43 protein-coding genes (1 of these 43 running past the window's edge) are annotated in these 43,150 nt (G+C 48.6%); 10 read left to right on the top strand and 33 right to left on the bottom strand.

The genetic code is table 11. The annotated features are described in order from the left end of the window. Positions 1–30: 30 nt before the first annotated feature. The 10 genes from BLW68_RS12115 to BLW68_RS12070 all read right to left on the bottom strand — a co-directional run bounded on the left by BLW68_RS12115 (position 31) and on the right by BLW68_RS12070 (position 5,598). Positions 31–528, bottom strand: a complete 498-nt coding sequence (locus tag BLW68_RS12115; protein ID WP_218141361.1) for a hypothetical protein — start codon at positions 526–528, stop codon at positions 31–33. 94 nt (positions 529–622) lie between these two features. Continuing rightward, positions 623–820, bottom strand: coding sequence for a hypothetical protein (locus tag BLW68_RS20960; RefSeq protein WP_143039960.1), 198 nt, complete (start codon positions 818–820; stop codon positions 623–625). Positions 821–1,321: 501 nt separating this feature from the next. Continuing rightward, a complete protein-coding gene (locus BLW68_RS12110; protein WP_092793609.1) occupies positions 1,322–1,882 on the bottom strand; it encodes an SMI1/KNR4 family protein in 561 nt (186 codons plus the stop codon). Positions 1,883–1,953: 71 nt separating this feature from the next. Beyond that, complete coding sequence (locus BLW68_RS12105; protein ID WP_143039959.1) at positions 1,954–2,412, bottom strand: hypothetical protein; 459 nt, start codon at positions 2,410–2,412, stop codon at positions 1,954–1,956. 105 nt (positions 2,413–2,517) lie between these two features. Next, a complete protein-coding gene (locus BLW68_RS12100; RefSeq protein WP_143039958.1) occupies positions 2,518–2,829 on the bottom strand; it encodes a hypothetical protein in 312 nt (103 codons plus the stop codon). Positions 2,830–3,178: 349 nt separating this feature from the next. Continuing rightward, positions 3,179–3,439 carry a hypothetical protein gene (locus BLW68_RS12090; protein ID WP_092793599.1) on the bottom strand — a complete coding sequence of 87 codons (261 nt, stop codon included), beginning with the start codon at positions 3,437–3,439 and terminating at the stop codon, positions 3,179–3,181. Between the two features lie 93 nt (positions 3,440–3,532). Next, entirely contained in the window at positions 3,533–3,799 is a 267-nt protein-coding gene (locus BLW68_RS12085; RefSeq protein WP_092793596.1) for a hypothetical protein, read from the bottom strand. 97 nt (positions 3,800–3,896) lie between these two features. Next, entirely contained in the window at positions 3,897–4,622 is a 726-nt protein-coding gene (locus BLW68_RS12080; protein WP_092793593.1) for a hypothetical protein, read from the bottom strand. Between the two features lie 111 nt (positions 4,623–4,733). Continuing rightward, entirely contained in the window at positions 4,734–5,081 is a 348-nt protein-coding gene (locus BLW68_RS12075; RefSeq protein ID WP_143039957.1) for a hypothetical protein, read from the bottom strand. Between the two features lie 49 nt (positions 5,082–5,130). Beyond that, positions 5,131–5,598 (bottom strand): GNAT family N-acetyltransferase, encoded by a 468-nt coding sequence (locus BLW68_RS12070; RefSeq protein ID WP_245728330.1) that lies wholly within the window; start codon positions 5,596–5,598, stop codon positions 5,131–5,133. 392 nt (positions 5,599–5,990) lie between these two features. Here BLW68_RS12070 and BLW68_RS21655 point away from each other — a divergent pair, with 392 nt between their 5' ends. Next, the gene (locus BLW68_RS21655) at positions 5,991–6,215 is read left to right on the top strand and encodes a phage integrase N-terminal SAM-like domain-containing protein (RefSeq protein ID WP_245728329.1); all 225 of its coding nucleotides are present in this window, start codon (positions 5,991–5,993) and stop codon (positions 6,213–6,215) included. A 10-nt stretch (positions 6,216–6,225) separates the two neighbouring features. Next, positions 6,226–6,453, top strand: coding sequence for a tyrosine-type recombinase/integrase (locus BLW68_RS21650; protein WP_342741252.1), 228 nt, complete (start codon positions 6,226–6,228; stop codon positions 6,451–6,453). A 24-nt stretch (positions 6,454–6,477) separates the two neighbouring features. Here the strand turns inward: BLW68_RS21650 and prpF are convergent, their stop codons facing one another. From prpF to yceD, 19 genes are all read right to left on the bottom strand, one after another. Beyond that, a complete protein-coding gene (prpF, locus tag BLW68_RS12060; RefSeq protein WP_092793589.1) occupies positions 6,478–7,665 on the bottom strand; it encodes a 2-methylaconitate cis-trans isomerase PrpF in 1,188 nt (395 codons plus the stop codon). 460 nt (positions 7,666–8,125) lie between these two features. Beyond that, on the bottom strand, positions 8,126–10,726 hold the full coding sequence (gene acnD / locus BLW68_RS12055) for a Fe/S-dependent 2-methylisocitrate dehydratase AcnD (protein ID WP_092793587.1): 2,601 nt from the start codon (positions 10,724–10,726) through the stop codon (positions 8,126–8,128). A gap of 202 nt (positions 10,727–10,928) precedes the next feature. Further along, positions 10,929–12,059 carry a bifunctional 2-methylcitrate synthase/citrate synthase gene (gene prpC, locus BLW68_RS12050; RefSeq protein WP_092793585.1) on the bottom strand — a complete coding sequence of 377 codons (1,131 nt, stop codon included), beginning with the start codon at positions 12,057–12,059 and terminating at the stop codon, positions 10,929–10,931. A gap of 36 nt (positions 12,060–12,095) precedes the next feature. Next, positions 12,096–12,980, bottom strand: coding sequence for a methylisocitrate lyase (gene prpB / locus BLW68_RS12045; RefSeq protein WP_092793583.1), 885 nt, complete (start codon positions 12,978–12,980; stop codon positions 12,096–12,098). Position 12,981: 1 nt separating this feature from the next. Next, a complete protein-coding gene (locus BLW68_RS12040; protein ID WP_092793580.1) occupies positions 12,982–13,659 on the bottom strand; it encodes a GntR family transcriptional regulator in 678 nt (225 codons plus the stop codon). 526 nt (positions 13,660–14,185) lie between these two features. Then, entirely contained in the window at positions 14,186–14,968 is a 783-nt protein-coding gene (locus tag BLW68_RS12035) for a TatD family hydrolase (RefSeq protein WP_092793577.1), read from the bottom strand. A gap of 15 nt (positions 14,969–14,983) precedes the next feature. Further along, positions 14,984–15,310, bottom strand: a complete 327-nt coding sequence (locus BLW68_RS12030) for a PilZ domain-containing protein (RefSeq protein ID WP_092793574.1) — start codon at positions 15,308–15,310, stop codon at positions 14,984–14,986. Positions 15,311–15,321: 11 nt separating this feature from the next. Next, positions 15,322–16,221 carry a DNA polymerase III subunit delta' gene (holB, locus tag BLW68_RS12025; RefSeq protein WP_092793571.1) on the bottom strand — a complete coding sequence of 300 codons (900 nt, stop codon included), beginning with the start codon at positions 16,219–16,221 and terminating at the stop codon, positions 15,322–15,324. Next, positions 16,222–16,851 (bottom strand): dTMP kinase, encoded by a 630-nt coding sequence (gene tmk / locus BLW68_RS12020; RefSeq protein WP_092793568.1) that lies wholly within the window; start codon positions 16,849–16,851, stop codon positions 16,222–16,224. Continuing rightward, positions 16,848–17,861, bottom strand: coding sequence for an endolytic transglycosylase MltG (gene mltG / locus BLW68_RS12015; protein ID WP_092793565.1), 1,014 nt, complete (start codon positions 17,859–17,861; stop codon positions 16,848–16,850). The genes tmk and mltG overlap by 4 nt, the downstream gene beginning before the upstream one ends. Then, on the bottom strand, positions 17,855–18,613 hold the full coding sequence (gene pabC, locus BLW68_RS12010) for an aminodeoxychorismate lyase (RefSeq protein WP_092793562.1): 759 nt from the start codon (positions 18,611–18,613) through the stop codon (positions 17,855–17,857). The genes mltG and pabC overlap by 7 nt, the downstream gene beginning before the upstream one ends. Positions 18,614–18,732: 119 nt before the next feature. Then, entirely contained in the window at positions 18,733–19,971 is a 1,239-nt protein-coding gene (gene fabF, locus BLW68_RS12005; protein ID WP_092793641.1) for a beta-ketoacyl-ACP synthase II, read from the bottom strand. Between the two features lie 80 nt (positions 19,972–20,051). Continuing rightward, positions 20,052–20,288, bottom strand: coding sequence for an acyl carrier protein (gene acpP / locus BLW68_RS12000; protein WP_068231583.1), 237 nt, complete (start codon positions 20,286–20,288; stop codon positions 20,052–20,054). Positions 20,289–20,424: 136 nt separating this feature from the next. Next, positions 20,425–21,171, bottom strand: coding sequence for a 3-oxoacyl-ACP reductase FabG (gene fabG / locus BLW68_RS11995; protein ID WP_218141360.1), 747 nt, complete (start codon positions 21,169–21,171; stop codon positions 20,425–20,427). A 9-nt stretch (positions 21,172–21,180) separates the two neighbouring features. Beyond that, complete coding sequence (gene fabD, locus BLW68_RS11990) at positions 21,181–22,116, bottom strand: ACP S-malonyltransferase (protein ID WP_092793560.1); 936 nt, start codon at positions 22,114–22,116, stop codon at positions 21,181–21,183. Positions 22,117–22,155: 39 nt separating this feature from the next. Beyond that, a complete protein-coding gene (locus BLW68_RS11985; protein ID WP_092793556.1) occupies positions 22,156–23,115 on the bottom strand; it encodes a beta-ketoacyl-ACP synthase III in 960 nt (319 codons plus the stop codon). A gap of 6 nt (positions 23,116–23,121) precedes the next feature. Beyond that, positions 23,122–24,162, bottom strand: coding sequence for a phosphate acyltransferase PlsX (gene plsX, locus BLW68_RS11980; RefSeq protein ID WP_177172221.1), 1,041 nt, complete (start codon positions 24,160–24,162; stop codon positions 23,122–23,124). A 6-nt stretch (positions 24,163–24,168) separates the two neighbouring features. Continuing rightward, positions 24,169–24,333 (bottom strand): 50S ribosomal protein L32, encoded by a 165-nt coding sequence (gene rpmF, locus BLW68_RS11975; protein WP_008223049.1) that lies wholly within the window; start codon positions 24,331–24,333, stop codon positions 24,169–24,171. 16 nt (positions 24,334–24,349) lie between these two features. Continuing rightward, on the bottom strand, positions 24,350–24,877 hold the full coding sequence (gene yceD / locus BLW68_RS11970; RefSeq protein ID WP_092793635.1) for a 23S rRNA accumulation protein YceD: 528 nt from the start codon (positions 24,875–24,877) through the stop codon (positions 24,350–24,352). A gap of 129 nt (positions 24,878–25,006) precedes the next feature. Between yceD and BLW68_RS11965 the strand changes: the two genes are divergently transcribed. Then, complete coding sequence (locus tag BLW68_RS11965) at positions 25,007–25,606, top strand: Maf family protein (RefSeq protein WP_092793554.1); 600 nt, start codon at positions 25,007–25,009, stop codon at positions 25,604–25,606. Between the two features lie 135 nt (positions 25,607–25,741). Here the strand turns inward: BLW68_RS11965 and BLW68_RS11960 are convergent, their stop codons facing one another. After that, the gene (locus BLW68_RS11960; RefSeq protein ID WP_092793552.1) at positions 25,742–26,401 is read right to left on the bottom strand and encodes an HAD-IA family hydrolase; all 660 of its coding nucleotides are present in this window, start codon (positions 26,399–26,401) and stop codon (positions 25,742–25,744) included. A gap of 4 nt (positions 26,402–26,405) precedes the next feature. Continuing rightward, positions 26,406–27,359: a 23S rRNA pseudouridine(955/2504/2580) synthase RluC gene (gene rluC, locus BLW68_RS11955; RefSeq protein ID WP_092793550.1), complete on the bottom strand. Its 954-nt coding sequence runs from the start codon at positions 27,357–27,359 to the stop codon at positions 26,406–26,408. Between the two features lie 500 nt (positions 27,360–27,859). Here rluC and rne point away from each other — a divergent pair, with 500 nt between their 5' ends. Beyond that, the gene (rne, locus tag BLW68_RS11950) at positions 27,860–30,997 is read left to right on the top strand and encodes a ribonuclease E (protein WP_245728328.1); all 3,138 of its coding nucleotides are present in this window, start codon (positions 27,860–27,862) and stop codon (positions 30,995–30,997) included. Between the two features lie 97 nt (positions 30,998–31,094). Here the strand turns inward: rne and BLW68_RS11945 are convergent, their stop codons facing one another. Continuing rightward, on the bottom strand, positions 31,095–32,258 hold the full coding sequence (locus BLW68_RS11945) for a DcaP family trimeric outer membrane transporter (RefSeq protein ID WP_092793546.1): 1,164 nt from the start codon (positions 32,256–32,258) through the stop codon (positions 31,095–31,097). A 241-nt stretch (positions 32,259–32,499) separates the two neighbouring features. Here BLW68_RS11945 and acs point away from each other — a divergent pair, with 241 nt between their 5' ends. Together acs and BLW68_RS11935 are read left to right on the top strand one after the other, a co-directional pair. After that, entirely contained in the window at positions 32,500–34,464 is a 1,965-nt protein-coding gene (gene acs / locus BLW68_RS11940; RefSeq protein WP_092793544.1) for an acetate--CoA ligase, read from the top strand. A gap of 120 nt (positions 34,465–34,584) precedes the next feature. Beyond that, positions 34,585–35,265, top strand: a complete 681-nt coding sequence (locus BLW68_RS11935) for a LuxR C-terminal-related transcriptional regulator (protein ID WP_092793542.1) — start codon at positions 34,585–34,587, stop codon at positions 35,263–35,265. A 12-nt stretch (positions 35,266–35,277) separates the two neighbouring features. Here the strand turns inward: BLW68_RS11935 and BLW68_RS11930 are convergent, their stop codons facing one another. After that, positions 35,278–38,844 carry a PAS domain-containing hybrid sensor histidine kinase/response regulator gene (locus tag BLW68_RS11930; RefSeq protein ID WP_092793541.1) on the bottom strand — a complete coding sequence of 1,189 codons (3,567 nt, stop codon included), beginning with the start codon at positions 38,842–38,844 and terminating at the stop codon, positions 35,278–35,280. A 159-nt stretch (positions 38,845–39,003) separates the two neighbouring features. Between BLW68_RS11930 and BLW68_RS11925 the strand changes: the two genes are divergently transcribed. The 4 genes from BLW68_RS11925 to BLW68_RS11910 form a co-directional block, all read left to right on the top strand. Next, positions 39,004–39,267, top strand: a complete 264-nt coding sequence (locus tag BLW68_RS11925) for a DUF4212 domain-containing protein (protein WP_092793538.1) — start codon at positions 39,004–39,006, stop codon at positions 39,265–39,267. Between the two features lie 7 nt (positions 39,268–39,274). Beyond that, positions 39,275–41,041: a sodium:solute symporter family protein gene (locus tag BLW68_RS11920; RefSeq protein WP_092793534.1), complete on the top strand. Its 1,767-nt coding sequence runs from the start codon at positions 39,275–39,277 to the stop codon at positions 41,039–41,041. 94 nt (positions 41,042–41,135) lie between these two features. Further along, complete coding sequence (locus BLW68_RS11915; protein WP_092793533.1) at positions 41,136–41,666, top strand: hypothetical protein; 531 nt, start codon at positions 41,136–41,138, stop codon at positions 41,664–41,666. A gap of 29 nt (positions 41,667–41,695) precedes the next feature. Continuing rightward, on the top strand, positions 41,696–43,150 hold the 5' portion of the coding sequence (locus BLW68_RS11910; RefSeq protein WP_092793531.1) for a DUF294 nucleotidyltransferase-like domain-containing protein. Its footprint extends 372 nt past the window's final position; 1,455 of the gene's 1,827 nt are visible here — the first part of the coding sequence; the start codon lies at positions 41,696–41,698; its stop codon lies off the right edge, out of view.

Genomic DNA, 43,150 nt, shown 5'->3' with positions numbered 1-43,150 from the left:
CGTTGTTTTAGGCGTTTGTTATGTGAATTTCTATCCAGACAAACGACCGTACAATATTTCTAAATTCTCAAGATAATCTTCACTGATTTCGTCAGCATTCCAAGCCCTACGTTCCTTTGAAACTGTATTGAACACTTTTAGGTGTGGAGCTTGCTCAATCGGACAGCAATATACCGATAAATACTGTCTTTTCTTCTTTATTTTGTTACTTAGCGCATTATCAGAAATCAGGTTAAATTGATCAGCGGTTATATCGATTAATGTACTACCACTTTCAACCCACCAATGCCCAACTTCACTGGCACGCATTGGAGATACACCAAACACAAGATCTAATGGCCCGCTAAAACCTTTCTTTCTCATGTGGAAGCAATATAACAAAGAAGCATGCTTACATGCGTTTATTGGGAAATCAGGACTGAAAAGGATCGTATCATCGTAAGCAATGGACTCGATTTTTTTCCTCATCCAAAGTGCTTCTTTCCTTAAAATGCTCATATTCCCCAATTCACATAACGCCGCCAGCACGCGCGGCTTTGTAGCGAAGGCAAAGCCGTAGCGAAAAAGACGTCGCCGTGCCTGGCCTTGTTATAAGCCCAATGCTCGATGTTTAAATAATGCACTAAAATAACCCAACTATTTTGATTAGTGCTACAAATACCAACAATACGACAATTACATTTGGAAAATGCGGATGTTTTGTCTTCATCCACGCTAGAGCCGGTGATTTTTTAGAAGTACCAAGTACACCGCCAAAGTGCAACGCACCGACTATGCAAATAAAAATTACTAAAATGCTGTTTGCTGGTTCAGAGATCAACGTAGCTCCTTGGGCTTATAACGCATAGCACATGGGCGGCGATCCACGCAGCGGGTTGACGTCCCAGCGACCAGCGGGAGCGAATGTTGCGCATTGTTAGCGACGACAAACACACTACCCACGCGGCACTGCCGCCAAGCGATGCCAACCAACAGCACCCATGTGCAAAATTAAAAAACGTAACCAGCCAGGTGCGATACAGCGAAATGGCTGGAACTTAAAAACCTGTTGCAAGCGGAGCCAATGAGCCAAAAGGAACAACGCTACCGCAACATCCGAGATTGCACCTAACCAACAAACTAGTGAACCTGACAGAATAAATTAACAACTGAGATACAACTTAACTCAAGCAGACCAAAAAAGTAAAACAGATTTTTGTACCTAAACCTTCTCGACAGCCGGCTAACGCCTCAAACACAGGCTTGGTGAAGCTGGCAACTTTTTTGGAACAAAAAAGGTGACAGCTTTGCCAAGTCCGGGTGCTTTGACTTGTTAGGTGCTTTATTCACTGTAGATTACATGACCATTTAAATCATAAACCTCTTCATATTGCAGGAGGTTTGATACAAACTCATTAAAAGTATTTGCCACAACCAGACTATTGCCTTCATCCGTCTCTGTGACAATAACCTTGGGTTCAGTAAAGGAATCTCCATAGTCTAGGGCCAACCATGTGTGGCCATCACCTTCTAGCGGCACATATGTTTTCGGAAGACCCCACTCTCTGCCAGAGCTTATGGAGCTATATATTGAATGTTCCGAATTAGGATCGACGCTTGCAAACGTGCCAATTTCGTAAAAGCCTTCACCAAAATAGTATTTTAGAGTTTCGTTTTCACAAGACGGTAGTTTAACTACCTTAGTTTCTTTTGATTCGGATAGTTTCACGTACTCTTTAGGTAGCATGAAACCATATTTTTCCTTGAAGTAATTAAGAGACTCTTCAATTGTATAAAGTCGATAGTTTTCAACCTCACGAACATCACCGCATTCAGGGCAAACAAAGTAAGCAGTTCCATCAACGATGTCTGGATTTGTAAGTTCTTTTTTACAACATCTCATACTTTAATACTCGTTCACCTAACGCTCAAAGCAGCTGCGCGGTACGCGTCAGCTGCCTTTGCTTGTTAGGGCTACCACAAACCACAACCCTTAGCTTCTTGACCTTGTAGCCAACCAGCTATTCTTGCAGTGTGTTTTTCCCAGCCAGAACTGATTTCATAAACCTGCACTAAAGTAGTATTATCTTTGTCTGCTTTTACTTCTACTAACTGCTGGTAAAACCGGTTCCAACCTGCTTCGCCCACAAGAGCAAGCTGCCTAGTACCATTTTCCAAAATGTCATATTCAACATAGGAAGACTGGCTTAACTTAACCGCCGTTCCGACTGCAGGAATTGGGATGGTTGAAGACGATTCTCGTTGATAGCATTTCACTAGCTCAGTGAACAATAAATTGTGAGTTTTCTCTGGGCTATAAGGGGAAGATAGATCTCTTACTGCAAATTTCCCGCTATAAAACTCGTTGATATCCTTTGGTGGGGAAGCACACCCAGACAAAAGAATCACAACAAACATTACTAAATATTTCACAGATACTCCTTTGTAGGCCTAACGCAAAGCACACGGGCGGAAAAACGCGTTAGCGTTTGACGTCCCAGTGGCCGCAGGCCAAGAGTGATGCGCATTGTTATACATTTACTGCACCGTCGCATTAAACACAATTGAAAGGCTACTGAGAATAGCCGTTGCAAAAGCGACAAATTGCATGCGTTTTTTAAATTTAGTTGGCTCTATGGCATAACGTTGTGTCCGTTGTGCGCTTAGCATAAACAGCAGTGCTGCCATCATTAGTAATGCAGGCGACAAGAACGGTGCTTTACCAAACAGGACAATAATTGCAGATGATGCAACAGCAAGCGCAATTGCGAACCAGATAGCTGCAACGACAATATTTTGATTTGGCTCCGCAGAAAACACTCTAAACTCTCCTAAATGTATAACGCTCAAAGCAGCTGCGCGGTGCGCGTCGGCTGCCTTTGCTTGTTAGCAGCCCACACCAAACTTACGCGGCTTGCCGCACTGGCAAACCCGAACAACGGCACGGCTGCTTTTGATTAAAAACTACACCGGCCAGCTGCTATACGGCGAGCCAACCGGAACCTGTAAAACTGTTAAGCGAAGTAACAAAGAACAACGCAACCGCCACAACCGTTTGCAGCAAAACCTTTAAAACCCGAACACCTGCTAACGCAAAGCACACGGGCGGAAAAACGCGTTAGCGTTTGACGTCCCAGCAGCCACAGGCTGCGAGTGATGCGCCTTGTTAGGTGTATTTGGCTAATTTGATATTGCCACGTTAACTAATACCCAATAAATTTTCTAGTTGATTTGCTAGCAAGTAAAACTCTTTACCCCAACCATTTTCAAGTGACAACTCTTGTAGATTTGAAGTGGGGAGAAGTAGATATTTTACACCTTCGGTTGACGGCGAGGACAATAATGAATCAATGTCTTTTAAGGCGCGTGATTTATCGCCGTAAATTGAACCGTCATTGCCAGCGGATAATTTTTCACGAAGTTCGTTGAGTATTTCTCTTGCTTGTTGATCAACGCTCATTAACACACCTAACGCCCGCCACACAGGCGAGCAACTTGTTGCGAGTCCAGCGCCCAAAGGGCGCGTTTGTGCTGGCGCTTGTTATGTGCTGACTTAAACATTGAAACCACTAGTCCAGCCCTTTCTAGATGTTGGATCAGCCAGAAGCTCTCTAAGAATGTAAAAACAAGCTTCCGACTCGGATTTAAAGTTCTGCTTGCCTGTTTGCAAGCCTCGCTCACTGTAGTAAACAACCCAGCCTGAACCTTCTTGGCGAAGGCATAGAGCTTCATCAGGGTCAAAGTTCTTTGCTTCTAATGAGAAACTAGTTGATTTTACGCTTTCTTGTTCTAGCTTTTCTTTCAGATCAATTCGATTCATGTGATTTCACTCGGGCACATAACGCCGCAAACACCGGTGGCAAAACCAGAGCGAAGCGACGGTTTTGACATCCGCGTGATTTGCCTTGTTAGCTTTTTTAAATAATGCGCAAAGGCTCATAAACCACCTTTGAAAAATCAACTTTAAGCTCGTTGGTAAATGACTCTTCGTATGCTTTTGCATCAAAACCAACAAACTCAACCCCTTTTACTTTCAACGCTTTGAAAACTCTGCAAACAGCTGAAATAAAAATAGGCATGACATTTATATAGACCTGACCATCAGGGTAACGATCGGCCTTTGCTCGTTGCTTAATATCTTTAAAGTGCAAGTCAGAGTCTAACTGCTCTATGAGCTTCTTCCGGTTCGGGGCTCCCATTCGCTTCTCAAGATACGGCGAGCTAAGGCTCTCATCGACTCTCAGGTAAAAATCTTCAAGCTTGTAGAAATAGCGCATCCTAGCTGGCGAATCTAAAACATCATAACCAGCTAGAAAAAATTCCGCGCCGAGATACTGCTTATAGCCGTCATCAAGCGCCATATCTTGATTCCAGCTCCTAAAAAGCAAATGGTCTCGATGATGTATTGCGTTGCGCATAAGAATTAGAGCTGCTGTATCTCCGTGCGCAAAAAAATCTATATCTGACTTTGATACGTCATATAAGCTATGAAACGCTTCTAGCTTTGCTTCAAAAGCACGATCAAGGTTGTCTACAGCCTCTTCTTGATCAGTGTTTTTTAGCCGATGAAAATCTAAGTGTGTTTCTACATAGATTCTCATTGAATTTGCTAGTTTCTTTATTGCTTGCTGTTGAATTTCCACAGAACTCTCTTAAAAGCTAACGCCCGCCACAAACGCGAGCAACTTGTTGCGAGTCGAGCGCCCAATGGGCGCGTTTTTGATGGCGCTTGTTAGGTTCGTTTATTGCGGCCATTAACGTAACCTTAAAAAATAGCTACCAGCGTAGTTTTTACGAACATTTTCATCAGAATCAAATTCGAAAACGACTCTGGGGAATTCAACAAACGGGAAATCATAAAATTTCAGTAACTGAAGATACTGCTGTTTAATAGTTTCTGAGGTGCCGTTTTTTTTGAAATCATCTAAATCTTTATTCGATGGATAGAAAATCCATATTGAGTGTAAATCACTCCATGCTTCAAAAGCAGCAACGAATTCAATTCGGTAAATTACTATCTCAGAGTCTTCTGCCCATTTCTGCAGTGCTTTACGGGCTTTATCAATAATCTCGTATGCCGGATGGCTCATACCTGATTTCACCTAACGCCTCAATCACGCGCTTGTCGCGTGCATTGCATTGTTAAACCATTCATTGGTGTGAAGTATCGCCACAAAATTCGAGAGTCAACCTAAGCATATCTTTGTGCTGAACCCCATCTTCAACTATTGGTTCTGGATAGTTTCTCAAAAAGAAGTCCTTATCAATGCGGTCAACCCTGAAGCCCTGCCGTTGATAGAAGGTCAATTGGTAACCGAAAGTGCCAGTTCCGACCTCTAGCCCCCTTGCACCTGACTCTTTTACTTTGTCGATAACATTTCTCAGAAGTCGCGTTCCAATGCCGCTCTGTTGATACGATGGGGAAACGGCAATGTTCATTAACTCTACCATTCCTCCTGCGATCGGCTTGAAGACACAGGATCCGACTACAACATCGTTGTTATATGCAACGAAACATCTAGACTGATTCAGGTACTCTTTGATCGCCTCTTCAGAGGGGTCTGCCAAAAGAAGGAGGTCCATTGGAGCCTCTGAAGGCGGCACTTCATCTATTTGCAACGGTAGTACACCTCGGAACTCGATATTTGGTTTAACGCTTATTGGGCGGGTCGACCCGCACTTAAACACGGGTTGATCCGCATTTGTAAATTTAATGTTTTGCAGATTACCGAGCATTTAGAAAAAATACAACGACTTGAACAAGTCTTTGTATTTTCCCTGGCAGAAAGTACGGGTTGACCCGCCTAACAGAGTTAACTTGACATCTTAAAATAACTGTATGCTTAAACAGTGCTTATTTCGGGGTTGCTTTATGACTGAATCATCGCCTTTTATGCAGTTCATTGCTGAGGAAATGTATACCCGACGCTATGCGAAACGAACTGTTGAAACTTATTTGCATTGGATAAAATTTTTTTATCTTATTTCACAAAAAACAGCACCCGAAAGATTTGCTGGAAACGCACGTAGAGCAGTTCTTAACTCACCTGGCGGTTACCCGAAATGTAGCAGTGCAAACGCAGGCGCTTGCACTTAATGCTTTGAGCTTTATGTATAAAGAAATACTTAAAAGGCCTTTTGCGTTAGCGCGTAAATACCCGACAGCGCCAAAAGAGCTGGGTTGGCAGTATCTTTTTCCCTCTTCCCGCTTAAGTGTAGATCCGCCATCATATTGATGAAACGTCATTGCAAAAAGCAGTACGCACTGCAAGTAAAAAGGCTGAGATAACCAAACACACTACCTGTCATACCTTACGCCACTCGTTTGCAACGCATTTACTCGAAGCAGGTATGGATATCCGCACGGTGCAGGAACAACTTGGCCATACCGATGTAAAAACCACCCAAATTTATACCCATGTATTAAAGCAAGGCGGCAATGCCGTAAAAAGCCCGCTATCTCAACTGCTTTAAAAAAGGCGCCGCAGCGCCTTTTTTTCAGAAACAATCACCCGGTACACGTACCCAACCTTCCATTAATACCCGCGCGCTGCGGCTCATTATGGCTTTGGTTACTGTCCACTGCCCGTTTACCTGGGTTGCCGCGGCACCAACACGCAAGGTGCCGGACGGGTGGCCAAAGCGCACGGCTTCGCGTGCGGTGCCGCCAGCAGCCAGGTTTACTAAGGTACCGGGTATGGCTGCTGCGGTACCAATGGCTACGGCTGCAGTGCCCATCATGGCGTGGTGCAGTTTGCCCATCGACAGCGCCCGTACCAGCAGGTCGATATCGCCGGCATTTACCTGCTTGCCGCTGGATGAAACATAACTTGCGGGCGGTGCAACAAAAGCGATTTTGGGCGTATGTGCCCGTGCGGCAGCTTCGCTGATATCGCTAATCAGGCCCATTTTTACCGCGCCGTAAGCACGGATGGTTTCAAAACGTGCCAGTGCGGCGGTGTCACTGTTTATCGCATCCTGCAGTTCAGTGCCGCTGTAACCGATATCGGCGGCATTAACGAAAATAGTCGGGATACCGGCGTTAATTAAAGTAGCTTTAAAAGTACCGATACCCGGCACATCTAATTCATCAACCAGATTGCCGGTGGGAAACATAGCACCACCACCCTCACCTTCATCGGCGGCCGGGTCTAAAAACTCAATTTGCACTTCTGCCGCCGGGAAAGTAACACCGTCCAGTTCAAAGTCACCGGTTTCCTGCACTTCGCCGTTGGTTATTGGTACATGAGCAAATATGGTTTTATTAATATTCGCCTGCCAGATGCGCACAGTGCAGATACCATTTTGTGGCATCCGCTCAGCTGCTACCAGGCCGTTGCTGATAGCGAATGAACCCACAGCAGCAGTTAAGTTGCCGCAGTTACCGCTCCAGTCGATAAACGGCTTGTCTATCGCTACCTGGCCAAACAGGTAGTCAACATCGTGATCGGCTTTACTGCTTTGGCTTAAAATCACGGTTTTGCTGGTGCTGGAGGTAGCGCCGCCCATGCCATCGGTGTGTTTACCATAGGGATCCGGGCTGCCGATAACCCGCAGCAGCAGGTTGTCACGCGCCGGGCCAGGCACTTGGGCGGCCTTGGGTAAATCGTCCAGTTTAAAAAATACGCCTTTGCTGGTACCGCCACGCATGTAGGTGGCCGGGATTTTTATTTGTGGTGCAGACATAAGTACTGGTCTCTTTTGTTGCTGAAATTGTTTAGTCCGAGCCGAAAATCTCTTTCTGCTCATAACGACATATACATCGCTTAGAGTACGAGCCGACAACCCCATTTTGCTCGCCGCAGCAACTCCTGAACGCTTACGCGTTCACTCAGACACTCTACGGCGACAAAACAGGGCATCGGCTCTCCCTCATCAAATGAGGAGTTAAATTCCTGTGAGATTGCAGCTCTTTTTTAGTCGATATCAGCTGAAAGTGATAGCGCAGGTTGGAATCCCCGAAAAGTCGACACAGAGTGTCTGAGCGAGCGCGCCAGCAGCGAAGTGACAAATTCGTCTGGAACGAATTTGAACAGCCTCTGGCTGGCCTCCGGCGATGGGCAGGATTGACCAGCGTAATTGCTGTGGCGAGCTATTCGGGGAGTTGCAACCGAAGCCCCAAAAGGGCTCTGGCAATCCGTTACAGTTAAACCGCGCCCTGCAAAAAGTCCTGCGCAAAACGCTGCAGTACACCGCCGGCTTCATAAATCGACAACTCTTCTGCCGTATCCAACCGGCATCTTACCGGTACCTCCAGCTTTTCGCCGTTAGTGCGGTGAATAACCAGCGTTAGCGTGCTGCGTGGCATACGCTCACCTGTTACATCGTAGGTTTCGGTGCCATCCAGCTGTAGCGTTTTGCGGTTAGTGCCCGGCATAAACTCCAGCGGCAATACGCCCATACCCACCAGGTTAGTACGGTGAATGCGTTCAAAGCCTTCCGCTGCTATGGCTTCCACCCCGGCCAGCCGTACGCCTTTGGCCGCCCAGTCACGTGACGAGCCCTGGCCGTAATCGGCACCGGCGATAATAATTAACGGCTGCTTGCGCTGCATATAGGTTTCTATCGCTTCCCACATCCGGGTAACTTTGCCTTCCGGCTCAAGCCGTGCCAGCGAGCCCTGTTTTACCTTGCCATCTACCACAGCCATTTCATTAATCAGCTTGGGATTGGCAAAAGTAGCGCGCTGCGCAGTTAAGTGATCACCACGATGGGTCGCGTAAGAGTTAAAATCTTCCTCCGGCAGGCCCATCTTGTGCAGGTATTCGCCGGCGGCGCTGTCCAGCATAATGGCGTTCGACGGTGATAAGTGGTCGGTAGTAATATTATCCGGCAATAGTGCCAGTGGCCGCATACCTGTTAACGTGCGCTCGCCGGCAATGGCGCCTTCGCCCTCTTTTTGCCAGTACGGCGGGCGGCGGATATAGGTGCTTTGTGGCCGCCAGTCGTACAGCGGCGATACTTTGTCACCATAATCTACTTCTACCGCAAACATCGGCTCGTACACTTTACGAAACTGCTCCGGTTTTACGCTCTTTGCTACTACCGCATCAATTTCCGCGTCATTTGGCCAGATATCTTTCAAGGTGATAGCATTGCCTGCAGCATCATAGCCCAGCACATCTTTTTCGATATCAAAACGGATAGTGCCGGCGATGGCGTAGGCGACTACCAGTGCAGGAGAGGCCAAAAACGCCTGCTTGGCGTACGGATGAATACGGCCGTCAAAGTTACGGTTACCGGATAACACTGCCGTGGCGTATAAATCGCGGTCTATCACTTCCTGCTGGATCACCGGGTCCAGTGCACCGCTCATGCCGTTACAGGTAGTGCAGGCAAAACCAACGATACCAAAGCCCAGTTGTTCCAGCTCGCCAAGTAAATGGCCTTCTTCTAAATACAGTTGCACCGCTTTAGAGCCGGGTGCCAGTGAGGTTTTTACCCAGGGCTTACGCGTAAGCCCAAGTTTATTGGCGTTGCGGGCTAATAAGCCAGCGGCAATAACATTGCGCGGGTTAGAGGTATTGGTACAGCTGGTAATAGCAGCGATAATCACCGCGCCATCGGGCATTTTACCCTCTTCCAACACATATTTACCGGCAATGCCTTTAGCAGTTAAGTCACTGGTAGAAAGCCGCGCATGCGGATTTGATGGCCCGGCCATGGTGCGGCCAACGCCGGATAAATCAAACTTCAGTACCCGCTCGTACTCAGCGGTAGTTAAGCTGTCGCTCCATAAACCGGCCTCTTTGGCGTAGGTTTCTACCAGCTTAACCTGCTCAGGCTCACGGCCAGTCAGGGTTAAATAGTCGAGCGTTTGCTGGTCAATGCTAAACATTGCCGCTGTGGCACCGTATTCCGGCGTCATATTAGAGATAGTGGCTCTATCGCCCAGGCTTAAGCTGCTGGCGCCTTCACCATAAAACTCTAAATAGGCCGACACCACTTTTTCTTTGCGTAAAAACTCGGTCAGCGCCAGTACGATGTCGGTGGCCATGATACCAGGCTGGGCTTTGCCGGTTAGCTCTACGCCGATAATATCCGGCAAGCGCATCCAGCTGGCGCGGCCTAACATCACGCTTTCCGCTTCCAGCCCGCCCACACCAATGGCGATAACGCCCAGCGCATCGACATGCGGCGTATGGCTATCTGTACCGACTAAGGTATCCGGAAATGCCACGCCGTCTATGGCGTGTATCACCGGTGACATCCGCTCTAAGTTAATCTGGTGCATAATGCCGTTGCCAGGCGGTATGACATCTACATTCTTAAAGGCTTTTTTTGTCCAGTTGATAAAGTGAAAACGATCGTCATTACGCCGATCTTCAATAGCACGGTTTTTTGCAAAGGCATCTTTTTCAAAGCCGCCATGTTCTACTGCTAAGGAGTGATCAACGATTAACTGGGTAGGCACTACCGGGTTTACTTTGGCCGGGTCGCCGCCTTGTTCGGCAATCGCATCACGCAGGCCAGCTAAATCAACCAGTGCGGTTTGGCCTAAAATGTCATGGCACACCACCCGGGCCGGAAACCACGGAAAGTCTAAATCACGCTTGCGGTAAATCAGCTGCTTTAACGCATCAGTAAGCATGGCCGGGTCGCAGCGGCGCACTAAGTTTTCAGCATGCACGCGTGAGGTATAAGGCAGTTTGGCATAAGCGCCCGGTTCTATAGCATCGACAGCGGCCCGGGTGTCGAAGTAATCCAGCGCTGTGCCGGGCAGTTTTTTACGGTATTGGCTGTTCATAGTGTTTACTCTTGTCTTGTCTGGCAAAAAGAGGGCTGAGCCCTCTTTAAAATGTTCTTATGTCGCTGCGATGGTAGGTTGGAACCCCATTTGCGCAGCCATAGAGTGTCTGAGCCCTGCCGTAGGCATTAGGGCGAGTTGCTATGGCGAGCAGAATGGGTGTTGCAACCGTGCCAATACACCGAATTTCAAAGTTCTTTTATCAGCCACGCTCTGCAAGAGGTTTTACGCTACGCGGCTCTACGCCAACATAATCAGCGCTTGGCCGGATAATACGGTTATCCGCGCGTTGCTCCATCACATGGGCTGCCCAGCCAGTTAAACGGCTGCAAACAAAAATCGGTGTAAACAGCTTAGTCGGAATACCCATATAGTTGTAGGCCGAAGCATGGAAGAAATCGGCATTACAAAACAGCTTCTTCTCGCGCCACATCACCGCTTCACAGCGCACAGACACGTCGTACAAGCGGCTATCGCCGTTAGCCTTTGCCAGCTTTTCTGACCAGGCTTTAATAACCGCATTACGCGGGTCTGATTCTGCATACACCGCATGGCCAAAGCCCATAATTTTTTCTTTGCGCTCCAGCATGCCCAGCAGTTTTTGTTCGGCATCATCCGGGTTGGCCATTTTCTCAATCAGCTCCATTGCTGCCTCATTTGCACCGCCGTGCAACGGGCCACGCAATGAACCTATAGCACCGGTAACACAAGAGTGCATATCGCTAAGGGTTGAAGCACAAACGCGGGCAGTAAAGGTAGAGGCATTAAACTCATGCTCAGCGTATAAAATCAGCGAGGCTTGCATCACTTCAACATGAAGCGCATTTGGCTTTTTGCCGTGTAAGGTCCACAAGAATTGCTCAGCAACAGAATCGGCGTCGGTTTCCACTTCAATGCGCTTGCCATGGTGGCTGTAGTTATACCAGTAATTGACCAGACCAGGGAAAATCGCCAGCAGCCGATCACTGGCATCCTGTTGCTGCTCAAAGCTTTGTTCGGTTTCCAGGTTACCCAGCATAGAGCAACCGGTGCGCATCACATCCATCGGATGGGCGCTGGCCGGAATACGCTCCAGCACATCTTTTAATGCCTGCGGCAGTGCCCGCAGGCTTTTTAATTTGCTTTTATAGGCATTAAGCTCGCTGCTGTTTGGCAACTCGCCTTTTAAAATAAGGTGCGCCACTTCTTCAAAACTGCAATTGGCGGCTAAATCTTTTACATCATAACCACGGTAGGTTAAGCCTGAGCCGGTTTTACCTACAGTTGATAATGCCGTTTTGCCTGCAACCTGGCCACGCAGGCCGGCACCGGTAAGTTGTTTTGCATTTGCCATTTGTCTTCTCCCCGTTTTCTTTGAATTTAATCCGGCTTATTTTTGTTTGCTGCTAAACAGCTGATCCAGCTTTTGCTCAAAGCTATGGTAGTTTAAAAAGTCGTACAGCTCGGCGCGGGTTTGCATGCTGTCTACCACTGCCTTTTGATCGCCATTGGCTAAAATAGACTGATACACATTTAATGCTGCTTTATTCATTGCCCGAAACGCACTAAGCGGATAAAGCACCATGGCTACCCCCACAGCTGCCAACTCAGCTTTATTAAACAGCGGTGTCTGGCCAAATTCAGTAATATTAGCCAAAACCGGTACCTTAAGCGCGCTGGTAAAGGCCTGATATTGCTCCAGCGTATGTACCGCTTCAGCAAAAATGGCATCGGCCCCGGCGGCTTCGCAGGCCAGCGCGCGCTCTATCGCCGCCTCCAGCCCCTGCTGCGCTAAGGCATCGGTGCGCGCCATAATAAAAAAGCTTTCATCAGTACGGGCATCCACACTGGCTTTTACCCGGTCGACCATTTCATCTGAGCTAACAATCTCTTTATTTGGCCGGTGGCCACAACGCTTTTGCGCCACCTGATCTTCAATATGAAAACCGGCGGCACCGGCGCGGGTCATTTCTTTTACCGTGCGGGCAATATTAAAAGCCCCACCCCAGCCGGTGTCGGCATCCACTAACAGCGGTAAGCTGGTCGCAGCGGCAATACGGCGGATATCTTCACAGACATCGTTTAGTGACGTCATGCCCAAATCCGGCAAGCCAAAAGAGGCATTGGCCACGCCGGCGCCCGACAAATACAGCGCCTGATGGCCGGTGCGTTCTGCCATCATCGCCGTGTAGGCATTAATAGTACCGACGATTTGCAGCGGTTGGTTTGCCTTAATCGCGGCGCGGAATTTTTGCCCGGCAGTATGTGTGCTCATGTTAAGTCCCCGTTTGTTCAAGTTGTTTTTCAATATTACGCCTTGATGCGGCAATATGGCGGCGCATCAGTAAATCGGCCAGTTCACCATCGCGGTTGGCTATGGCATTAAGAATAGCTTTATGTTCGTCAAATGCCCGTGATACGCGCGGCCCGTTCATACCCAATTGCACACGGTACATCCGTACCAGGTAATACAGCTCGTCGCACAAAATGTTAATCAGATAAGCATTTTTACTGCCCAGGATGACACGATAATGAAAATCCAGATCGCCGGCTTCCTGATAGTAGCTTTCTCCTTCGCGTACCCTTTGTGTACTCAGGTGCTGATCCAATAAGGCGCGCAGCTCGGCTATTTCACTGTCGGCCATATGCTCGGCAGCCAGCCGGCAGGCTAAACCTTCCAAGGTTTCGCGCAGCTGATACAAGGACAACAGCCCTTGTGTCGACAATTTCACTACCCGGGCACCGGCGTTAGGGATCCTCTCAATTAAGTGGCAGCGCTCTAACCGCGCTAATGCCTCGCGCAGCGGTGCGCGGCTTAAATCAAAGCGTTTCGCCAGCTCTGGCTCACTTATTTTGCTGCCTGCGGCAATTTCGCCTTCAACAATAGCACGCTGAATTTCCAGCAAAACCCGATCGGCGGCGGTAATAGGAGAGCGTAATGATGGATGTTGCATAAAGGCTGATTGTCGACATAAAAATAAATTACCATCGTTTTAACGGCTTTAATCGACTAAGTCAAGCCTGAGCGCCACAACATTGTCGACAATCTGTGCAATTTTGTCTTTATCAGTTTACAGCTTAGCGGAAAATGGACCATTTAACATGAAAGTACGGCTGAAGATGATTTTTTAGATTTTTTACTTATAAAGTAACCAATGTTAATACAATGATGTACTAAAAATAGTAGCGGCGAATATTGCACCGAAATCAGGGGCAACACAGTCACCTTGCCTGCTCCACTGCATAAACTGGGGATAACTTACGTATAAGTTGGGTATAAAAGGGTAAAAAAGGATAGCTATCAGCACCTTTGTTTCAAATGTACTAACAAGCAAAAATTTGTGTATTAACTAAACTGGAACTTACCTTCTGAATATTAGCAGTTGTAACGATAGCGCACGGCTCATTCCCTATGAGCCATTCCCCTAAGCCCGGAACAATGCGGATTGGTTCCGGGCTTCTTTTATCAGGCTGTTGAAATTAAGCGGCTTTTTTTACCAATTTAAACAGATTATAAAAGTTCTCTGTTGTGGCCTGCGCCAGATGTTGCAGGCTAACGCCCTTTACCTGCGCAATAGCCTCTGCCACAGCCGTAACATAAGCCGGCTGATTAGTTTTGCCACGAAACGGCACCGGTGCCAGATAAGGTGAGTCGGTTTCTATCAGTAACCGGTCCAGTGGCAACTTTTTTACCACATCACGCAGTTCATCAGCATTACGAAAAGTCATAATGCCGGAAATAGAGATATAAAACCCCAGGTCCAGCGCAGCTTTGGCCATATCCCAGTTCTCGGTAAAGCAGTGCAGCACGCCGCCGGCGTTATCTGCCTGATGGCTGCGCATTAGGGCTAAGGTATCTTCGCGCGCGTCGCGCGTGTGGATAATCAGCGGTTTATTTACCTGGTTAGCCACCTGTATATGGCTGACAAAAGCCGCTTGCTGGCTTAATTTGGAGTCTGGCGAGTAAAAATAATCCAGCCCGGTTTCACCTACCGCAACCACGTGTTCCAGGCTGCAGTTTTGCAACAATAATGCTGTATCAACCTGATCGTGCTGATGTAAAGGGTGCTCACCACAAGATACTGACACCATTGGATACTCAGCCACCAGAGATGACATCTGTTCAAATTCGGCCAGACTGACGCAAACGCATAACATATGCTGCACCTGTTTAGCCTGAGCGGCACTAATAACCTGCTCTAAGCTAAGGCCCAGTTTTTCCAGCTCGAGCCGGTCTAAATGACAATGAGAATCTACAAACACAGTACTGATTACCTGTTAAATAGTATAAGTGGCTTCGGCAGAGTTTTGCAGGCCACCTAATAGTTTTTCAATCCGGGGGCCCAGTTGCGCTTTATCATCAATAAAGGCAACACCAATACCTGCCGGGCTGGAGCTTTGTGAACCAGGCGGCGTGATCCAGGCTACCTTACCAGACACCACCATGGGTTCCAGTGCGTCAGGCAAGGTAACATTTAATGCCAGTGACTGGCCCATTTTGTATTGGCGGGAAGTACGCACAAAGAGCCCGCCGTTTTTCAGATATGGCATATAGCTGCGGTACAGCTCTTTAATATCGGTGAACCCTAACGATAACTCTTCCATATCTCCTCCAGCTAGCCTTGCAACCGTTTTAATTCAGTAAGAAATGCACTTAGCGCAAGCACTTTATTCTGCCCTAAAATTTGCATTTCGTCACGGCACCAGCGGCTGTACAACTGATGAATGGCTAAGATCCGTTGCGGGTCTTGGCCCGTCATAGCAGGGAGTAACTGCTGCGTTAAAAACCAGCCAAGTAACTGACGCAGTTCGCTGACACCATCAAGTTGTTTAACTATGTCCTGTAATGTCAGTTTATCCGCCAGAAACTGGTTTAGGTTATGCAGTGTCAGTTGTAATTGATCAGCCTCGCCAGACTCGAGCATGCTGAGCGCTTTTAACGGCCCACCGGCACAGTAGGTCAGTAAAAACTCCGGCACGGCCCTGTTACTGTGCTGGGTAAGCCAGTGCAACGTAGCCGCGCTAAATTCAGCAGCTAGTGCCCAGTGCTGGCAGCGGCTTAACAAGGTTGCCGCTAAGGTATTACTGGCCCGGGTTTGCAATAACAAAAAGCTGTTTTGCGGCGGTTCTTCCAGTGTTTTTAACAGCGCATTGGCCGCAGCCTCAGTTAATTTCTCAGCATCAGCCAGCAGTACAACTTTATTTAATTGCTGCTGGGCCCGGCCATACATAAACTGGCTGAGCTGACGCACGCTGTCTACACCAATACTGCTGCCTGAACTGTCAATAATCAGCAGATCTGAATGGCTGCCGGCCAGGCGCAGTAAGCAACTTTTACACTTACCACAGGGTTTTAACTGCTCTGTACATAACAATGATGCTGCCAGCCAATTTGCCAGCACACTTTTACCAATACCTGCCGGGCCTGATATTAACAAGCCGTGTGCCAGCTGATTATTCTGCAATAGGGTTGTTAACTGTTGCTGATAAGGTATAAGCCAGGGCTGCAGCTGCATTTACTGCCCCAAAGCATTATCAAGCGCAGTGGTAAGTTGCTGCTGTACGCTGGCTACCGGCTGGCTGGCGTCAATCACGATAATATTCGCTTCGCTGGCAGCAATTTGCAGGTACTTCTGCCGGGTACGTTGGAAAAACGCCAATTGTTCCTGCTCTATACGATCCAGCTCGCCGCGCTGGCGGGCGCGCTCCAGCCCGATGGCCGGATCAATATCCAGATACAAGGTTAAATCAGGTCGTAAATCGCCCAGCACCGCCGTACGTAACTGATTAATAAACGCCTCGTCTAACTGGCGGCCGCCGCCCTGATAAGCGCGCGATGACATGTCATGCCGATCTGCCAATACCCATTTACCCTGCGCTAAAGCCGGCTTTATAACATTAAGTACCAATTGCATCCGCGCGGCATACATTAGCAACAACTCTGTCTGCGGTGCCACGGTTTCTGAGGTTTGCACCTGCTTTACTAGGTTGCGTAAACTTTCAGCCAGCGGCGTACCGCCGGGCTCACGGGTACAGATCACGTCCTTGCCGCGTTGCTGTAAATAGTGCTGAATATGGCTGATTGCGGTACTTTTGCCTGCGCCTTCCAGGCCTTCTACCACAATAAATTTAGCTGCTGCCGTCATGGCGTAGATCCCAGAATATATTTTTGAACTGCGGCATTATGCTGCTCTAAGGTTGATGAAAACTGATGTGTACCATCGCCTTTGCTGACAAAGTAATACAAATCAGTTTCAGCTGGCTGCACTGCGGCCAGCATAGATGCCCGGCTCACCAGACTGATTGGTCCCGGTGGCAGGCCATGGTGACGGTAAGTATTATACGGATGCGGATTATTTAAATCTGCCCGGGTGATATTGCCATTAAAATCATCCAGCCCGTAAATAACGGTAGGATCGGTTTGTAGGCGCATATTTTTGCGTAACCTGTTAATAAACACCGAGGCCACCAGCGTTTTCTCCGGAGGATGGCTGCTTTCTTTCTCAATAATAGAAGCCAGGATCAGCAACTGATATGGGGTTTGTAGCGGTAAGTCAGGCTGGCGCTGCTGCCAGGCATTCTCCAGCTCGGCCAGCAAAGCCCGCTGTGAGCGTTTAATCAGGGCACTGGCCTTACTGTTTGCCGTGTAATAATAAGTGTTCGGGTACAGTAACGCTTCAGCGCTCTGCGGTTGCTCGCCCCATTCTGCCGGCCATGCCAGTTCCTGCAATACCTGCTCTGCTGTGGTTACATCCTGCAGTAAGTACTCGGCTTTATTTATCCGATTCAGGCTTTGTTGCAGAGTTTCACCTTCAATCAGCGTAATAGCGAACTGTGCCTCTTTACCACTGCGAAACAGTGCCAGCACTTGCAGTAGTAAAGTCTGATCGGCAGATAGGCGATAAACGCCTTGTTGCACGCTGGCTTCTTCAGGATGTAATTTCAGATAAAGCCGCAGCATCAGGCATTGGGTATCACTTAGCAGCGCCTGTTGCTGCCATTGCCGGCATAGTCTGGCGGCTGAGCTACCGGGGGCCACAGTGTGAATACCGGCAGGTAAATTAAGCGGAATTTGCTGTACATAACGTACACCAAAGTAATAACTCAGGCCGAGTACTACCCCCAGCAACAGAATAATTTTTAGTGTTTTTAACATAGTACCTGCTTTGAAAACTGTTGTACCGTACTAACAGATAGGGCTCTGCCTGCTATACTGTGCACCGGCACTATACCCATTAAAGCATTACAAATAAAAATAGCGTCAACCGACGCCAGTTCAGTAATACCCCAATTAACCCGTGCAATATCTGCCTGCTGTAAAATATGCTGGCGCATTACCCCTGCCACCCCGGCACGCTTCAGCTCTGGTGTATGCCAGGAGCCATCGCGGTGTAAAAACACATTGGCTGCACTGACTTCAGTAATAAAACCCTGCTGATCCAGCACCAGTAAATCATCCACATCCATGCTTGCCAGCTCTTGCTTTAGCAGCACCTGTTCCAGCCGGTTATTATGCTTAAGCCCGGCCAACAGCGGCTGTACTGCCAGCTTTAATGTTGCAATACCTAAACTGATGCCTTGCTGTTGTGCAAGGCGGTAATCTGGCATGGGGCTGGCCGAAATATAAATGCCCGGCGTTCCGACATCAGCTGCAGCATAGCCACGGCCCCCCTCGCCGCGCGACACCAGCAATTTAATCACCTGCTCAGGTGCTGTTATTGCTGCTTGCGCTTGCTGCTGCACACGTTGCCAGTCAATTGCGCCAAACCCCAACTGTGCTGCAGAACGCTGCAAGCGCTGTAAATGCAAAGGCCACAGCTGAATGCTGCCACAACGCACCTGCATAGTGGTAAAAATACCATCGCCATAATTAAAACTGCGATCTTTGGCACTGATAAGGGTTTGCATGGCCACTACCGGAAAAGTCAAACTAGCGGCAGTATGCCTTAAAATGCAGATAAAACAAAGGCTGCACTATGGCAGCCTTGTTTGGTTAAACAACAAGTTATACTTGTTAAAACAGCAGATTATACACGCTTAAACAGTATAGAACCGTTAGTACCGCCAAAACCGAACGAGTTACACAAGGCATATTCCATTGATACCTGGCGCGACTCATGCGGTACATAGTCCAGATCACAACCATCGTCCGGGTCATCCAGATTGATGGTAGGAGTTACCAGTTGATCCTGCAGCGACAACACCGTAATAATAGATTCAACCGAACCTGCAGCCCCCAACAGATGACCAATCATTGACTTGGACGAGCTAACCATCAGCTTATCCAGATTATTGGCAAATACCGACTTAATTGCCATAGTTTCAGCAATGTCACCGGCCGGTGTTGAGGTACCATGCGCATTAATGTAGGCAACCTGCTCTGAGCCTACCTGTGCATCTTTTAGCGCATTTTTCATCGCCAAGGCTGCACCGGCACCGTTTTCTGGTGGTGAAGTCATATGATAAGCATCACCGCTCATACCAAAACCTACCAGTTCAGCATAGATTTTAGCGCCACGCGCCTTGGCATGTTCATATTCTTCCAACACCATAACACCGGCGCCATCCCCCAGTACAAAGCCATCACGGCCTCTATCCCACGGACGGCTGGCTTGCTCTGGCGCTTCATTACGGGTAGATAAAGCCCGTGCAGCACCAAAACCGCCCATGCCCAAAGGCGTAGAGGCTTTTTCAGCACCACCGGCTATCATCACATCAGCATCACCGTACACTATCATCCGTGCCGCATGGCCAATGTTGTGTACGCCTGTAGTACAGGCAGTCACTATACTGATATTCGGCCCTTGTAATCCAAGCAAAATGGATAGCTGACCAGCAATCATATTAATAATGGTAGATGGCACAAAAAACGGCGATAACCGCTTCGGGCCACTATTGATCAGTTTAGTGTGGTTTTCTTCAATTAACCCCAAACCACCAATGCCTGAGCCAATTGCCGCCCCAATGCGCGGCGCGTTTTGCTCAGTAATTTCGATGCCTGAGTCACGAAATGCCTGAATACCGGCAGCCACACCATACTGAATAAACAGATCCATTTTTTTTGCTTCTTTAGCTGAAAAAAACGGTTCTACATCAAAGTTCTTTACCAAACCAGCAAATTTAGTGGTGTATGCGCTGGTATCGAAATGTTCGATCAGCGATATGCCACTTTTACCTTGCTGTAAGCCTTGCCAGCTTGAGGCAACATCATTACCCAGCGGCGTAAGCATGCCTAAACCGGTAACAACCACACGACGTTTTGCCACAAAACCCTCCGCCATGGAAATTTTCATCGATCTTAAAACGAAAACGGGTAGCTTAGCTACCCGTTCTGTAAGCTGATAACTTACTCAGCGTGTGCTTTGATGTAATCAATAGCAGACTGAACAGTCGTGATTTTCTCAGCTTCTTCGTCTGGAATCTCAGTATCGAACTCTTCTTCCAGCGCCATAACCAGCTCAACAGTGTCCAGTGAGTCAGCGCCCAGGTCATCAACAAAAGAAGCTTCGTGTTTCACTTCGTCTTCTTTAACGCCCAGTTGTTCAATAATGATTTTCTTAACGCGTTCTTCGATGTTGCTCATCTTTTCTTCCTTTTTCTCATATAAATCGCAACAGTTCGTGCAATTTTGTGTGGCGCTAGTTTATGCGTAAGCTTAGTGGGTTGCAAGTGATGCGATCAGCATTTTACGCTGGTCAAACCTGCTTTTAAACCCCGGCTTACACCATATACATACCGCCGTTAACGTGAATTGTTTCACCGGTAATGTAGGCAGCCTGATTTGATGCCAAAAATGCTACAGTGGCAGCAATTTCTTCCGGCTGGCCTAAACGATTAGCCGGTACCTGGGCAAAAATAGCTTGTTTTTGTTCATCCGACAGCTCTTTGGTCATATCGGTATCAATAAAACCCGGCGCAATAGCATTAACAGTAATACCGCGTGATGCTACTTCGCGTGCCAGCGATTTGGTAAAACCTAACACACCGGCTTTCGCTGCAGCATAATTTGTCTGGCCAGCGTTACCCATCGAGCCCACTACTGACCCTATGCTGATAATACGGCCAAAACGTTTTTTCATCATAGTGCGCATAACGGCTTTACTTAAGCGGTACACCGATGTCAGGTTGGTTTGTATAATGTCAAACCACTCTTCGTCTTTCATGCGCATTAACAAGTTATCGCGCGTAATACCGGCATTATTAACCAGAATATCAATATCTCCAAACTGGTTTTTAATTTGTTCTAAACATTGTTCAATTGATGCAGTGTCGGCCACATTTAACACCAGTCCGCAGCCTTTGTCACCTAAATAACCACTGATATCTGCCGCACCTTTTTCAGAGGTAGCTGTGCCGACAACTTTGGCACCCAATGCCGCTAATTGTTCGGCAATAGCGCGGCCAATACCACGGCTGGCGCCGGTAACCAATGCTACTTTACCTTCCAGTGAAATAAAACTTGTCATGCTCAATCCTTATTCTGCAGCCAGCGCGGCCTGTAAAGAGGCAACATCGCCAATCGAAGCTACAACCAAATTCTTATCAATACGTTTAATCAGGCCACTTAATACTTTACCAGCCCCCAGCTCCAGCACATCAGTAACACCTTGCGCAGCAAGCCATTCAATGCTTTCAGTCCAGCGCACCGGGCTGTGTAACTGCCGTACCAGGGCGTCTTTTACCGAGGCCGCGTTGGTCGCAATAGCAACATCGACATTATTCACCACCGGTATGACAGCATCGTTAAAATTAAGTGCCGTTAAATCTATGGCTAATTTTTCCGCTGCCGGGCGCATGAGAGCGCAGTGCGACGGTACGCTGACCGGCAGAGGTAATGCACGCTTGGCACCGGCGGCTTTACATAACTCACCAGCACGCTCAACTGCGGCTTTATGGCCGGCAATAACCACCTGGCCCGGAGAATTATAATTAACCGGCGATACCACTTCACCTTGTGCCGCCTGCTCACACGCTGTGGCAATAGCCGCATCGTCCAAACCGATAATGGCAGACATAGCACCTACTCCGGCCGGTACGGCCTGTTGCATATAGTTACCGCGTTTTTCTACCAGTTGTACCGCATCGGCCAGCGATAATACCCCGGCACAGACCAGTGCCGAGTATTCCCCCAGCGAGTGGCCGGCAAAATAAGCAGGTTGAGCACCACCTTGCTGCTGCCATAAACGCCATACTGCAACAGAAGCAGTTAACAAGGCCGGTTGGGTACGGTGAGTCTCATTTAAATCGGCTTCCGGGCCATTTGCCACCAGTGCCCATAAGTCATAGCCCAGTGAGCTTGAGGCTTCGGCAAAAGTATCTTTAACCACATCAAACTGCTGATGTAAATCAGCCAGCATACCAACACTCTGCGAGCCCTGCCCCGGAAATACAATTGCAAGTTTTGTTGTCATCTTTAGTCCTGCGAATAAGTAAATTAACGATACGCTGATTTAGTACTTAACGAGCGCCGAAGCCCAGGCAAAACCGCCGCCAAAAGCTTCCAGCAACAGCGTTTGCCCCCGCTGAATACGACCATCACGAATGGCCTCATCCAGTGCAGTGGGCACAGTAGCAGCTGAGGTGTTGCCATAGCGGTCAAGGTTAATTACCACCTGGTCCATCGACATATCTAATTTACGCGCCACAGCAGCAATAATACGCAGGTTAGCCTGATGCGGCACCAGCCAGTCAATCTGCGATTTATCCAGCTTATTGGCTGCCAGCGTTTGCTCTACTACTTCAGATAATTTGGTCACGGCAACTTTAAATACGTCGTTGCCTTTCATGGCTCCCCATGACTGATGCACAGATTGCTCGTCGCCGCGAATCGGGTTATCGACATATAACAATTCTGAATATTTGCCATCAGCATGAATGTGGGTAGATAAAATACCCGGCTGCTCTGACGCTTCCAGTATCACTGCACCGGCGGCATCACCAAACAGGATCACCATGCTTCTGTCTTCCGGAGATATTAAGCGCGATAAACAATCAGAGCCGATTACCAGAATGCGTTTGGCAATACCGCTTTTAATATACTGATCTGCTACGCTCAGGCCGTAACAGAAACCAGCACAGGCAGCGGCAATATCAAATGCCGGAATGGCAGGGATTTCCAGCTCACGCTGAATTTCACAGGCTGAACTGGGTAAGGCGCGTGATGCGCTGGTGGTAGCACAGATAATCATATCGATGCTGTTTTTATCAATGTCGGCCGCTTCAATGGCTTTTAATGCCGCCTGCGCGCCCATCGTTGCCACGGTTTCGTTGTCACCTATAATACGGCGCTCTCTGATCCCGGTGCGTTCAATAATCCATTCGTCTGTGGTTTCTACCATTGACTCCAGATCAGCGTTACTACGAACCTGCGACGGGAAATAACTCCCGGTACCTATAATGCGTGAATACATGAGGACCTACGCTTTATCAATTAATACGTGTTCCAACCGGTCTTTAATTTTTGCGGGTACCTGACGTTCAACTTCACGCACCGCTTGCCGGATGGCACTGAGAAATGCATCTTTAGTCGCATTTCCATGACTTTTCACTACAATTCCGCGCAATCCTATCAGACTTGCACCATTATAGTGGTCGGGGTTCACGCCCTGATAAAGGTTTTTTATAAAAGGTTTGATTAACCAGCCGAATAATTGCGCAGTTACCCTGTCTTTAATGCTGGACTCGAAGCGGCGCAAAATAAGTTTAGCCACACCTTCACAGGTTTTAAGCGCGACATTACCAACAAAACCATCGCAAACGATAACATCCGCTTTGCCGGTAAAAATATCATTGCCTTCGATATAGCCGATATAATTAATGTCGTTGCAGTCAGATAGCAGCATAGATGCCCGCTTTATCTGATCTGAGCCTTTAATTTCTTCTTCACCCATATTCAGCAAAGCAACTTTAGGCTGACTGATACCAATCACTTCCTCGGCCATCACCGCGCCCATTACCGCAAACTGAAATAAGGTATCGGCATCGCAGTTTACCGTAGCACCTAAATCCAGCATATAAACCGGATTGCCTTCCACTGCAGGTAAAGCACTGATCAGTGCCGGACGGTCAACCCCGTTTAGCATCTTTAAGACAAAATGCGCCATAGCAATTAATGCGCCGGTATTACCGGCGCTAACACAGGCCTGAACCTCGCCTTTATCAACCAAATCAAGCGCCACCCGCATAGACGAGTCGCGTTTTGAGCGCAACGCAACGGAAGGCTTATCAGCCATGGAAACAATTTGAGTACTGTGGCGGATATGAAGCTGAGGATGAGGAAATACACCGTGCAACTTTAGTTGCTCAGTGAGCATGGCTTCATCACCACATAAAATAAGGTTTAGCTCTGGAAACTCACAAATCGCTGCCAGTGCGGCAGGAATAGTAGAATGGGGGCCGTGATCGCCCCCCATCATGTCTAATGCAAGTGTCAGCTTAGTTGGCTGCACCAGGTGCATCCAGACTTATTTTACTTTACGGCCTTTGTAGTAACCATCGGCAGTAATGTGGTGACGACGATGCGTTTCACCAGTAGTAGAATCAACTGACAGCGTTGGGCCAGTTAATGCATCGTGTGAGCGACGCATATCGCGACGTGCACGTGATTTTTTGTTTTGCTGAACAGCCATGGTATTTCTCCTAAACTCACTTTTTCTTTAATTCTGCCAGTACAGCAAAAGGATTGGGTTTTTCCGGTTCCGGGCCTATATCGCCAAAGCTCATCGATGCCGCACTAACGGCGCAAACCGCTTCGTCGTGCATCGGGAACAGTGGCAGAGCCAGAATCAACTCATCTTCCACTAACTGTCGTAAATTTATTTCGCCGTGTTCGTCTTTCTCGATCACGTCGTAACGCTCAGGAATTAACTCCAAAGCACTGTCATCACCCGGCTTAACCGGAGTGTATGCAAAATTGCAGTCCAGCGACACCATCATGGCTTCACCACAACGTTCGCAGGTTACACTCACTTCGCAAGAAGCGCTACCCTGTATTACAGTCAGGCCTTGCTGGTCAGTACCGCATTCAACTCGTACCGTTACCTCGCCCTGCGGATTAAGCAAGCTTTGTGTTAACCGGGTTAAATTTACTAGCGGCACGAAGCCTTCGTAATCAGAGCGCTTTTGCGCTGCTTTAACCGGATCTATAGTAACGGGTATTTTTACTTTTTGCATAAGGCGCGCATCATATAGAAGCGCCCCTTTGCTGTCAAAGGGATCTGGCAGATATTTGTGGTTTTTCTCGCGCATTTTTATCATTCTGATTATAGTGCCGCACATTCTGCATAAAAAGGCTATTTATCAATGACTGAGCCCACTTTGCCAGCGCTGTATCTGGCGTCTACCTCAACCTATCGCCGCCAGTTGCTGGCAAAGTTAACGCCGCAGTTTCACACTGCTAAACCGGACGTTGACGAAACGCCATTAGTAAACGAAAGCGCAGAACAATTGGTGCGTCGTTTAGCCGTTGCCAAGGCTCAGGCTGTGGCCGCAAGTTTAAGCACAGGTTTGGTTATTGGCTCAGATCAGGTGGCGGTTTTTAATAACGATATTATCGGCAAACCCCACACCGCAGAAAACGCACTTACACAATTACGCCGTTTTAGCGGCAACTGCGTCACTTTTCTTACCGGGCTGGCACTGGTTAATGCCCAAAGCGGCAATATACAGGTTATTGTTGAGCCGTTTAACGTTAGCTTTCGCACTTTAACCGATGCAGAAATTATCGCTTATATCAAAAAAGAGCAGCCGCTGGACTGTGCCGGCAGCTTTAAAAGCGAAGGCCTGGGCATTAGCCTATTTAACAAACTCAGTGGTGACGACCCCAATAGCCTGATTGGCCTGCCGCTGATAAGGCTAAACCAGATGCTGTTAAATGAAGGCGTTAATGTGCTGCTTAACTGACACGGTCGGTGTAAAGGTGAGTTCGGTTTGCCCACAGCAACACGCAGTGAACCCATCCATGGGGGCTCGATTCGGCCATCCTGGCCTGCAACGGTTGCCTTAGAGCAAGCCGAACTCACCAAGCATTATCTGATTTTACAAGACATGTAGTAATTCCGGTATAGTATCGATAATAGCTTTGGGTGCAAACTGGCTTAATACGTCGCGGCCATGCACGCCATGGGTTACACCAATTCGCGGCATTGCTATCGCCTGAGCCATCTTCATATCATGGCTGGTATCGCCTACCATGATGGCATGCTCAGCTTTTATATCCAGTTCCAGCAGAATTTGCTGCAGCATATCCGGGTGTGGCTTAGATTGCGCTTCATCAGCACAGCGGCTGGTATCAAAATATTTTGCCAGCCCGGTTTCATCAAACATACGCTGCAGCCCTTTACGTGCTTTACCGGTAGCCACGGCTAACAGCACATTTTGTGCCTTTAACTGTTGTAACACCTGCTCCACACCGTCAAACAACGGCGTTGGTGTGGTATCGTGAATCACATAATGATCGCGGTAATGCGTAAATAACTGCAGGCGTTTGTCAGCCGTTACGCCGGGAAATAATACATCTAAGGCCGGGTCCAGGCTTAAACCAATAATTTGTTTAACGGCAAAGTCACTGGGTACGACTAAATCGGAATGCCTTGCAGCGGCCTGCATAGACGACACAATACGGCCGATGGAGTCCATTACGGTGCCGTCCCAATCGAACACCACCAGAGATGCTTTATCTGTTACAGCATTTTGCATTGAATTATTTTCTCGTCAGTTTTGCCAGCGCCTGTTCCAGGCTGGGGTCCAGCGGTGCTTCTACCCGCATGGTGGTCTCGGTCATCGGATGGATAAAACTCAGGGTTTTAGCATGTAAAAACAAGCGGTTTAAGCCAACCTGTTGCATCTGTGAGGTAAAGGTATTGTCGCCGTATTTATCATCACAGGCGATCGGGTGGCCTTTACAGGCGGTGTGCACGCGAATTTGATGTGTGCGGCCGGTTACCGGAAAAGCTTCTACCAAGGTGCCCTGCTGATAACGCTGCAAAATACGAAACCGCGTTTCGGACGGTTTGCCGTCGGCTTCATCTACCCGCACGACCCGCTCACCGGACTGTAGCGTATTCTTTTTCAGTGGCTCGGTAACTTTACGGACCTTGTTGTCCCAGTCGCCGGCAACCAGTGCCCAGTATTTTTTCTCTACGGTTTTATTACGCAGCTGTTCATGCAAATGTGTCAGCACAGAGCGCTTTTTTGCAATCAGTAAACAACCTGAAGTATCACGGTCCAGCCGGTGCACCAGCTCTAAATGCTTCGCCAATGGCCGCAGTGCCCGCAGTGCTTCAATCACACCAAATTGCAAACCACTGCCACCGTGCACCGCCATACCGGAGGGTTTATTAAGTACAATCAGGTCGTTATCTTCAAATAAAATATGCTGTTCGAGGTTTTTTACCATCGACAGTTTTACCGACACTGGCTCACCTTCGGCGGCAACGGTTAACGGCGGAATGCGTACCACGTCATCCTGCTGCAGTTTGTATTCAGGTTTGATGCGTTTTTTGTTCACTCGCACCTCTCCTTTTCGCAAAACCCGATAAATAACACTTTTTGGTACGCCTTTTAGCCGTGCCAGTAAAAAATTGTCTATGCGCTGACCAATAAAATCAGGTTCTATTTCAATTAATTGCACAGCTAACTTGATTTCATCGCTCATGGGTTTTGAATACTCTGCTAATATTAGATTTCAGTTGCTATCGGCTGCGCATTAGTGGGATAATCCCCCCGCTAATTCTGCCAAAAACTGGCAATTAGGGCGCTCAAAGTGACGTAAGAGAATTTGTGCGGCAGCGCTTGGGGGACTGATCATACCGAAATCGTGGTGAAAACCAACGTTTTTTATACCCCCGGCGTAAACCAAACGCCATTTGCCTGAGATAATGTTGCGTAATCTGTTATCAATAGCGGCAAAACATGAGTTCCGGTCAACCAGAGCATAAAAGATATTGCTATAACGCAGCGCCACAAGGCGGTGTGTTTCAGATCCAAAAACGAAAACAGCATAAACTGCGAAGCCATCACAAAAGCCCACGCAGTGACAATTTGGTTTCTTCAGACATTCCAGTCGTGAGACTGCACCCATTAGTGTTTGATAACGTCTGAACACGCAGGTGCCCGCTGGGCTGCGTTGTGGCTGCAAAATGCGAGTCACTAACGATGAAAAGAATGTTAATTAACGCGACGCAGGAAGAAGAAATCCGCGTTGCGCTGGTCGATGGCCAGAAACTGTACGACCTGGATATTGAAAGCCCGGGCCATGAACAAAAGAAAGCTAATATTTACAAAGGTAAAATCACCCGTGTCGAACCCAGCTTAGAAGCTGCATTTGTTGACTACGGTGCTGATCGCCACGGCTTTTTACCTCTGAAAGAAATCTCCCGCGAATACTTCCCTGCTGGCTATAGTTTTGATGGCCGCCCCAATATTAAAGAAGTGGTTAAAGAAGGCCAGGAAGTTATTATCCAGATTGATAAAGAAGAACGTGGCCAAAAAGGCGCTGCGTTAACTACCTTTATCAGCCTTGCCGGCTCTTACTTAGTATTAATGCCGAATAACCCGCGCGCTGGTGGTATTTCACGCCGTATTGAAGGCGACGAGCGTCAGGAATTAAAAGACTCTTTAGGCCAGTTAGAAATGCCGGACGGCATGGGCTTAATTGTACGTACAGCAGGTGTGGGTAAATCCTACGAAGAGCTGGACTACGATTTAAAAGCGCTGTTAAAGCACTGGTCTGCTATTACCGAAGAAGCGCAAAAGCGCCCTTCACCATTTTTAATCCATCAGGAAAGTAACGTAGTATTTCGCGCCATTCGCGACTACCTGCGCCGCGATGTTGGCGAAATCCTGATCGATAATCCGCGTATTTTCGAAGAAGCCAAAGTCTATATTCAGCAGTTCAGGCCCGACTTTGCCCACCGTGTTAAGCTGTATCAGGGCGAAGTACCACTGTTTATGCACTTTCAGATTGAAACCCAGATTGAATCAGCGTTTCGCCGCGAAGTGCGTCTGCCATCTGGCGGCTCTATCGTTATCGACAGCACTGAAGCCTTAACCGCCATTGATATCAACTCCTCTAAAGCCACTAAAGGCGGTGATATTGAAGAAACGGCGTTTAACACCAACTTAGAAGCAGCCGATGAAATTGCCCGTCAGTTACGTTTACGTGACTTGGGCGGTTTGATCGTAATCGACTTTATCGACATGACGCCAGTGCGCCACCAGCGCGAAGTAGAAAACCGCTTAAAAGATGCGGTAAAACACGACCGTGCCCGCGTGCAAATTGGCCGTATCTCACGTTTTGGTTTGCTGGAAATGTCGCGCCAGCGTCTGCGCCCATCGCTGGGTGAGTCAGCTACGCATGTGTGCCCTCGTTGCCATGGCCGCGGCACTATCCGCAGCACTGAGTCATCTGCCCTGTCTATCCTGCGTTTAATTGAAGAAGAATCAATTAAAGACAATACCAGCCAAATTCATGCTCAGGTGCCGGTATCTGTTGCTACCTACCTGATGAATGAAAAACGCGATGCGATACGCCGCATCGAAAAACGTCATGGTATCCGCGTGTTTGTTATTCCTAACGAACATATGGAAACACCAAACCATGAAGTTATCCGCATTCGTATTGATGAAGAAATCGATGATGTCAGCTACAACATGGTTAAAGTACCAGAGGCAACATCAACCTTGTTTCATCCGGCTTCTGATGCAGTAAAAGAAAAACCTGCTATTTCGGCTATTAACATTGCCGATAGCACTGCAGCACGTCCGGCAGCTGCGACTGCCGCCGCGGTAGATAAAACACCAGAGCAAAGCGCAGGGCTATTTCAGGCAATCAGTAGCTGGTTTGGTAAGTTGTTTGCACCGGCAGAAACCAAAGCCGATGTGAAGCCGGTAGCCAAGCCAAATGAGCGCAGCAATCAACGTAGTGGTAACCGTGAAAATGGCCGTGATGGTAATCGCGACAACAGCCGTGATGCCAACCGAGATAACAACCGTCGCCGTAATAAACCGCGCCGCCGTAATGAAGGTGACGATAAAGCAGTAGCACCGCAAATAAAAGATGAAGCAGTTCAGAAACCTGAGCGTCAGCAACGTCCACCACAAGAGCCGCGCGCTCCACGCCCACAGCAGGAAGCCAGAAAACCTGTTGATAAAGCGCCGGTGGTGAATAAAGAGCCTGAAGATGACAATGCGCCGCAGCGTATAGTTGAGCGCCGTCAGCGTCGCAATAATACGCGCAAGTCAGTGCGTATGGATAAAGCGCCTGCAGCAGAAACTACTCAAGTGGTAGCAGCAGTAGTGGCTGGCGAAACCACAGCTCAGGCATTGCCTGAAACAGCGGTTCAAGTAGTCAATGCCGAACCCGTTACTACCACCGCGCCTGTTACTCACGCTGAACATGCGGAAGCAGCAGTTGTAGTGCAATCGGCAGCTGAGCCAAAAGATGACGTTGCAACCGCTGCGCCTGCTGAAGTAGCAGAAGCCGCCGTTGACACAACTGAAGATGCTGCAGCTGACACGACCGGGCAGGAAACCGCAGAGCCACGCAGCCGTAACCGCCGTTCACCACGTCATTTACGGGCCGCAGGCCAAAAGCGTAAAAAAGAGCAGGAACAAACCGACGCCGATGCCGGGCTGGCAGAAACTGACGTTACAACAGCAGATGTTGTTGCTGTAACCGAAGAGCCAAAAGCTGTGCCAGCACAGGTTGAGCAAGTGCAGCCCGAAGTAGCCCAGGCAGATACTGCGGTGGTGGTTGAGGCTGAGGCTGACAACACTGAGCAAGCAGAGCCTGCTGCAGAAAAACCGAAAACGCGCAGCCGCCGTAAACCTGCTGCCAAAAAAGCAGATAAAGAAGCCACTGATACGGCCAGCGCAAGCGACGTTGCACCAGCTACTGAGAAAGCAGCGGTTAGTGTTACAGCAGAAAAAGCTGAAACGCCAGAGCCTGTTGCCCCTAAAGCAAAAGCTGTTGCAGCTGAAGTTGTTAAAACTGAAGTTGTTAAAGCTGAAGCAGCGCCTGCAGTGACAGTACCTAAGGCTGCAGCAGTAAAAGCAGAAACGGCTAAACCTGCAGCTGCGAAGCCAGCTGGCGGGCGCTATGCACAGATGGTAGTTGCTACCATGACCAAGCCAGAAGCCAGCACACAGAGCAGCGAAGCTGAAGTAGCAGCGCCGGTTGTGATGCCAGCACAAGAAAGGCCTGTTGTAGCCAGCTCTGAGCGCCCTGCCGGTTCAGCGTTTGCCCGCCAGGCGGTTACTGCACCAATGACCAAACCTAAAGCTGATGAGTAATCCTCTCAGCTGACACAGCAAGGTGTCAGACAGAAAAAAGCCAGACATTGTCTGGCTTTTTTATTGGCTATTAATTTAAGCAGAAATCATAGCTGGATTAAAAATCATATTTGGCGCTGAACTGAACACGGTTCATATCGCCATCCGCGCCTGACTCTAACTCACGGTTAGCAAACTTATACTCAATACCAACCATCAGCTTTTTCGTCGCCTGATACAACAGGTTAGCACTGTAACTCTGAGTGGTTTTAGTAGCGCCAACGCCGGTTAAAGCCGTATCGTTATCTGCCATCAAAGTTGAATACAGGAAGGTAGAACGCCATTGATCATTCCACAGGTGGCGGTACGCCACTGAGAATGCTGTAACATCGATAGCTTCCAGCTTACCGTTGGCATCCAGCACAGCACCGTTTATGGCATTTAAACCAACATAGCGGCCAAGGCCTTTACCGGTATTTAATGTAATACGAATATCGTCTTTATTGGCTAAATCAATTTTGGTACTTACTGACAGGCCATAAGAAGTGACTTCGTCGTCGTAACGCACACCATTATGAGTACCATCAATGGCTATCTGGCGCAATAAACCGGCTACTTTTACCACACCCCAGTCTGTTTTGAGGTTATAACTGGCAGTGAAATCCGGAGTAGCATTTGCATCAGTGGTAATACGGGCGCCGCCACCGAAGGGGGTAACGGTACTTTCAGGGTTTTCTACTGCAAAAGCAAAGTTACCATGGGTATAACGCACCTGCGCCTGGCGGATAAAGACAGCGGCATCAGGGTTACCAACAAAGTCTAACGTATCGGGTAGTGACGCCAGATCCATAAAGTTCGACCAGGTTTGGCCCACTGTCCAGTTTTTGTATTTAATAAAAGCATGCCGTAACACCGGGCTATAGCCATTTACAGTGCGCTCATCATTGCCATTAACACTGGTCATAAAATCCAGTTCAAGCATACCGTTAATTTTGCTGCCATCTTCCAGCTCTGTTGCTGTTGAGAAGAAGAAGCGTGATTGGCGGGCGTGCATATCAAAACGTGTGGTGCTCTCTCCCCCAATCGGTGTTAATGCTGGCACGTAGAAATCACGCCCTACAGCTGCAATTTCGCCGTCAGCACTAGTCACCATGGCATCGAGCTTTACATAGCCGCCAAAGTTTACCGTGGTGCCGCCGATATCAAAACCAGCAGCCTGTACACTGCCGGCGCCTAGTGCTACACATGCAGCAAGGTAAGATACTGTTGTTATTTTTTTCATTTGCCGTCTCTCCATCTTCGTTCTTGTAATGGTAATTTTTCGGTTCAACTGTGGTTCAGACTGGTCTTTACTGCAATTAGCCTTTAGTCGCAGATATAGCGCATATTAATAGCTATATCAGCTAAAAAGGCCAGGTTGGCTACCAGGCAAAACTTTGGCTAGACTAAGGTCTAATTTCAAATAACACGCGGCTTCGATAGAAAGAGAACAGTAAATTTAAGCAGCTCTCACAGGGGAAGTTATGTCACATCCATTAGTTTATCCGGTACCCGCCAGTGCAGCAAAACGCTCACTTTTAAATAACGAGCAATATATGCAGATGTATCAGCAATCTGTCAGCTCTCCGGAAGCATTCTGGGCGGAACACGGTAAACGTCTGCACTGGTTTACCCCTTTTACCAAGGTTAAAAATACCAGCTTTGACAGCGGCAAAGTGCATATTAACTGGTTTAGCGACGGTGCACTTAACGCCAGTTATAACTGTCTGGACCGGCACCTGCCTGAGCGGGCTAATCAGGTTGCCTATTATTGGGAAGGCGACTCACCAGACGTACAAAAATCGGTTACTTATGCGCAGTTGCATCAGCAAGTATGTAAACTGGCTAACGGCATGAAAGAGCTGGGCGTTAAAAAAGGTGATCGGGTAACAATATATCTGCCAATGATCCCGGAAGCCACCGTAGCACTGCTCGCTTGTGCCCGCATTGGTGCTGTGCATTCTGTGGTGTTTGCCGGCTTTTCGCCGGATGCGCTGGGCAGCCGTATTGTCGACTGTGACTCTAAACTGGTTATTACCGCAGATCAGGCATTACGCGGTAGCCGGGTGACCAACTTAAAAGATAACACCGATATGGCGCTGGCTCACCTGGGAGCAGACTCACCGGTTAAACATGTGCTGGTGGTTAAGCATGTAGGTAAAAATGTTGATATGCAAGCCGGACAAGACGGCCGTGATGTCTGGTATCACGATTTACTGAACCGGCAAAGTGCTGACTGCCCCGCCGAACCAATGAACGCTGAAGATCCGCTGTTTATTTTGTATACCTCTGGCTCGACCGGCAAACCTAAAGGCGTATTGCATACCACTGGTGGTTATATGGTGTGGGCGTCAATGACTCACCAGTATGTATTTGACTATCATGATGGCGACATCTACTGGTGTGCAGCTGATATCGGCTGGGTAACCGGACATACCTATATTGTCTATGGCCCGCTGGCCAACGGTGCTACCAGCGTGTTGTTTGAAGGTGTACCAAACTACCCCAGCGTTAAACGCATGGCGCAAATTGTCGACAAGTATAAAGTAAACATCCTTTATACCGCCCCTACTGCTATTCGCGCACTGATGGCCCATGGTGACGCGCCGGTTGAAGGCGCCAGCCTGACGTCACTGCAAACCCTTGGCAGCGTCGGTGAACCGATCAACCCTGAAGCATGGAACTGGTATCACGAGAAATTCGGTAACGGTAAATGCCCTATTGTAGACACCTGGTGGCAAACCGAAACCGGCGGCATTTTGATCACTCCATTACCAGGTTGTACTGAACTTAAGCCCGGCTCTGCCACCCGGCCATTCTTTGGTGTTAAACCAGCCATCGTTGATAACGAAGGCAAAGAATTAAGCGGCGAGTGTGAAGGCAATCTGGTGATTAAAGACAGCTGGCCGGGGCAAATGCGCACGGTATATGGCGATCACGAGCGCTTTGAGCAAACCTATTTCAGCACTTACCCGGGCTTATACTTTACCGGTGATGGCGCCAAACGCGACGCGGATGGTTATTACTGGTTAACCGGCCGGGTGGATGATGTACTGAATATCTCTGGTCACCGTTTAGGCACCGCGGAGATTGAAAGTTGCCTGGTTGCCCATGATGCGGTAGCTGAAGCCGCCGTGGTGGGTTACCCGCATGATATTAAGGGCCAGGGCATTTATGTTTATGTTACACCAAGGGTGGGTATTGAACCCAGCGCAGAGCTAACCAAGGCATTGCGTGACTGGGTACGGGAAGAGATATCGCCGATTGCCACACCGGATTTAATTCAGTGGGCCCCTACCGGTTTACCCAAAACCCGTTCCGGTAAAATTATGCGGCGTATTCTGCGTAAAATTGCCGCTAATGAGCATGACCAGTTAGGCGATATATCTACCCTGGCCGACCCGTCTGTAGTGGAAACGCTGGTGACCAACCGGTTAAACCGTAAATAAGCTATCTGGCAAGTACGCGCTTGACACCGCGCTCTGCTAACCTCAGTATAAAAGGCCGCATTTGCGGCCTTTCTCACAAGAATGGCATAATAATTATAATTCCCTTCGCTGGAGGACAAGATGGCAAAACTGATCGTCGCGGACGACCACCCGCTGTTTCGCAATGCGCTGATAAACGCCATCAGCAGCACTTTTGCCACCAAAGCTACCATTGAAACTGACAGCTTTGAAAGTACTTGTGTTGCCCTGGAACAACACCCGGATACCGACCTGCTGCTGCTGGATCTGCATATGCCGGGGAACTGCGGTTTTCTCGGGTTAATACAGTTACGCAAAAACTACCCTGCACTGCCGATAGTCGTTATCTCTGCCAGTGAAGAGCTGGATGTTATTCGCCGGGTTATGGCATTTGGTGCTTCAGCTTATGTGCCTAAATCTGCCAACCCGCTGGATATCAGCGCGGCTTTAAATGCTGTCATGGCCGGAGAGTTATGGGTGCCGCTGCGGCTGAAAAACCAGGTGCTGGATATCCACAGCCGCGAGGCAGAAGATGATCTGGATCTGGCAGCCCGTGTGGCTCAGTTAACTCAGCAGCAATATAAGGTTTTGTACTATCTGACCGAAGGCTGGCTTAACAAGCAAATCGCCTACGATTTACATATTTCAGAAGCCACCGTAAAAGCGCACATTACTGCCATATTTCGCAAACTTGGCGTGACTAACCGCACTCAGGTGGTTATTCAGGCTCAGCGCCTGACGCTGGAGCCACCTGTCGACAGAGCCATGGCACAGCAACATTAAGATTAAAACGCATTAAGATGGCGGGTTATTTTGCTCCTGCGCACGCTTTAGCATTCTGAGATGATTAAGGCTGGCACGCAATGCTGCCGGCTTAATGGGTTTAGCCAGAAACATCAAACCGTGTTGTCTGGCTTTAAGTGCCAGGCCGGTTTCCGGCGACGCTGACACTAAAATGCCATTCACCTGCCCCCATACCAGTTTAATTTTTTCATACACCTGCAGGCCATTTAAATTCTGCCCCAGCTGATAATCTATTAGTAAAGCATCAGGGGCACTGTGCTGCTGTGCATACTCCAGTAAACTCTGCTCATCATAAAAACATTGCACATCCTGCACCTGCCATTGCTCTAACAGCACTTTTAATGCCGCCAGGTTTGCCGCATCATCATCGACACATACCACAGATAACCCCAGCACAGGCCGGTGTACTGCAACAACCGGCAACGGAAATTCAACCCTTTGTGCAATATCAACCAGCGGCAAACTGATACTAAATACACTGCCCTTACCTGGCCATGAAGCCACTGCCAATGTATGGCCGAGTAATTTTGCCATACGATTGACCACACCCAGCCCCAGGCCAACCCCCTGCTCACCTTTGGCTGTCGCGTCAATACGGTAAAAATCTTCAAAAATACGTTGTAAATCAGCCTCGCCAATACCGGGGCCGGTATCCCATACCTGAATTAACAGCTGGTTTTTCCGCTTTCTGCAACCGAGCACAATACGGCCTTTTTTCGTGTATTTTATCGCATTTGACAGCATATTCTGCAAAATGCGCCTTAAGTACATTGGGTCGGTTTGCACCTGATAGTCAGCCGCTTTTACTGCCAGCCCCAGGCCTTTTTGCTGCGCCAGTAAATTAAATTCGTCTGACAACTGCGACAACAGCTCTTTTAACGACACCGTTTGTACGTCAGGCGATAGCTTACCATCATCCAGTTTGGCAATTTCCAGCAAGGTAGAGATCAGCTCTTCAGACGCCTTTAGCGAGTTATCCAGCTGGCCAATAATATGTTGTTGCTGACCGGTATCTTTACTGCCCGCCAGCGCCGCGGTAAATAGCCTTGCCGCATTCAGCGGCTGTAAGATATCGTGGCTGGCCAATGCCAGAAAGCGGGTTTTAGAGGCATTGGCGGCTTCTGCTTCAGCTTTGGCCTGCAGTAACTGCAGCTCGGTTTCACGCCGCCGCCGCACTTCGCCCAACAATTCATGGTTAATTTCAGAAATAGTCTGGGTACGTTCCTGTACCCTGTCTTCCAGATGCTGCTTTGCCTCAGCCAGCCCCTGCACCGCTTTAACATGGTCAGAAATATCGGTAAAACTGGTAACAAAGCCGCCGCCCGGTATCGGGTTGCCGCGCATTTCTATTACCTTACCGTCCGGGCGTACCCGCTGAAATACATGTGCTGTACCGTTTTGCATATGGCCGATGCGTTTTTCTACGTGTTCATCAGCTGTACCTGGCCCGCACAGGCCGCGCTCTGCGTTAAAGCGCACTATGTCGGCTATCGGCCGGCCTACCCGTACCATGGCTTCGGGGTAATCAAACATATCCAGATAAGCCCGGTTCCAGGCCACCAGTTTTAACTCTCTGTCTACTACACTAACGCCCTGGCTTAAGTGCTCCAGAGTAGAAAACAGAATTTTACGCGAAAACTGGATCGCCTGCGTTGTGTCATCAAATAAGGTAACCACATCTTCAAAACCGAGCTGGCGGCCTTCCAGTACAGCGTTAACCATGGCCGATGCTGAAGAGGCACCAATAACTCCCGCCAATTCGCGCTCTACATGCTCAACCAGGCCCACACTGGGTAAATCATCCAGTTGCAGTGCAGTATGCTGACGGCGGCCATATTCCAGCAAACATTCGTTGGCCCGGCTGGCACCAACAAAACGCTCCAGCAGAATTTTTAAATCTTTATTGCGAATGCGAATGCGCCGCGCGGGTGTATCCTGATGGTTTACCGGCAAATTAGGTTTAACAAAGGCAACAGCCTGTAGCCTGTCTTGCAGGTTAACCTGCATTATTAACGAGCCAAGGATATAAAACAGCAGGTTAAAACCTAACGAGAACAACACGCCGTGGCTTAAGCTGTCCAGCTCAGCACCAAATAGCGCTGTCGGCACCAGCCAGGGCCAGCCAAACAAGCCGGTTTGCATAATGTTACTGTCAATAGCGCCGGTACTGACTAACTGCGGTAGCATCAGGGTGAAAAACCACAGCGAAAAACCCACTGCCAGCCCCAGATATACGCCCCAGGCATTACCCCGGCGCCAATACAAGCCACCGATCACTGCCGGTGCCAGTTGGATCACCAGCGCAAACGCCAGCAAACCGGTTTCAGCCAGCTCATAATTACGGGCAAACACGCGGTAATATAAATAGGACAGCGCCATCACCAAAATGATCATACTGCGCCGTACCAGCAGGATCAGCAGGCTGTAATCGTGTGGCAGGCCCTGTTTTTTACTACTGCGCAATAAGCCGGGCATAATCACATCATTGCTAATCATTGTCGACAGCGCCAGCGTAGCGATAATAATCATTGATGTGGCTGCAGAAAAACCGCCGATAAATACCAGCACACTTAGCGTGCTCCAGCCCGACTGTGCCGGAATAAGCAATACAAAGCTATCAGCAGCATTAAGCGCATTTGGAAACAACTGCATGCCGCCAATAGCGATAGGAATAACCACGATGGTGACTAAAAATAAGTACAGCGAAAACCAGCGCCGGGCATGGCGCAAATGATGATGTGAGACATTTTCGACAAAAGCGACATGAAACTGCCGCGGCAACAGAAACACTGCCGCCATAGCCAGAATGGTTTTGGTTATAAACTCTACCACGCCGTGGCCGCTGCTGTTTTGCTGCTGCGCCATCGCATGTTCGGCAAAACGCTCAAATACACTGGTATCGTCTGCCAGCACAAACACATACACCGCCAGCCCCAGCATCAGCAAAGCAAATAACTTTACGACTGACTCAAAAGCAATAGCCACCATAACACCGCGGCTTTGCTCGGTTAGGTGCAACTTACGCGTGCCAAACAAAATAGCAAAAAATGCCATTGCCAGGGCACTTAAAAAGGCACTGTCCTGCCACCAATTGGCCGCTTCGTCACTAAAATCGCCGCCGAGCAGCACATGATAAGAGCTGGCCACGGCTTTTAGCTGCAATGCGATATAAGGCACCACCACCACCAGGCAGATTAACGACGCCAGCAGAGCAATATTTTTACGTTTACCGTAACGGGCAGAGATAAAATCGGCAACGGAGGTAACGTTTTGCTTTTTTGCCACATACAGCAGCTTAAATAAAAATGGCTGGGCAAATATAAACAGCAAAATGGGCCCCAGGTAAATGGGAATATAATCCCAGCCCTGGGTAACAGCAGTACCTACAGCACCATAGTAAGTCCAGGAGGTGCAATACACGGCTAATGCCAGACTATAGATCAGCCCCCCATACTTTCGTATTAGTTTGTCATCAGCATGGCGCTCGCCCCAGTTGGCAATAAGGAACAAACCACCGACATATAACAACGCCAATAAGGCAACTACCCACGCGGCCACTGCATTCTCCCATTCTTATTCTGCTTTACTTTTGGCTCAGCGCGGGCCACAAGTCAACTATCTGCGCTACGGCTTCGACTAAAGTCGGGCTTTCACTTGTGTTAACTACTGCTAGATTAACTTTGCGAGATAAAAATAACAAAGGAAAGGAGTGTATTTATGACAGAGCACGATCGCAACGCGGCGGCTTACTGGTCAGCGAACCTTCGCTTGATCATTGGCAGCCTCATTATCTGGGCTTTGGTGTCATATGGTTTTGGGATCCTGTTAAGGCCCATGCTATCAGGCATCACAGTAGGCGGTACCGACATTGGTTTCTGGTTTGCACAACAGGGGTCTATTTTAACCTTTATCGTCTTAATCTTCTTCTATGCCTGGAGAATGAATAAGCTTGATAAAGAATTTGGCTTAAGCGAGGAGTAAACCCGTCATGAGTCAATTTGCAATTAACTTAATATTTGTACTGGGATCATTTGCACTCTACATCGGTATTGCATTCTGGGCCCGGGCCGGTTCAACCAAAGAGTTCTATGTAGCCGGTGGTGGCGTACATCCGGTAATGAACGGTATGGCAACAGCCGCTGACTGGATGTCTGCCGCATCTTTTATTTCTATGGCAGGCTTAATAGCTGCCGGTGGTTATGCTAACTCTACTTATCTGATGGGCTGGACTGGCGGATATGTGCTGCTGGCTATGTTACTTGCGCCCTACCTGCGTAAGTTTGGTAAGTTTACGGTGCCGGAATTTATCGGTGATCGTTTTTACAGCAAAAATGCCCGTTTTGTTGCAGTAGCCTGTTTAATTATTGCCTCGGTAACTTATGTTATCGGCCAGATGACCGGTGCCGGCGTGGCGTTTTCGCGCTTTCTGGAAGTGGAAAACAATACCGGCCTGATGATTGCCGGTATCGTAGTATTTTTCTATGCAGTTTTGGGTGGCATGAAAGGTATTACCTACACTCAGGTTGCGCAATATGTGGTACTGATTATTGCTTACACCATTCCTGCGGTGTTTATTTCATTACAACTGACAGGCAATTTCCTGCCACCGTTAGGTTTGTTCTCTAACCATGTTGAATCCGGTATACCGTTATTGCAAAAACTGGATATGGTTGTGCGTGATCTGGGTTTTGTTGATTACACCGCTGATGTCTCAAACAAACTGAATATGGTGTTATTTACCCTGTCACTGATGATTGGTACCGCCGGTTTACCACACGTTATTATTCGCTTCTTCACTGTGCCTAAAGTATCTGATGCACGCTGGTCTGCCGGCTGGGCTCTGGTATTTATCGCCCTGCTGTATTTAACTGCACCAGCAGTAGCCTCTATGGCTCGTTTAAACCTGCTAACCACTATTTACCCAGCTGGCCCTACTGCTGACGCTATACAGTACTCAGAGCGGCCGGACTGGATCAAAAACTGGGAACAAACCGGTTTAATTAAGTTTGAAGATAAAAATGGTGATGGCCGTATTCAGCTTTATAACGACAGTGCCGCTTTTAAAGCGACAGCTGACGAACGTGGCTGGAATGGTAACGAACTGACTGTTAATAACGATATTCTGGTATTAGCCAACCCTGAAATTGCCAATTTACCAGGCTGGGTGGTAGGTTTAATTGCCGCCGGTGGTTTAGCAGCAGCATTATCTACCGCTGCAGGCTTGTTACTGGCAATTTCGTCGGCTATCAGCCATGACTTAATTAAAGGCTCAATTAATCCGAATATCAGTGAAAAAGGTGAATTGCTGGCAGCGCGGATCTCAATGGCTGTTGCCATAGTGGTGGCCACCTGGCTGGGGATGAACCCGCCTGGTTTCGCCGCGCAGGTAGTGGCACTGGCATTTGGTATAGCCGCGGCGTCTATTTTCCCGGCGCTGATGATGGGTATCTTCTCCAAACGGGTAAATAACAAAGGTGCTATTGCAGGTATGCTGGCAGGCTTGCTATCAACTGTAATTTACATCTTCCTGTTCCTGGGCTGGTTCTTTATTCCTGGTACAGCAATGCTGGCTAACACGCCGGACAACTGGCTGTTTGGTATATCGCCACTGTCATTCGGTGCTGTAGGTGCAATGATTAACTTTATTGTTGCCTTTGCCGTATCGTCTGCCACAGAAGCGCCACCGGTACGTATTCAGGAACTGGTTGAAAGCGTGCGTTATCCCAAAGGCGCAGGTTCAGCTACCGGCCACTAAGAAACGCAGTAAACTTGCTTTAGAAGTCAGAGCAAGGCAAAAATAATAAAGCGGGCTTTCATGGTGAAAGCCCGTCTTTTTCAGGGACAACACTATGCTATGGGAACTGATTGCAACGGTATTCGCAGGGCTTGGCGCTGCAGGTATTGCACTGTTACTACGTAAATTAACTAAAAATCGCGCTCCACGCTGGCTAATACCCGTATTCGCCGGAGCGGCGATGTTAGGGTTTCAGATCCAAAGTGAGTATACCTGGTATCAGCATACTGCCAGCCGCTTACCCGCTGGTGTGGTAGTGATAAAGAAGATAGAGCAACAAACCGCTTTGCGGCCATGGAGCTACCTGTATCCGCAAACGTTGCGCTTTATCGCTGCAGACGTAGCAAATGCGTCAGCAAATAATATTAACCCACACGTAAAGCTGGTTGATTTGTATTTTTTTGAACGGCGTGCCCAGGCCCGGCGTGTGCCGCAGGTAGTACATTGTCGTCAGTATGCCCAGGCCGACTTTAGTGCCCAGTTGCAAATCCCAGAGGGTGATACAGCCGTTAATGCCAGCTGGAAAAAGCTCAGTAATGATGATCCTTTACTGACTGCACTGTGCAGGAACGAAGAACATACTTAACCCTGTAGTTCGGTTTAACCGGAGAAAAAATGGAAATTGCTGACGTTACAAAATTTCTTGCCGAAACTACGCCATTCGATCAACTCGACGGGGCAGCACTTGGCCAGTTGTCAGCCCATATCAACGTTTATTATTATCAGGCCCAGGACAGTGTAAAAATTAACACCGACCGGTTACTGATAGTACGCACCGGCATTTTTACGCTGTATAGCGATCAGCAACAACTACTGACTAAGCTGCAAAGCGGTGACTTCTATGGTTATCAGCAGTTGCTCACCGGCCTGACCGACAGCGACACCCTGATATGTGAAGAAGATGGCCTGGTGTATTGGCTGGCCGCAGAGGCTTTCCATCAATGCCGCTATCAGTACAAAAACATCGATATTTTTTTCCAGCGCCTGTTTAGCCGGCGGCTACACCAATACCGTGAACAACAGCAGGCTTCACGCTTTACCTTAAAAATCAGTGATATTGTACAACAACGTAAAATTGCCATCCGGCCGGAACAAACGGCGCAGGAAGCGGCAAAACTGATGTCTGACAGCCGGGTATCCTCGTTACTGGTAGAAGAAAACAGTAAGCTGGTTGGCATACTGACCGACCGCGATTTGCGCAGCAGAGTACTGGCGCACGCCTTACCTGCCAGCACTCAGGTAAGCCAGGTGATGACACGCCAGCCACAAAGCATTGACCGCCATGCTTATCTGTATGAAGCCGTACAACAGATGAGCCAGCACAATATTCACCACTTGCCGGTAACCGATCAGGGTGTTTGCTGCGGCATGCTGACAGCCACAGATATTATCCGCAGCCAGCAGGATCATCCGGTATACCTGATTGGCGAAATACACCGGCAGCTGTCCACAGATGGCCTGGAGCGTTGCAGTCAGCAAATAGCTGCGCTGGCTATTACACTTAGCAAGCAACAAGTGCCGGCATATGAAGCCGGGCACATTATTACCACTATTACCGATGCGCTTACCCAGCGGCTGATTTATCTGGCACAGCAAAAACTGGGCGAGCCGCCTTGTGTATTCAGTTGGCTGGCATTTGGCTCTCAGGCGCGGATGGACCAAAGCCTGAATGCCGATCAGGACAATGCGCTGTTACTGGAAAAAGAACCCGTTGGTACTGTCGGTGAGTACTTCAGTGCGCTGGCTGAATTTGTTTGCCTGGGGCTAGCGCAGTGTGGCATTGCCCTGTGCCCTGGCAATATTATGGCCACCAACCCGGAGCTGCGGTTAAGTTTAAAAGGCTGGTCTGGCCGCTTTGCCCGCTGGATTGCCACCCCAACGCCGGAAGCGCTGCTCAAAGCCAGTATTTTCTTTGACCTGCGGGTGATTGAAGGCAGCAAAGGCCTGTTTAATGCGCTGCAGGAAGATATTCTGCAGCGCACTACTGAAGCGCCATTGTTTTTATATCATCTGGCACAGGCGGCGCTGCAGCGCACTGCCCCGCTGGGTTTCTTTAAAAATTTTATCCTC

Source organism: Rheinheimera pacifica (assembly GCF_900108485.1).
Classification (GTDB): domain Bacteria; phylum Pseudomonadota; class Gammaproteobacteria; order Enterobacterales; family Alteromonadaceae; genus Alishewanella; species Alishewanella pacifica.
Note: the sequence above shows the minus strand (reverse complement) of the source record. Positions and strands in the feature narration are given on the sequence as shown.

Coding starts and splice junctions, on each gene's coding strand:
- BLW68_RS12110 (WP_092793609.1), bottom strand. CDS start 1,882: ATGAGATGTTGTAAAAAAGAACTTACAAATCCAGACATCGTTGATGGA.
- BLW68_RS12090 (WP_092793599.1), bottom strand. CDS start 3,439: ATGAGCGTTGATCAACAAGCAAGAGAAATACTCAACGAACTTCGTGAA.
- BLW68_RS12085 (WP_092793596.1), bottom strand. CDS start 3,799: ATGAATCGAATTGATCTGAAAGAAAAGCTAGAACAAGAAAGCGTAAAA.
- prpF (WP_092793589.1), bottom strand. CDS start 7,665: ATGTCTGCACCACAAATAAAAATCCCGGCCACCTACATGCGTGGCGGT.
- acnD (WP_092793587.1), bottom strand. CDS start 10,726: ATGAACAGCCAATACCGTAAAAAACTGCCCGGCACAGCGCTGGATTAC.
- prpC (WP_092793585.1), bottom strand. CDS start 12,059: ATGGCAAATGCAAAACAACTTACCGGTGCCGGCCTGCGTGGCCAGGTT.
- prpB (WP_092793583.1), bottom strand. CDS start 12,980: ATGAGCACACATACTGCCGGGCAAAAATTCCGCGCCGCGATTAAGGCA.
- BLW68_RS12040 (WP_092793580.1), bottom strand. CDS start 13,659: ATGCAACATCCATCATTACGCTCTCCTATTACCGCCGCCGATCGGGTT.
- BLW68_RS12030 (WP_092793574.1), bottom strand. CDS start 15,310: ATGGAAGAGTTATCGTTAGGGTTCACCGATATTAAAGAGCTGTACCGC.
- holB (WP_092793571.1), bottom strand. CDS start 16,221: ATGCAGCTGCAGCCCTGGCTTATACCTTATCAGCAACAGTTAACAACC.
- tmk (WP_092793568.1), bottom strand. CDS start 16,851: ATGACGGCAGCAGCTAAATTTATTGTGGTAGAAGGCCTGGAAGGCGCA.
- mltG (WP_092793565.1), bottom strand. CDS start 17,861: ATGTTAAAAACACTAAAAATTATTCTGTTGCTGGGGGTAGTACTCGGC.
- pabC (WP_092793562.1), bottom strand. CDS start 18,613: ATGCAAACCCTTATCAGTGCCAAAGATCGCAGTTTTAATTATGGCGAT.
- acpP (WP_068231583.1), bottom strand. CDS start 20,288: ATGAGCAACATCGAAGAACGCGTTAAGAAAATCATTATTGAACAACTG.
- fabG (WP_218141360.1), bottom strand. CDS start 21,171: ATGACAAGTTTTATTTCACTGGAAGGTAAAGTAGCATTGGTTACCGGC.
- fabD (WP_092793560.1), bottom strand. CDS start 22,116: ATGACAACAAAACTTGCAATTGTATTTCCGGGGCAGGGCTCGCAGAGT.
- BLW68_RS11985 (WP_092793556.1), bottom strand. CDS start 23,115: ATGTATTCACGCATTATAGGTACCGGGAGTTATTTCCCGTCGCAGGTT.
- plsX (WP_177172221.1), bottom strand. CDS start 24,162: ATGCACCTGGTGCAGCCAACTAAGCTGACACTTGCATTAGACATGATG.
- rpmF (WP_008223049.1), bottom strand. CDS start 24,333: ATGGCTGTTCAGCAAAACAAAAAATCACGTGCACGTCGCGATATGCGT.
- yceD (WP_092793635.1), bottom strand. CDS start 24,877: ATGCAAAAAGTAAAAATACCCGTTACTATAGATCCGGTTAAAGCAGCG.
- BLW68_RS11965 (WP_092793554.1), top strand. CDS start 25,007: ATGACTGAGCCCACTTTGCCAGCGCTGTATCTGGCGTCTACCTCAACC.
- BLW68_RS11960 (WP_092793552.1), bottom strand. CDS start 26,401: ATGCAAAATGCTGTAACAGATAAAGCATCTCTGGTGGTGTTCGATTGG.
- rluC (WP_092793550.1), bottom strand. CDS start 27,359: ATGAGCGATGAAATCAAGTTAGCTGTGCAATTAATTGAAATAGAACCT.
- rne (WP_245728328.1), top strand. CDS start 27,860: ATGAAAAGAATGTTAATTAACGCGACGCAGGAAGAAGAAATCCGCGTT.
- BLW68_RS11945 (WP_092793546.1), bottom strand. CDS start 32,258: ATGAAAAAAATAACAACAGTATCTTACCTTGCTGCATGTGTAGCACTA.
- acs (WP_092793544.1), top strand. CDS start 32,500: ATGTCACATCCATTAGTTTATCCGGTACCCGCCAGTGCAGCAAAACGC.
- BLW68_RS11935 (WP_092793542.1), top strand. CDS start 34,585: ATGGCAAAACTGATCGTCGCGGACGACCACCCGCTGTTTCGCAATGCG.
- BLW68_RS11925 (WP_092793538.1), top strand. CDS start 39,004: ATGACAGAGCACGATCGCAACGCGGCGGCTTACTGGTCAGCGAACCTT.
- BLW68_RS11920 (WP_092793534.1), top strand. CDS start 39,275: ATGAGTCAATTTGCAATTAACTTAATATTTGTACTGGGATCATTTGCA.
- BLW68_RS11915 (WP_092793533.1), top strand. CDS start 41,136: ATGCTATGGGAACTGATTGCAACGGTATTCGCAGGGCTTGGCGCTGCA.